Source organism: Arthrobacter melezitosi (assembly GCF_054511055.1).
The window spans coordinates 109,926-165,915 of sequence record NZ_JBTNDJ010000001.1 but is presented as its reverse complement, the minus strand read 5'-3'; the positions used below and the strand labels follow the sequence as shown (position 1 = coordinate 165,915).

The following is a 55,990-nucleotide window of genomic DNA, read 5'->3' as shown; positions in this document are numbered from 1 at the left end:
GCTCGTAGAGGCCGAACATCTGGGCCGCGCCCGAGGCGAAGACCAGGGGCCCGCCCACCAGCCCCAGCACGGGGATGAACCGCGGCACCAGGCCGGACCGGTGGAGCAGGTAGGCCAGGAGCACGGTGTTCGTTCCGCAGATAAAACTCGGCCCGACGAGGAAGGTCCAGTTGTTGAAGGCGACCAGGGCGCTGCCCAGGGCGAGCGTGTCCGGGCCGGCCTGCGGCAGGTCCTGCCGCAGCGTCACCAGCGCCAGGAGGGCCACCACGCCGGCCGTGATCACCGCGCCCTCGAGGGTGCGCAGCGCCACGTAGCCCAGGGCGATGCCTTCGTTCTGCCGCCGGACCACCGGGAAGAGGGCAACACCGGTTCCGACGATGGCCAGCACGAGCACCACGTCGAGGAAGGCGGCCAGGACCACCAGCGACTCGGGCCCCGCGCCGGCGATGTACTCCGGATTGCCAAGCACCGGAACGTAGAGCAGTCGCGCCGCGACCGACGTGACGTGCGTAATGAGGAAGAGTACGCCGGCGACGGCGGCGGTCCTTCGCAATGAGGTCATTTTCCACTCTCTCAGGTCTGCGGCGTACGGTGTACACCATCGGAGTCCACGCTAGGTGTACGCCGTATACAAGTCAAGGGGTGGAGGGCATGTTTCCGCCCGGCCCTGCCGGAAGGGTGTCCGCGGACGGGGACGGCGGGGGCCGGCCCTGCCGCGGAGGGCACTGCGCGCCGGTCCGAGTCGGGCGGCCGCCGGGTCGGGCGCCGGACGCCGTCACGTGCAGGGGGCATATCCGGCCCGTGCGAGAATGGGTCCATGGTGCGCGGTGATGGAAAACTTACCCACGATCTTCTCCCCAACGAAAAAGGTCCCCAGGACGCCTGCGGTGTTTTCGGCGTCTGGGCCCCGGGTGAAGAGGTGGCAAAGCTGACGTACTACGGCCTGTACGCCCTCCAGCACCGGGGACAGGAGTCCGCCGGCATCGCCACCAGCGACGGCGCCCGCATCAACGTCTACAAGGACATGGGGCTCGTGTCCCAGGTGTTCGATGAGGCCACCCTCAACACGCTCACCGGCCACATCGCCGTCGGCCACTGCCGCTACTCCACCACCGGGTCCTCCCAGTGGGCCAACGCCCAGCCCACCCTCGGCGCCACCGCCATGGGCACCGTCGCCCTGGCCCACAACGGCAACCTGACCAACTCCGCCGAGCTCTACCAGATGGTCCTGGACCGGCACGGCAAGCCCCGCTCCGGGGAGATCGCCCAGGGCAACACCACCGACACCGCCCTGGTCACCGCCCTGCTGGCCGGCGACGAGGGCCGCTCGCTCGAGGAAACGGCGATGGAGCTGCTGCCGAAGGTCCGCGGCGCCTTCTGTTTCGTGTTCATGGACGAAGGAACCCTCTACGCGGCTCGGGACACCTACGGGGTGCGCCCGCTCGTCCTCGGCCGCCTGGAGCGGGGCTGGGTGGTCGCCTCGGAGCAGGCCGCCCTGGCCACCGTGGGCGCGAGCTTCATCCGGGAGATCGAGCCCGGGGAGTTCATCGCCATCGACGAGGACGGGGTGCGCTCGAGCCGCTTCGGCACCTCAACGGCCGCCGGCTGCGTGTTCGAGTACGTCTACCTGGCCCGTCCCGACGCCGCCATCGCCGGGCGCTCGGTGTACGAGTCCCGGGTGGAGATGGGCCGCCAGCTCGCCCGCGAGAACTCCGCGGAGGCCGACATCGTCATCCCCGTCCCCGAGTCGGGGACCCCCGCCGCCGTCGGCTTCGCCGAGGAATCTGGCATTCCGTTCGCCCACGGGTTCGTCAAGAACGCCTACGTGGGCCGCACCTTCATCCAGCCCAGCCAGACCCTGCGCCAGCTGGGCATCAAGCTGAAGCTCAACGCCCTCGAATCGGTCATCCGCGGCAAGCGCATCATCGTCGTCGATGATTCGATTGTCCGCGGCAACACCCAGCGGGCCGTGGTGCGCATGCTCCGGGAGGCCGGAGCCGCCGAGGTCCACGTCAAGATCTCCTCCCCGCCGGTCCGCTGGCCCTGCTTCTACGGCATCGACTTCGCCTCCCGGGCCGAACTGATCGCCAACGGCGCCGCGGTGGCCGAGATCAGCAAGTCGATCGGCGCCGACACCCTCGCCTACATCTCCGAGGACGGCATGATCGATGCCACCCAGCAGCCCCGCGAGCGGCTGTGTACCGCGTGCTTCACCGGCACGTACCCCATCGAGCTCCCCACCGCCGACCGCCTCGGCAAGAATCTCCTGGAGCGCGACCCGGCCGACCGGACCGGAGCGGACGGCTGCGAACCCGGCCCCGACAACGAATTCGAAGCTGTACTCACCGACGCAGACAGGAAAGAACGGGTATGAACCCCTCCCCCAATCCCATCACCTACGCAAGTGCAGGAGTGGACGTCGAGGCCGGTGACCGCGCCGTCGAGCTGATGAAGGGCGCGGTGAAGGCCACCCACGGCGCCGAGGTGATCGGGGGTGTCGGCGGTTTCGCCGGCCTGTACGACGTGTCGAAACTGCTCACCTACCGCAGGCCGCTGCTGGCGAGCTCCACCGACGGAGTCGGCACGAAGGTGGCCATCGCCCAGGCCATGGACATCCACGACACCATCGGATTCGACCTGGTCGGCATGGTGGTCGACGACATCGTGGTGGTCGGCGCCGAGCCGCTCTACATGACCGACTACATCGCCTGCGGCAAGGTGGTGCCCGAGCGCATCGCCGCCATCGTCCGCGGCATCGCCGCCGCCTGCTCGGTCGCCGGAACCGCCCTGGTGGGTGGGGAGACCGCCGAGCACCCCGGCCTGCTCGGGGAGAACGAGTACGACGTCGCCGGTGCGGCAACCGGTGTCGTCGAGGCCGACGGGCTGCTCGGCCCGGACCGGGTGCGGGAGGGCGACGTGGTTATCGGCATGGCCGCCTCCGGCCTCCACTCCAACGGCTATTCCCTGGTACGCCGGGTCATCAACTCGGCCGGCTGGGCCCTCGACCGCCAGGTCTCCGAGCTGGGCCGGACCCTCGGCGAGGAACTGCTCGAGCCGACGCGCATCTATGCCGCCGACTGCCTCGACCTCGCCCGCTACACCGGCGCCGCTGTGCACGGCTTCAGCCACGTGACCGGCGGCGGGCTCGCCGCGAACCTCGCCCGGGTCCTGCCCCGAGGCCTCGAGGCCACCGTTGACCGCTCCACCTGGGCGCTGCCGCCCATCTTCACCCTCGTCTCCGAACTCGGCAACGTGCCCCTGCCCGACCTGGAGCGCACCCTCAACCTGGGCGTGGGCATGGTGGCCATCGTGGGGGCCGAGGGAGCCGACGCCGCCCTGGCGCGCCTCGCCGAGCGCGGCGTCCCCGCCTGGGCCATGGGCACCGTGGGCTCAGCGGCCGGATCGGCCGCCACCGACGGACCGGACTACGTGCAGGGCGTCAAGGGCGTTGACGGCGGAGCGGTCCGGCTGGTGGGCTCCTACGCCTGAGCGGGGCCGGAAGGCCGATCCGGCCCCCGGAAACCAACGAAAGAGCGGTGCACCAGGTGCACCGCTCTTTCAATGTCCATTGCCGACCTGCTCAACACCCCCGAACCCGAAGGCCGGAATCATTGGGCACGGAGGAGGCTATCCCGTGCGTCGGGAGCCGTCTTCTCCGTCATCGTCGAATTCGTCCGCATACTTATCCGCATACTCCGAATAGTCCGGCTCCACCGGCTCCAGAGGTTCACTGCGTCGATTGGAGGCATGGCTACCGGGGCCTGTGAGCTCGCGCTGCAGTGCCGTGTAGTCGGTCGCTGGACTGAAGTACTTCATGTCCCGCGCCTGCTTGGTAGCTTTTGCCTTTTGACGGCCGCGCCCCATGGCGTGACCCCCTTTGTGCGTCGATCCGGAGGTGGTCACTGGGGCACAAAGGCCCAAGGCTGCAGCGAGGCCCCGGAGTAATTGGTCAATTTATCGTAACTATAGGTTACATGCTTTCCCGTGTGCCCGCGTGCCGTTGTGACCAGCATGACGCGCCGGCCCCGGATTGCCCGGAATGGCCGCGCGCCGCCGGTAAAGGCGGGCGCCCCAATGCCGGAAATTTGGATAGAGTTCTGCTCTGAAGGCCCAACCACGGGCGCGTGATGAAAACCCTCCGAGGAGACAACGGTTGGCTACGAAGAATCGGCAGGACGCCCAGCGTGGTCCGGAGGATCAGGGGAAACCGGACGCCGTCGGGCATGGGACCACCGCCACGAATGCCAACGCCGCGGCCCCGGCCGGCGGACCGGCTGCGGAGCCCGAACTGTCGGTGGCGGCGGATTACCTGACGCTCGCCGAACCGGTGCTCGCGCCGGCGGCCGTCAGCAGGTCCGCGGCCGAGGCCGTGGACCTCGATGAAACGGCGGCGGAGGCGCAGGCGGTGGCGAAGGAGGCCGAGGACGCCGGAACCCTCGTATCCGGCCCCCTGCCCGCTACCGCGCCGACCGTGAAGGCGGCGCCGTCGGGCACCGCGCCCGCGGGCGGCCCGGCCGGCGACGCGGCGGGCTCCCCCAAGGGTGGCGCGCCCCGCTCCGGCGGGTCCGGGGAGGGGGCACCCACGGGTTCGTCCACCCCGGACAGCCCCCGCGGGGCCGGCCCCGCGCAGGAGACGGCCCCGGCCGGGCCCACCGGGAAGCGGCCCATCGGGAAGCCGCCCACCGGGAACGCCGGCGCGGTGCGGTCCGCCGCAACCGCGGAGGACCCCGGCACGGCCGGAGCCGACGATGCCGGCGCGGACGATGCCGCGGATCCCCAGCGCGCAGCGGCCCCGGTGGCGGTCGGCGCGGGCGCGGCCCACGGCCTCCTTGCGGGAACCGACCCCGCCGCCCTCGGGATGGACTCCGCGGCCGCGCACCCGGCGGCACGGGCAGGCGCCACGGCCATCCGGACGTCCCCGGGAGCGGTGGCAGAGGTGGAGGGCGCCGCCGCCGGTGCGCCCCGGCCCTCCTGGGCGCCGGCCGGCGACACGGGCAAACCACTGGGTCCGCGGCGGGCGCGTTCGCGCGAACGCCGGGAGAAGGCACCGCGTCCGGTCGCGCTGCTCGTCCTTGGCGGCCTCGTCGTCCTGGCCCTGCTCGTCTGGGCGGCCGTCAGCCTCGTCCGAGGCCTGACCGGCGCCGGCGACCCCCAGTCGCCGGAGGATGTCCCGACAGAGGCCGGCGCCGACGGAGTCATTGCCGAGGACGTGCCGCCGTCGGTGCTCACCGCCGGACACTGCCTCCTCGATTTCACCGACATCGAAAGCGATGTCACCATCGTGACCTGTTCGACGCCCCACGGCGCCCAGCTGATCGCTTCGGAGTTCTACCCGGAGGAGGCCAAGTTCCCCGGCCGCGACCAGCTTGGGGCACGCGCCGATGCCGCCTGCGACACCGCACCGATCAACTCCGGCGTCGCCGCCAGCGCCGGCCGGATCGATCTGCTCCGCGTGACCCCCACCGAAGGCACCTGGGCCGACGGCGACCGCAGGGTTGACTGCTTCGCGGTCCTCCGGGACGGCGCAACGCTAAGCCGGAGCCTGCTCACCGAGTAGCTCCGGCCCGGCCGGCGCTGCTACGCGACGGCGCGCAGGCTCAGCCCCTCCGCCTGGCCGTCGGTGGCACCGGCGTCGGCGTCACGGTCGACCAGGACGCGGTCCCCGTCGGTGATTTCCCCGGCCAGGATGCCCCGGGCGAGCTGGTCGCCGATCTCCCGCTGCACGAGCCGGCGCAGGGGCCGCGCTCCGTAGGCGGGGTCGAACCCGGTGAGGGCCAGCCACTCGCTGGCCGCCGGCGTCACCTCGAGGGTGAGCCTGCGCTCCTGGAGCCGCTTGCCCAGCGCCTCGACCTGCAGGTCCACGATCTTCGAGAGCTCCTCGAGGCTGAGCGCGTCGAAGATGATCACGTCGTCGAGCCGGTTGAGGAACTCCGGCCGGAAGCTGGCGTTCACCGTGGCCATCACGGCCGAGCGGCGGGCGGCGTCGTCGAGCGTGGGATCCATCAGGAACTGCGAGCCCAGGTTGGACGTCAGCACCAGGATCACATTGCGGAAATCCACGGTGCGTCCCTGCCCGTCGGTCAGCCGGCCGTCGTCGAGCACCTGCAGGAGGATGTCGAAGACCTCCGGGTGCGCCTTCTCCACCTCGTCGAGCAGCACCACGCTGTAGGGGCGCCGGCGCACCGCCTCGGTGAGCTGGCCGCCCTCCTCGTAGCCGACGTAACCCGGGGGTGCCCCGACGAGCCGGGCCACCGAATGCTTCTCGGAGTACTCGGACATGTCGATCCGCACCATGGAACGCTCATCGTCGAACAGGAAGTCCGCCAGCGCCTTGGCGAGTTCGGTCTTGCCGACACCGGTGGGGCCGAGGAACAGGAAGGAGCCGGTGGGCCGGTTCGGGTCCGACACCCCGGCACGGGCGCGGCGCACCGCATCCGAGACCGAGGCGACCGCCTTCGACTGGCCGATCAGCCGGGAGCCGATGACCTCCTCCATGTGCAGCAGCTTCTGGCTCTCGCCCTGCAGCATGCGGCCGGCGGGAATGCCCGTCCAGGCCGAGATGACCTCGGCGATGTCGTTGGCCGTCACCTCCTCGGCCACCATCAGTTCGGGGGCGTCCCCGGCCGATTCCTGCTCGGCGGCCTGGGCGGCATCGAGCTCCCGCTGCACCTGCGGAATCTCCCCGTACAGGATGCGCGACGCCGTCTCCAGGTCACCCTCGCGCTGGGCCCTGTCTGCCTGGGAGCGCAGTTCGTCAAGGGACGCCTTCAGGTCGCCGACCCGGTTCAGGCCCGCCTTCTCGGCCTCCCACCGGGCGTTCAACGCCGAGAGCTGTTCCTGGCGGTCCGCCATCGTGGCCCGCAGGTCCTCGAGCCGCTCCTGGGAGGCCTCGTCAGTCTCCCGTTCCAGCGCCAGTTCCTCCATGCGCATCCGGTCGATGGCCCGGCGCAGCTCGTCGATCTCCACCGGGGCGGAGTCGATCTCCATGCGCAACCGGGATGCGGCCTCGTCGACCAGGTCAATCGCCTTGTCCGGCAGCTGCCGCCCGGAGATGTACCGGTTGGACAGGGTCGCCGCGGCCACCAGGGCGGAGTCGGCGATGGAGACCTTGTGGTGGGCCTCGTAGCGTTCCTTGAGCCCGCGGAGGATGCCGATGGTGTCCTCCACCGACGGCTCCCCCACGTAGACCTGCTGGAAGCGCCGCTCCAGCGCGGGGTCCTTCTCCACGTTCTCGCGGTACTCATCGAGGGTCGTGGCGCCGATCAGGCGCAGCTCTCCGCGGGCGAGCATCGGCTTGAGCATGTTGCCGGCGTCCATCGAGCCCTCCGAGGCACCGGCGCCCACCACGGTGTGCAGCTCATCGATGAAGGTGACGACCTGCCCGTTGGAGGACCGGATCTCCTCGAGCACGGCCTTGAGCCGCTCCTCGAATTCGCCGCGGTACTTGGCGCCGGCGATCATCGAGCCGAGGTCGAGGCTGATGAGGGACTTGCCGCGGAGGGATTCGGGCACGTCGCCTTCGACCATGCGCTGGGCGAGGCCTTCGACGACGGCCGTCTTGCCGACGCCCGGCTCCCCGATCAGCACCGGGTTGTTCTTGGTGCGCCGGGACAGCACCTGCACCACGCGGCGGATCTCGGAATCGCGCCCGATCACCGGGTCAAGCTTGCCCGCCCGGGCCAGCTCGGTCAGGTCGACGCCGAACTTCTCGAGGGCCTGGAAGGTGTTCTCCGGGTCGGCCGAGGTCACCTTGCGGTCACCCCGGACCCCGGGCAGTGCGGCCGCGAGCGCGTCACGGGAGATTCGGGCCTCGCGCAGGATCCTGCCGGCCGGGCCGGCGTCCACGGCGAGCCCGAGCAGCAGGTGCTCGGTGGAGACGAACTGGTCCCCCAGGGCCTCGGCCTCCTGCTGGGCCGCGGAGATGACCTGGAGGGCGCCCCGGGAGAACTGGGCCTGGGCCACGCTCGCGCCGGAGGAGGAGGGCAGGGCGCGGATGGCCGAGCTCGCCTGCACGCTGATGTCATCGGGCGAGGCACCGGCGGCCTTGAGCAGCGCCACGGCGATGCCCTCCCGCTGGTCCATCAGCGCCTTGAGGAAGTGTGGCGTTTCGACCTGGGCGTTGCCCGCCGTCGAGGCGTTCATCGCCGCAGCCGAGAGAGCCTCCTGGCTCTTGGTGGTGAATTTTGCGTCCATGGACCCATCCTTCGCTATCGACGATGTTCCTGCGTGGAACACCTTCCAAAACCTAAGTTGAGTGTACCTGACTCAACCTTGTGGCGCCGCAATTTATGCCCGGTTCGTTGCCAGCGAAACCGCTGGTCAGCACGCCATCCGCGGGCGTTCCAGCGGGCCGGTTCGGGGAGGGCCCGCCGTCGGCCATAATGGCCCGATGGGGAAATTTCATCGACTGACCGCCGTGCTGACCACCGCCGTCCTGGCGGCCTCGCTTGCGGCGTGCGCCGACGACCGGCCGACCGCCGAGGATGCCGCAAAGAAGCTTGCCGCGGGCCTGGCCGAGCTCGACGTCGCCGGCTCGGCCTTCACCGTCGTCAGGGCCGGGGATGTCACCACGGATCTGGGCACGATCACCCAGGCGCTGGCACCGCTCAAGCCCAGGGTCGCCGTGGACGGTGTGGAGTCGACCGGCGACGACACGGCCACCGCCACCCTGGACTACGTGTGGGACATCGACAGTACGGACACCGACTGGACCTACTCGACGTCTGTGGAGCTCGCCCGGGTGGAGGACGAGTGGCAGGCCGCATGGGACCCATCCATCTTCGTCCCGAAGCTCCGCGTCGATGAGCGCCTTGCTCGTGATGAAATCCCTGCCGACCGGGGCGACATCACCGGCACCGATGGCGAGGTGCTCGTCACCCAGCGCCCGGTCCTGCGGGTGGGTATCGACAAGACCCTCATCCCCGCGGAGGGGCACGATGCCGCCGCCCGCGCCCTCGCCGCACTCATGGAGATCGATCCGGCGTCCTACGCGGAGCAGGTGGCCGCCGCCGGCGCGGAGGCGTTCGTCGAGGCCATCGTGCTGCGCCAGGACTCCCCGCTCGCGGCCGACCGCGCCGCCCTCGAGGCCATTCCGGGGGCAATGTCCATTCCGGAGTTCCGCGAACTGGCTCCGACCCGGACCTTCGCCCGTGAACTGCTGGGCACCGTCGGGGAGCCCACCGCCGAGTTGATCGAGCAGTCCGGCGGAAAGCTCAAGGCCGGGGACATCACGGGCCTCTCGGGCCTGCAGCGGGAGCACAACGAGCTGCTCGCCGGAACCCCCGGCATCATGATCACAGGGCTCATCGGGGAAGGTGACGCCCTGCGGTCCCAGACGCTGTTCGCCAAGTCGCCAGTGAATGGAAAGGCGCTGGCCACGACGCTCGACGTGGACCTGCAGGCCCTCGCCGAGAACACCCTTGCCGAGGAACCCTCGGCGTCCTCGATCGTCGCCATCCGCCCCAGCACCGGGGAGATCCTGACCGCGGCCAACGGGCCCGGCAGTGAGGGCCTGCCCACCGCGCTGCTCGGTCAGTATCCGCCCGGGTCCACCTTTAAGATCGCGACCACCCTCGCGCTGCTGCGCAAGGGCCTCACGCCGGAGTCCCCCACCGAATGTCCCGCCGAGCTCACCGTCGACGGGCGCACCTTCAACAATGCGAGCACCTACCCGGCGCAGTTCAGCGGGACGATCCCGCTGCTCCAGAGCTTCGCCCAGTCGTGCAACACCGGGTTCATTTCGAACCGCGACGAGGTCTCCCAGCAGGAACTCGCCTCCGCGGCGGCGGACCTCGGCATCGGGGTCGAGGCGTCGATCGGGACGCCCGCCTTCTTCGGCGCCGTGCCCGCCGAGGCCGAGGGCACCGCCCACGCCGCGTCGATGATCGGTCAGGGCGAGATCCTCGTCTCGCCGCTGGCCCTGGCCACCATGGCGGCAAGTGTCGGCAAGGGCGCTAGGGTGACCCCCACGGTGCTGGCGGGCGGGCAGGACGCTGAGGCGCCGTCGGCCTCGTCGTCGGCGTCCCCGTCAGCCGGGCCTTCTGAGGATGCCTCCGCCTCGGTCAAGCCGGCGGAACCGAGCAAACTGACCGCGGAGGAGGCTGCCACCCTGCGGACCCTGATGCGCGCGGTGGTCACCGAGGGCGGCGCCGGCATGCTCGCCGGTGTCCCAGGCGAGCCCGTGCAGGCGAAGACCGGCACGGCGGAGTTCGGCAGCGAGACTCCGCCGCGCACCCACGCGTGGATCGTCGCGCTGCAGGGTGACCTCGCCGTCGCCGTCTTCGTCGAGGAGGGCGAGCTGGGCTCGACCTCGGGCGGGCCGCTGATGGAGGCATTCCTCCGGGGCGCCGCCTCCTAGGCTCCAACCTGACCGCCGAAACGGCAGCTCACGCTGTGATGCCGCCTAAGCGTGGTCAGCTGCGAACTCGAGGGACGCCCCGTCCAGAAGCTTCACCGAAACCACAGCTGACCACGTTTTGATCCCCCGGGAGGGTGGTTAGGTGCGAACTCGACGGGGGCTCGGGGCACGGACCGGCCCGGGAGTTCTAAGCGCTGCCCGGTCCGGCTTCAGCGGTACTCGGGAATCCGGGTGCCGCGCGTCTCCACGATGACCTTGCCCAGCGGCATCAGCGACACCGGGATGAGCTTGAGGTTGGCGATGCCGAGGGGAATTCCTATGATGCTGACGAACATGGGGATCGCCGTCAGTACATGCCCGATGGCGATCCAGATGCCCGCGACGAGCAGCCAGATGATGTTGCCCAGGGTGGAGAAGAAGGACACCCTCCCGCCGCGGTCCACCACGGTGCGCCCGAACGGCCACAGGGCGTAGACGCCGATCCGGAATGAGGCGATCCCGAAGGGGATCGTGACGATCAGGAGGCAGCAGAGGATCCCGGCGGCGAAGTAGCCGAGGGCCAGCCAGATACCGCCGAAGAGCAGCCAGATCAGGTTCAGGAGTATGTTCATGGGCTCATTGTCGCGCATCGCCGGGCGCAGCGTCCGGGGATCTGCTCCGCGGCCCCTCGGCTCCGCCGAAACTGCAGCTCACCACGCTTCAACCCCGCGGAAGCGTGGTCATCTGCCAACTCGGCGGAAGCCCCGCACCCATGGACGCGCCCCCAACACCTTCCCCGAAACTGCACCTCACCACGCTTTCACGCCCCCAAAGCGTGGTGAGGTGCCAACTCGGCGGAAGCCCCACGCAGCAGAAAGGCCCCCTCCCGTGAGGGAAGGGGCCTTTCAGTTGGATCGGCTGTGCTCGATCAGCGGAGCTTAGCGCGTGCGGCGGTCGTTCGACGCCGGGGCACTCGCCCTGCGCGAGCCACCGGTGCGCCCGGCACTGGCGGGACGGCCTGCGGCGGCCGGCGCGTGGCTGCGCTGGCCCGAGCCCGAGGCAGCTCCCCCGGAGGCGGCCGGACGGCGCGGGGCGACGTCCGCGGCGCGCTGGCCCGTGGCGGGACGGCGGCTGCGGGTTCCGGCCGTGTCGGCGGCCGGGCGGCCCTCGGCGGAGCGGCGGCGGCCTGCGCCGGCACCTGCCCCTGCCTCGGTGCCGAAGCGGGGAGCCTGCGGCTGGTCCTTGCGGCGGTCGGCCCGGTTGCCCTGGGCAGGCGCCTCGGCGGCGACGCGTCCGCGGCCACCACGGCCGCCGCGTCCACCGGCTGCGGGCGCTGCGGCGCCTCGGCGGGCGCGCTTGCGCTGGGCGTTGGCTCCGGTGGAGGTCCCCTCGCCGCGGGCGGTGTCGCGCTGGGCGATCAGTGCGGCGCGGGTGCGCGGATCGACCTTCTCCGCAACCTCGCCGATCAGCTTGCCGACCAGGGGCGAGGTGGCCTTGACGTTCTCGAAGGCGACGTCGACGCCGGCGGCGCGCATCAGCTTCTGCACCTCGGACTTCTGCTCCGGCAGGGTGATCGTCACCACGGTGCCCGAGGAACCGGCCCGCGCGGTGCGGCCCGAGCGGTGCAGGTACGCCTTGTGCTCGGTGGGCGGGTCGACGTGGACGACGAGCTCGACGTCGTCAACGTGCACGCCACGGGCGGCGACGTCGGTCGCCACGAGGACGCGCACGTCGCCGCTGGAGAACTCCGCGAGGTTCCGGTCGCGGGCGTTCTGCGACAGGTTGCCGTGCAGGTCGACGGCGGGGATGCCGGCGTCGGTGAGGGTCTTGGCCAGCTTGCGGGCGTGGTGCTTGGTGCGCATGAACAGCAGGCGGCGCCCGGTGCCGGAGGCCAGCTGCACGATGAGCTGCTTCTTCTGGGTCTGGTCGCCGATGAGCAGCACGTGGTGCTCCATGGTGGTCACCGCGGCCTGCGGGTCGTCGACCGAGTGGGTGACGGGCTTGCTCAGGTACCGGTTGACGAGCTTGTCCACGCCGTTGTCGAGCGTCGCCGAGAACAGCAGGCGCTGGCCCTCGGTGGGCGTGGTGTCCATGATCTTCTTCACGACGGGCAGGAAGCCCAGGTCGGCCATGTGGTCGGCCTCGTCCAGGATGGTGATCTCCACCGATTCGAGCGTGATGAGCTTCTGGCGCATCAGGTCCTCAAGGCGGCCGGGGCACGCGATGACGATGTCGACGCCGGCGCGCAGCGCCTTCTCCTGGCGCTGCTGGGAGACCCCGCCGTAGATGACCGTGGTGTTCAGGCCCAGCTCGTTGGCGAGGGGCTCGACGGTGTTGTTGATCTGCGTGGCCAGCTCGCGGGTCGGGGCGAGGACCAGGGCCAGCGGGCGTCCGGGCTTGCGCCGGTAGGCGGCTTCCTGCTCGGCGAGGCGGGACACCATCGGAAGGGCAAAAGCGAGGGTCTTTCCCGAGCCGGTGCGGCCGCGGCCAAGGACGTCGCGCCCCGCGAGGGTGTCGGGGAGGGTCTTGACCTGGATGGGGAAAGGTTCGGTGATTCCCTGCGCGGTCAGGTTCGAAACCAGCGCTTTGGGCACACCAAGGGCGGCAAAAGTAGTCATGTATATACACGAACTTTCTTCTCATCTTCCCCGGCGCCGGTTGGCACAGGGGTTCGCCGAAGAAAAGTCAGACAGTGTCCACCGCGCTTCCATACCGGAAGCTGGATGCGGGACAAAAGAAAGCGCTCATCGACGCAGGCTGCGGGTATCGGGGCCGTCTCCGGCCTCCGGGATACGCAGGCATGTCCTTCAACCCTACCAGCCGGAGCGGCCTCCGCCTGACACGGGGCCTCCGGGCGGCTGCGCACCCTCCCGTTTTGGGCACCCGTCTGCGAGGGTGGGAGGACCCCTACCGGGGTCACCGTCCGCCACCACCCACCGGGAGGCCTCCCATGCCCGCTACCCCCGCCAGCCTGCTCGACGAGGCACGCCAGCTCCACGGCGGCCTCACCGACCTGCGGCACCGGCTCCACCGCGAACCGGAGATCGGGCTGTCGCTGCCGCGGACCCAGGAGAAGGTCCTCGAGGCCCTCGAGGGCCTGCCGTACGAGGTCACCCTGGGCGCGGAGGCAAGCTCCGTCACCGCCGTCCTGCGCGGCACCGCCGCCTCGGCCGGCCGGCGGCCCGCGGTCCTGCTGCGGGGGGACATGGACGCCCTGCCGCTTCAGGAGCGCAGCGGGGTGCCGTTCGCCTCCACCGTGGACGGCGTGATGCACGCCTGCGGGCATGACCTGCACACCTCGATGCTCGCCGGAGCGGCCGGCCTGCTCGCCGCGCACCGGGACGAGCTGGCCGGCGACGTCGTGCTCATGTTCCAGCCCGGGGAGGAGGGCTACGACGGCGCGGCGGTGATGATCCGTGAAGGCGTCCTCGAGGCCGCCGGGCGCCTGCCCGATGCGGCCTACGGGCTCCACGTCACCTCCGCGCTGCTGCCCAACGGCATCTTCGCCAGCAGGGCCGGCACGCTGATGTCGGCCTCCGACGGACTGATGGTGACCGTGCGCGGGGCCGGCGGCCACGGGTCGTCGCCGCATACGGCGAAGGACCCGGTCACCGTGGCCGCCGAAATCGTCACGCAGCTGCAGGTCCTGGTGACCCGGCAGTTCAATATGTTCGATCCGGTGGTGATCTCCGTCGGGGTCCTTCGGGCGGGCACGAAGCGGAACATCATCCCGGATACCGTGCGGATCGAGGCCACCGTGCGGACCTTCTCGGCGGAGAACCGGGAAAAGATGGCGGCCATCGCCCCGCGCCTGGTGCGCGGCATCGCCGAGGCACACGGCCTTGAGGCCGAAGTCGATTACCAGACCGAGTATCCGCTGACGGTGACGAACTTCTCGGAGACCGTCCATGCGCAGGAGCAGGTCGCCGCGCTCTTCGGGCCGGGCCGGTACACGGAAATGCAGCAGCCCCTGAGCGGGTCCGAGGACTTCTCGCGCATCCTGGAGGCGGTCCCCGGAACCTTCGTCTTCCTCGCGGCCACTCCCCCGGGCGCAGACCCGCAGCGGGCGCCGTTCAACCACTCGCCCCTGGCGGTGTTCGACGACAACATCCTGGCCGACGGCGCCGCCCTGTACGCGCAGCTGGCGCTGTCGCGGCTGGCCTCGCTGGCGGGGGCAGGCATCGGCTGAGGGTTCGGGTGCCGGCATGCCGCCCGGTAGCCTTGTGGGTGATGAGCACCGAGCCCAACGCCCAGGCAGCCGCCCCGGCGGAACCCGAAATGTCCGATCTTCCCGCGCCGCCGCGCACACAGCCCGTCTCCTTCGTGCGGCGCGGCTCCCGCCTGCAGGGCCGCCGGCGGGACGCCTGGGCCGAGCTCGCCGGGGACTACCTCATCGACGTGCCGCGGGTCTCCGCCGACACCTCGGTGGACCCGGACTACCGGTTCGACGCCGCCGCGGCCTTCGGCCGGCACGCCCCCCTCGTGGTGGAGGTCGGCTCCGGTCTCGGCGAGGCGATCACGCACGCGGCGGAACTGCACCCCGACCGGAACTTCCTCGCCCTGGAGGTCTACCGCCCCGGGCTGGCGCAGACGATGCTGCGGATCAGCCAGAAGGGCCTGGACAACGTCCGGGTGGCCCAGGTCAACGCCCCCGAGGCCCTGGCGGGAATGCTCGGCCCTGCCTCGCTGAGCGAACTCTGGGTCTACTTCCCCGACCCGTGGCACAAGGTGCGCCACCGCAAGCGGCGGCTGGTGAAGGAGAGCTTCGTGGAGCTTGCCGCCCGGGTGCTGGAGCCCGGCGGACTGTTCCGCCTTGCCACCGACTGGTCGGACTACGCGGTGCAGATGCGCACGGTCCTCGACGCGTCGCCGATGTTCACCAACGTCCATGCAGGCGAGCGCACCGGGGCCCTCAGCCCCCTCACCCAGGTGTGGGAGAGCGGCGTGGAATCCGTCGTCGGCGGCGCCCCGGTCCGTGAGGGCAGGGACCCGGTGAGCACCGGCAACACCGGGGTCAACGAGGGCACCGACACCCTCGGCGGGTGGGCTCCCCGGTTCGAGGGCCGCCCGCTGACGAGCTTCGAGAACAAGGCCCTTGAGGCCGGGCGCATGGTCTTCGACCTCACCTACCGCCGCAGCGGACCGCCCGCGGCATAGGGTGCGGCCCGGCGCCGGGCGGGAGCCCGCTAGTGGAGTTTGGTGACCCAGTTGCTCGGGACGGCCTCCGCCGGCCCCGGCACGCTCTGGCTCAGCGGGCGGTGCTCGGGCGGGGCGAGGGCCGGCCCCGCCACATAGGTGCTGGTTTGATAGTTCCAGAACCAGTCCTCCCCCGGCTCGAAGGAACGGATGACGGGGTGTCCGGTCTCCGCCGCGTGCCGGCTGGCGTGCTGGGAGGGCGATGAGTCGCAGCACCCGATGTGCCCGCACTGGGCGCACCGGCGCAGGTGCAGCCACCATCCGTTCGTGCCAAGGCACTCGGCGCAGCCGGTACCGGAAGGCGCCGCCGAGGGGATTATTCCTGTCGCTTCGCTCATCCGCGTGCATCCTTCCCTGGTCCGGGCCGGGCGGCTCCATCCGCCAGGGCCGCCGTCGTTCAGTTCTACACCGGGCCGGCGGCGGGAGGCCATACCTGGTTCCCGTATGACGCACCGCATCGGCCGCGTAGTGATTCGCCTCAATCTTTACCCTGCCCGCCAACGGGCATACATTCGGGGCAGCGCGGACACTCCACCCGCCCAGCGGCCGCGCCGCACCGCCGCATCGCGGCCGTGCTTCCTGACCTATCGAGCGAGGAACGTCAGTGAAAATATCAGTCCTTGGAACGGGAAATGTGGGATCGGCCCTGGCAGACGGCTTCCGCGCAGCGGGCCACGACGTCGTCCTCGGCGCCCGGAACCCTGAAGGAAAAGAGGGCTTCGCCACGAAGGTGGTGGGCCTGCAGGAGGCGATCGCTTCGGGCGAGGTGGTCCTCTCGGCCCTTCCCGGGCATGCGGCCCAGGACATCCTGGGTCCGTTCGGCGACGCCCTCGCCGGGAAGCTCCTGATCGACGTCGGCAACGCCTTCACCCCGGCCTTCGAGCTTGCCTATCCCGATGCCAGCCTGGGCGCCGCGCTCCAGGCGCAGTTCCCCGACACCCGGGTGGTGAAGACCCTGAACACCATGCCGGTCGCCGCAATGACCGGGGCCCAGTCGCGGGCCGCGGAGACCACGGTGTTCCTGTCGGGCAATGACTCGGCGGCGAAGGAGACGGTGGGCGGACTCCTCTCCGACCTCGGCTGGAACAGGGAGCACCAGGTCGACCTCGGGGATATCTCCACCGCCCGCAGCGCCGAGCACTATATCTTTCTGTCCTTCAACCTCATGTCCTCCCTCAATGCCCAATCCTTCAATATCAAGGTAGTGGCGTGACCGCCTGGCCCGCCCTGCGCGTCGATGACTGGTCCGCGACCCGCACCACGCTTCACATGTGGCTGCAGATCGTGGGCAAGATCCGCATGGCCCACGCACCGATGGTGAACCACTGGTGGCAGGTTCCCCTGTATGTGACCCCACGGGGCCTTGGCACCTCGACCGTTCCGTGCGGGTTGGCGACCTTCGACATCGAGTTCGACTTCGTCGCCGATACCCTCCGGGTGCGCCACAGCGGCGGTGGAGAGGGCAGCGTGGCGCTTGAGCCTAAGTCCGTCTCCCAGTTCTACGGCGAGCTCACCGCGGTGCTCGAGGAGCTGGAGATTCCGGCCCCGATCCGCCCCATCCCCAACGAGGTGGATCCGGCCGTGCCGTTCGCGGAGGACCACGACAACCGGTCCTACGACCACGACGCCGTCCACCTGTTCTGGCAGCAGCTCATCCATGCCGACAGGGTGCTGCAGGGGTTTCGATCCTCCTTTGCGGGCAAGGTGAGCCCGGCACACTTCTTCTGGGGCGGGATGGACCTGGCCTGTACCCGGTTCTCGGGCAGGCCCGCTCCCCCGCATCCGGGAGGGGTCCCCAACTGCCCCGACTGGGTCATGGTCGAGGGATACTCCCACGAGCTGTGGAGCAGCGGCTTCTGGGCCGGCGGCTCCCCCGAGGGCTCCTTCTACACCTACGCGTACCCGGAGCCGGACGGCTTCCGGAACGCACCCGCCGGGCCCCGGGAGGCCTCCTACCGGGAGGACCTCGGCCTGTTCCTGCTCCCCTACGACGCCGTGAGGCGCTCGGCGGACCCCGACGCAATGGTCCTTGAGTTCCTCCAGGCAACGTACGCGGCGGCCGCGGACGCGGCCGGCTGGGAGCGCTCCGCCCTGGAGGCCGACCCGGATCGCCTGCTGCGGCCGGCGCCGCGGGGCACCTGATCGGCGGCCGGAAGCACCGGCTCAGAATGCGGTGGAGGCCAGGTCCTTCTCGCCCTCGGCCATGGCGGTGATGATGCGCTCCGCAACGGCTTGGGGGTCCTTGCCCTGCGGCAGCCGCGGAGCGGTGCCCGCAAGGGTCCGCCCGGTCAGGCCGGTTTCCGTGTGCGGGGGCCGTACGTCCAGCACCCGGGAGCCCTGGCGGCGCAGTTCAAGGCCGAGCGCCTTGCCGTAGGCGCTCAGTGCCGCCTTGGTCGCGGAGTAGGCGGCCATCCCCGCGGTGGGCCGCTCGGCAACGACGGCGCTGAGCTGGACGACGACGGAGTCCTCGGCCAGCCGCGGCGCCACCTCGCGCATCAGCCGCATGTACCCGAGGAGGTTCACCAGCATCAGCTCGTCCAGGGTGTCGTCGTCGACCTCCGCGGCCGGCCCAAAGGCCACCACGCCGGCGGCGAAGACGACGCCGTTCAGTTCCCTGCCGTAGGCCGCCGCCGCAATGTCCGAGGGGGCACTTAGCCGGCCGAGGTCGGCCGCGACGGTGCCGGCGGCGGCGCCGCCCAGCTCTCCGGCCAGGGCTGCCAGCTTGGCCTCCGACCGTCCGCTCAGGGTCAGCAGGGCGCCCCGGGCGGCAAGGCCGCGCGCGAGCGCGGATCCCAGCACTCCGGTGGCACCGACGACGAGGAAGTGGGATCCGTTCAGCTCCATGCGGCGAGTGTACCAACGCGGGGTGGAGGGCGGTCCGGCTACGCTGGGGGAATGGGCGAGATCAAGACCTGGCAGGCGATGGCCGATACGAATGCCGAACGGCTCCAGCGCACCACGGGCCGCAGCGTCGAGGAGTGGGTGCAGGCCGCCCGCGGCGCGGGCGTCGACTCCCGGGCGGCGCTGGCGGCCTGGCTGAAGGCCCAGGGGGTGGCCGGCTACAGCCTGATGAGCGTGGACTGGGCGATGTTCGGCTACCCGGACTTCATCCTCAGTTCCGTGGACGAACTGTACGAGGGCCAGTACGCGGACCGGCCGGCGCTGCGCCCCATCGGGGACCGGCTGCTCACCTGGGCGCTCGGGGCCGACGGCGTCGAGGTGCAGATGCGCAAGACCTACATTTCACTGCAGACGGCGCGCCGGAAGTTCGCGCAGGTCACTCCGGCGACAAAGTCCGCCGTCGACGTGTTCCTGCGCTTCGCCCACCCGGATGATGCCCGGGTGGAACCGGTGCGGGCAGCCAGGGACGATCCGTTCCAGTGGCGGGTCCGGCTGCGCAGTGTCGACGAGATCGACGACGCGGTGCTTGGGACCCTTACTGCGGCCCGGGACGATAGCCTCTAGCCCGTTGCTCCTTGAGCCGGGCCAGTTCCTGGCGGGCGGCCGCGTCGGCCTCGAGCTCCTCGAACGCCTCCTGGACCCGCTGGGACGAGGGGTCCGACCAGGCCAGTTCCTCACGGGCCGCGGCGAGGGCCTGCAGGCGGCGCACCTCCCGCTCGGCCTCCCGGGCGGCGAACTCCCCGCCCCCGATCGGGCCCGCCGAGGAGCGCAGCGCCTCCTGGGCCCGCACCGAGGCCTCGGCCGCTGCCTGCTGGGCCAGCAGGGCCTGGTGCCGGAGCCAGCTGTCGGACATCCGCTCCTCGAGGCGCGCGACGTCGGCGGCAAGCCGGCGGGCCTGCACGTCGGTCTCCTGCAGCTGCCCGCCGAGGGCCTGCAGGTGCTTCGCGGCACCCAGCTGGGCACGCAAGGCTTCCCGGGCGGCGTCGTCATCGCCGCGGGCGACGGCGGCGGCCGCCTGTGCCTCGAGGTGGCGTACCCGCGCGGCGGCATCGCCGGTAAGGATTTCGAGGCGCCGGCGGTGCGCGGCGACGTCGGCGGCTCCCCGCCGCGCCTGGTCCAGGGCCGCGTGCTGGGCCCGCTGGGCGTTGGCGGCGACCACCAGGGGGTCCTCGACGGGCTGGGCGGCGGCCTTGTTGGCGCGGATGATCCGGGAGATGCGCCGGGGAAGGGACATCGCTGCCCTGCCCGGGCCTAGGAGCGGCGGAGAGGCGCCGTCATGACGCCCTCCGGACCCCGTAGGCGGTGAGCCAGGAATGCATGGCGCTGATCTCCATGGTCAGCCGGGCGCCGCTGCGTTCCAGCTCGAGCCGGTCCATTGAGCCCGAACCCCGCAGCAGGCAGCGCCGGAGGTCCACCGAGAGTCCCTCGAGGGCGCGCACGTGGCCGGTGAGGTCCGCCGTCAGTTCCCGTTTCAGGGCCCGGTTCGGCTCCCGGTCGGCCATGCGCAGCTGGTCCCCGACGGCGGCGGCGGCCCGCTCAAGCTCTTCGGCGGCGGCGGGCAGGTTCCCCACCGGCCAGCCGCGCTGCACGGCCTCGGCGAGGGCCCGCCGGTTGGCCTGGTTGGAGCGGCGGAGCTCCAGGGCCAGCCGGGCCGGTTCCCGCACGGTGCGGTCCATGGCGAGGGAATGGAACGTCAGGACGCCGTTGTCGGCCGCGCGCCGGACAATGCCGGAGCGCCGGAGCCGCCGGACCGCGAGCCAGACCAGCGCGGTGGAGGTCAGGCCCATGAGGAGCAGGATGGTGCCGAAGATCGCCAGCAGCTGGAGGATCGCGTCCATCAGCGGTGGGTCCTCGGAAAAAGGCGGGGGGAGCGCGGCATGCCTCTAGTCTGCACTGCGGGTGCGGCGATTTCCAGATCTTGCCCGGAGGCAATCGGCCGGGCGGCCGGGGAACGGGCCGGCGGATCAGTTGCCGGCGCTGTCGGGGCGCCAGACCATCAGCGCCTGGCTGCGCGCACGCGGGCGCTGGCCCCGGGCCAGGGTGACGACGTCGCCGGCCAGTCCCGCGGCGAACACCCGGCTGGGATCGGGCTGTCCCCGGCGCTGGGCCAGTTCGGAGCTCAGCTCCCTGACCCGCTGCTGAAGGGCCGAGACCTGGTTCTCGAGTTCGAGGATGCGCCGGATCCCTTCGAGGGAGACCCCCTCGTGGGACAGCCGCTGGATCTCGCGGAGGGTGCTGACGTCCTTCTGCGAGTACCGCCGGGCGCGCCCGGGTGCCCGGCTCGGCGTGACCAGTCCGAGCCGGTCGTACTGGCGCAGGGTCTGCGGGTGCATCTCCGCCAGCTCGGCGGCGACCGAAATGACGTAGATCGGCATTGTGGTGTCCATAGTGCGGTTGCCTCCTTCGGTGCCGTGCGGGCGGGCGGATGGTTGTGCGGTTAGAGCCGGGCCTTGGCGGCGAGGCCCGCGCGCGGATTGGCGTCGGCGGTCGCGGCAGCGAACGCCTCGACCGCGGCGGCGGCCTCCTTGGACAGGTTCTGGGGCACGACGACGTCGATCGTGACCAGCAGGTCTCCGGTGGCCTTCGGCGTGGAGACTCCGCGTCCCTTGAGCCGGAGGGTCCTGCCGGAGGGGGTCCCGGCGGGAACCTTCATCCGAACCAGGTCGCCGGTGATCGTGGGCACCTCGATCTGCGCGCCGAGGGCCGCCTCGGGGAACGTCACGGGCACGTGGACCTTGATATTGTCTCCGTCCCGCTCGAACAGCGGGTGGTCCTTCACATGCACGGTGACCATGAGGTCGCCGTTGCCCGCCGGGCCGGACTGGCCGCGGCCGCGGACGCGCACCTTCTGTCCGTCCTTGATGCCGGCCGGGATGCGGACGTCGATGACCTCTCCGGAGGGCTCGCGCAGGCCGATCGTCGTGCCCTTGATGGAGCCGGCGAAGGAAATGGTGGTGCTGGCGGTCCGGTCGGCGCCCTTGCGGGGCGGGGCGTCGAACCCGCCGCCGAATCCACCGGCGCCGCCGAACAGGTCGGCGAATTCGGGTGGCAGGTTGTTGTAGCTGTTGCCGCCGCGGGTGCGGGGCCCGGTGCTCTGGCCGAAGAGGTTCCCGAAGATGTCCTCGAAGCCGGCGCTGCCGCCCGGCCCCCCGGCGCCGGCCGCGGTGAAGCGGGCGCCGCCGCCCATGGCGCGAATGGCGTCGTACTGCTGGCGCTGCTCGGAGTCGGAGAGGACGGAGTAGGCCTCGGAGACGTCCTTGAACATGCGTTCGGACCCGGCGTCGCCCTGGTTCTGGTCAGGGTGGTGCTTGCGGGCGAGCTTGCGGTACGCCTTTTTGATGTCGGCGTCCGTCGCGTCCTTGGAGACACCGAGGATCTTGTAAAAATCCTTATCGACCCAATCCTGACTAGCCAATTGGAGTCTCCTTTCACTGCTTCTTAACGATGTAGGGAACAGTACCTGCAGGAGGCACTGCCGACGCTGGCCGGGTTCCCGGGGAAGGCGGCTTTAATACTTCCGGCGAGCTCTGCGAGCGGGAAGTTTCGTTGCCGCCGTCCGGGGACCCGGCCAGCATTGACGGAGCTTACTCCGGTACTGCGACGATCACTTGGGCCGCCCGCAGCACGCGGTCGCCCTTGCGGTAGCCGGCACGGAGCACCTGGCTGACGCTGTCGGCCTGGACCTCCGCGCTGGGCTGCTGGATGAGCGCCTCGTGGATGTTCGGGTCGAACGCCACGCCGGTCTCGTCGATGCGGGTCAGCTCGTACGCCTTGAGGGCGTTTTCGAACTTGCCCGCGATCGCCGCGAACGGCCCGTCGGCGAGGTCGCCGTGCTGCCGGGCGGCGTCGATGTCGTCGAGGACCGGCATCAGCGAGTTCAGGACGCCGATGACGGCCTGGTCGCGTGCAACGTCGCGGTCCCGCTCGACGCGGCGCCGGTAGTTGACGTACTCGGCCTGCAGCCGGAGCAGGTCGTTGCGCAGTTCGGCGATGACCTCCGTCACCGGCGCGTCTTCGCCCTCGCCGGCCTCGTTGAGGATGGCTTCGGCCTGCGCGAGCGCGTCGCCGTCGGCGGAGTCCGCGGCGGGCGGCGCCGGGGGCGCCGCCTCCGCGGCCGGGTCCCCGGACACCGGCTCGGCCGGTGCCGGGCCGCCGGCGTCGTTCTGCTGCCCACGGACGGCGCCCGTTTCAGGGTCGATCTTGCGGTTGTCCCGGAAGCTCACTGGCTCTGACTGGTGCTCTTCTTCATTTCCGTGGTGCGGCATGGTTACTTCTTTTCTTCGTCGACAACCTCGGCGTCAACGATGTCATCGTCGTCCGCCGGGGCCGGGCCGGATCCGTCTGCCGATGCGCCGGGGCCGCTCTGTCCGTCCTGCTGGGCGGAGGCGTAGATAGCCTCGCCGAGCTTGGACTGGGAGGCCTGCAGCTTCTCGAACGCGCTCTTCACCTCGGCGTCGTTGTCCTGGGACTCGAGCGCCTTCTTCAGGGCGTCGACATCGGCCTGGACCTCGGTCTTCACTTCCTCGGGCAGCTTGTCCGAGTTGTCGGCGATGAGCTTGTCGACGGAGTAGGCGAGCTGCTCGGCGGCGTTGCGGGTGTCCGCTGCCTCGCGGCGGGCCTTGTCCTCGGCTGCGTGCTCCTCGGCCTCGCGGACCATGCGGTCGATGTCCTCCTTGGAGAGGGAGGATCCACCGGTGATGGTCATCGACTGCTCGGTGCCGGTGCCCTTGTCCTTGGCGGAGACGTGGACGATGCCGTTGGCGTCGATGTCGAAGGTGACCTCGACCTGCGGGACCCCGCGCGGGGCCGGTGCGATGCCGGTCAGCTCGAAGGTGCCCAGCGGCTTGTTGTCGCGGGTGAACTCGCGCTCGCCCTGGAAGACCTGGATCGCCACGGACGGCTGGTTGTCGTCGGCGGTGGTGAAGGTCTCGGACCGCTTGGTCGGGATGGCGGTGTTGCGCTCGATGAGCTTGGTCATCATGCCGCCCTTGGTCTCGATGCCGAGGGAGAGCGGGGTGACGTCGATGAGCAGGACGTCCTTGCGCTCGCCCTTCAGCACACCGGCCTGGAGTGCGGCGCCGACGGCGACGACCTCATCGGGGTTGACGCCCTTGTTGGGCTCCTTGCCGCCGGCGAGTTCCTTGACCAGTTCGGACACCGCGGGCATGCGGGTCGAGCCGCCGACCAGGATGATGTGGTTGATGTCGGAGACCTTGATGCCGGCCTCGGAGATTACATCGTGGAACGGCTTCTTCGTGCGGTCCAGCAGGTCCTTGGTGAGGTCCTGGAACTTGGCGCGGGAGAGGTGCTCGTCGAGGTGCACCGGGCCCTCCGGGGTGACGGAGAGGTACTGCAGGGAGATGTTGGTGGAGGTGGCCGAGGAGAGTTCCTTCTTGGCCTGCTCCGCTGCTTCCTTCAGGCGCTGCAGGGCGATCTTGTCCTTGGACAGGTCGGCACCCTTGGCCTTGGCCTGGGCGAGCAGGAAGTCGACGACGCGCTGGTCCCAGTCGTCACCGCCGAGGCGGTTGTCGCCGGCGGTGGAGCGGACCTGGATGGTGGAGAACTGGTCCTCGTCCTTGCCGACTTCGAGCAGGGAGACGTCGAAGGTTCCGCCGCCGAGGTCGAACACGAGGATGAGCTCGTCTTCCTTGCCCTTGTCCAGGCCGTAGGCGAGGGCCGCGGCGGTGGGCTCATTGACGATGCGCAGCACCTTCAGGCCCGCGATCTCGCCGGCCTCCTTGGTGGCCTGGCGCTCGGCGTCATTGAAGTACGCCGGAACGGTGATGACGGCGTCGGTCACCTTCTCGCCGAGGTAGGACTCGGCGTCGGTCTTCAGCTTCTGCAGGATGCGGGCCGAGATCTCCTGGGCGGTGTACTTCTTGTCGTCGACGGGAATCGACCAGTCGGTGCCCATGTGGCGCTTGACGGAGGCGATGGTGCGGTCGATGTTGTTGACCGCCTGGCGCTTGGCGATTTCGCCGACCAGGACTTCGCCGGCCTTGGAGAACGCGACGATCGACGGCGTGGTGCGGGCGCCCTCGGCGTTGGCGATGACCGTGGGCTCGCCGCCTTCGAGAACTGAAACAACAGAGTTGGTGGTTCCGAGGTCAATGCCTACTGCACGTGACATGCAAGTTTCCTTTCGACAGCCCGGGATTTGCTGGGCGCTCAACCGCCGGGCACGTAGATTGAGCGTTCTGCACTCAACTGTACTCCGTGCTGGCTTGGAGTCAAACCAAAGTTGAGCCTGTATTACTCAACTTCGTAACGCTCAGAAACATTCCGGCCGGTACGCGGGACTTGCCGGACCCTTGGAGGCGAGGGCATGGCTTACCAGCTGATGCACCACCGGGTCATTCGGTGCCTGGTCGTGCTCGATCGGATCGAGCGGGCACTTGTCCTGAATGGTGATGTTGGTGACCTGCCGGGCCGGCCCGCTCAGGAACTGGCTTGGATAGGGGGTGACCACCTCGTCGTATTTGGTTGAGATCACGGTGTAGGCCGGGCCGTTCACCGTGTCGCCGATCGAGTTCAGCGTTGTGAGGAACGCCGAGCCCGCCTCCTGGTCCGCGCACGCCTGGCAGAAGAAACCGGAGTCTCCGGGACCCAGGGGCACCTCGTCGGGCGTCGGGGCGATCACGCCCTCGGTCCCGTGGTTCGAGGGCGCAATGCCGACGAGGTGGTTCACCTTCTTCGCCCCACCCAGGAAGCCGAGGTAGTACCGCGGCATCATTCCGCCCTGGCTGTGGCCGACGATGTCCACCTTCTGCGCCCCCGTCGCGCGCAGCACCTCGTCGACGAACGAGGCGAGCTCCCCGGCCGAATCGGCAATTGGGCCGGTGGCATTGACTCCGTTGGTGGTGCCGTAATTGAGGGCGAAGACGCAGTAGCCCTCGGCGGCGAGGCGGGGCGACAGCGTCGACCAGTTCTTCGCCATGCTTTCGAAAGTGCCGGGAACCAGCACGACGGGCCGGGGGTGTGCGGCACTGGGCCTGCAGGACCAGTCATTGGCGCCGGGCGGGGCAATCTCGAGGATATCGGCCGAGGCAGGGGCTCCCCCGGTCAGGCTCGTGGCGGCAAGCGCTACGGCAGCGAGGGCGGTTCGGAAGCGGAAGGACATCGCGTGAGACCTCTTCGTATCAGTCTGGGCCCCGGAGGGCATTGGACTCCGCCAACACTAAGCGTGCTTATCAGTTCGGGCAAGGGGGCGGACCGCCGCTGCACTTCTGCCCACTGGTCAGCCCTGATCGGTGGGCATGTTCAGATATGCCCATTGATCGCACGTCGTCAGTGGGCAGAAGTGGCGGGAAGGACGCTCCGGATTGCGCCCGCCCACTGACCGACCTCGTTCAATGGGCAGAAACGACGGGAACGACGCTCCGGAATGCAACTGCCCACTGACCGGCGTGGTTCAGTGGGCAGAAGCGGCGGAGACGACGCTCCGGATGAGCCCCGCGACCCGGAAAGCGCTGCTCCCCTGGGCCGCCGCGTGCCCTACGCGCGGTGGGCGGCGACCTCGCGGTGCTCGTGCTCCCCGGCGTCCGGCCCGTCCGCCCGGTGGGCCGATACCTGGCCCCTGCCGAGGGCCGAGGGCCACCAGATGCGCCGGCCCAGGTCGTAGGCCAGCGCCGGCACCAGCAGCGACCGGACCAGGATGGTGTCAAGCAGCACGCCGAAGGCCACGATGAAGGCGATCTGGGCCAGGAACAGGATCGGGATAACGCCCAGGGCCGCGAAGGTCGCCGCGAGCACCACCCCCGCGGAGGTGATGACGCCGCCGGTCACGCCGAGCCCGCGCAGGATCCCCGGCCGGGTGCCGAGCCGCAGCGATTCCTCCCGGACCCGGGTCATGAGGAAGATGTTGTAGTCAACGCCCAGCGCCACGAGGAAGACGAATCCGAAGAGCGGCACGGAGGCGTCGGCCCCCTCGAAGCCGAGCAGGTTGTTGAACACCAGCGCCGAGACGCCCAGGGCCGTCGCATAGGAGAGCACGACGCTGAGGATCAGCAGCACCGGCGCCACGACGGCGCGCAGCAGCAGCATCAGGACGACGAGGATGACGGCGAGGACGATGGGGATGATCTTGCCCAGATCGGCGAGCGCCGTGTCGTTGGTGTCGACGGCGATCGCGGTGACGCCCCCGACCAGCGAATCGGGGCTCTGCCGCTCCAACTCGGCGCGGAGGTCGCGCACCACGTTCTCGGCGTCCTCGGAATCGGCCTGGAACTCCAGCGTCCCGCTGATCAGGACCCGGCCCTCGTTCACCTCGGTGGCGCCGGAGGGGTCGGTGGCGAAGGCCGCCTCGGAGATGCCGGGGGTGTCCCCGACGATGCCCAGGACCCGGTCCGAGTCCTCCTCTGGGGCGATGACGGCGATCGGGCTGCCGGCGCCGGCGTCGAAGTGGCGGCCCAGGGCCTCCTGCCCGTCGACGGCGTTCGAGGAGGTGAGGATCAGCTCGGACTGCGGCACGCCGCTGGCCTGCAGCTGGGTAAGCCCGAGCGCCCCGGCGCCGAGGACCAGCAGGGAGCCGATCCAGACGGCGCGGTACCGCCGTGCCACCAGGACGGCGACCGCCCGCCACAGCCCCCGCAGGCCCTCGGTACCGGCCGGCCCACCGGCCGCGGGATTCCGGGAACCCGTCCCCACCTTGGGCCGCAGCGGCCAGAAGGCGGCACGGCCGAAGATCAGCAGCAGGGCCGGGAGCAGGCTCAGCGCCGCGGCCAGGGAGAAGACGATCCCGATGGCGGCGATGGGCCCTAGGCTGCGGTTCGAGTTGAGGTCGGAGAAGAGCAGGCAGAGCAGGCCCAGGATGACGGTCGCCGCGGAGGCCGCGATCGGCTCCACCGACCCGCGGTAGGCCCGCTTCATGGCCTCCCAGGTGGACTGCACCTCCCCCAGGCTTTCCCGGAAACGGGCCACCAGCAGCAGCGCGTAGTCGGTCGCCGCGCCGATCACCAGGATGGAGAGGATGCCCTGGCTCTGCCCGCTGAGCTGGATCCAGTCCCACTTGGCGAAGGCGAACACCACGAGGATGGAGGTGGCCAGGGCGAACACCGAGGTCAGCAGCACGAGGAACGGCAGCACCAGGGAGCGGTAGACGCCGAGCAGGATGAGGAACACGCAGCCAAGCGCCACGCCCAGGAGGATCCCGTCGATGCCGCCGAACGCACTGACCAGGTCGGCCGTGAACCCGGCCGGCCCGGTGACGTATCCGGTGGCGCCGTCGGGCAGTTCCGAATTGAGCACCTCGCGCAGCTCGGCGACCACCTCGCCCAGCTCGGCGTCGGCCGAGACGAAGGCCAGGTACTGCACGGCCCTGAGGTCCTCCGAGGGGATGGGCCCGATGACGGCGGGGCCGCCGCCCGCGGGCGCCTCGAGTCCGTCGACCCCGGCAAGCCGCCCGGCCACCTCGGCGTAGGCGCCCAGTTCACGCGGCGGAATGTCCTGCGTCGATTCGGCCAGGAGAACCGCCGGCACCGCGTCGGAATCCCGGAACTGCTCCTCGAATTCACCGGCCGCCGTCGACTCGGCGCTTGCCGGCAGGAAGGCCGCCTGGTCGTTGCTTGAGACCTCCTCGAGCCGGCCGAAGGTGGGGCCGCCGAAGCCGGCGCCGACCAGCCAGATCAGGACAATGACGGCCGGGAGCAGGACGCGCAGCCAGGTGCTTTTCATGGTGGGGCCTCTCGGGAAGATTCTCTCTGCGGTCGAGTATATCCATGATGGAGATAAATGGGGAGGGGGCCTAGAGTATTAGGAAGGAAGCGAGGTGCGACAGTGGGCAAGGACAACAGGGCGGCCATCCTGGCGCTCCTTCAGCAGTTCACCGCGGAGACCGAACGCTATGTCGACGTCGTCAGCGCCAAGGATGCCCTGCACCGCACCGACCTCCACGCCCTCGGCATCCTCGTCGGGGCGGCCCGGTCGGGAACGACGGTCACCCCGGGCATGCTGCGCGAGGAACTGAACCTCAGCTCCCCCGCCACGACGGCCCTGATCGACCGGCTGACGACGGCCGGGCACGTCACCCGGGCCCGCAGCGACGTCGACCGCCGGCAGGTGCACCTGGAGATGACGGAGAAGGCGCAGGCGGCGGGAAACCGCCTCTTCGCCCCCCTCGCCCAGCACATCTCGCAGGCGCTGAAGGAGTTCAGCGAGGATGAACTCGCGCTGCTGAGCACCATGCTGCAGCGCATCACTGCGGCAACCATTGCGGCGAAGAATGACGCCGGGAAGCTGCCCGGACCGGATCCGCGGGCTACCCTCGGACCATGAACAGCGAGGTGTACTCCCACGGCCACCACCCCAGCGTCACCCAGGCACACGCCGCCCGCACCCTGGCGGATTCCGGCGCCTATCTGATCGGTCACCTGCGCCCGGGCATGGAGGTCCTCGACGTGGGCTGCGGGCCCGGGAGCATTACGGCCGACCTGGCGCGCGCCGTCGCCCCCGGCACGGTGACCGGCCTGGACCGCTCGCCCGAGGTGGTGGCCGAGGCCGCAGGCCTCACCGCGGACCTGCCCAACGTGCGCTTCTCGACGGGAAACGTCTATGACCTCGACTTCCCCGATGAAACCTTCGATCTGGTCCACGCCCACCAGGTCCTGCACCACCTCGCCGATCCGGTGGCGGCCCTGCGCGAGATGCGCCGGGTCGCCCGCCCCGGCGGGCTCGTGGCGGTGCGCGACGCCGACTACGCCGCCATGAGCTGGTTTCCGCAGCTCCCCGAGCTCGACGAGTGGATGGAGCTCTACCAGCGGATCGCCCGGGGCAACGGTGCCGAGCCCGACGCCGGACGCCGGCTCCTCGGCTGGGCGCAGGACGCCGGCTTCGAGGACATTGAGATTTCCTCCTCGAACTGGATCTACGCCACCGACGAGCGCCGCCGGGCGCACTCGGAGTCCTGGGCCGCACGGGTGCTTCACTCGGCGTTCGCCGAGCAGGCGCTGGAACGCGGGCTGGCCGACCTGGACGACCTCGAACGCATCTCCGCCGGATGGCTCGCCTGGGGGCGGGCCCCGGAGGCCACCTTCCTCCTGCCGAGCACGGAGATCCTCGCCCGGTCCTGACCCCGGGCGCGGGCCGGACCAGCGGCGGCCAGGAATTACTATGAACAGGTGAACCCCTCGGTCTGGCTTGCGCTCCTGGGCGCCGGCACCCTCATCAGCTTCACCCCCGGCGCCGGCGCGGTGAACACCATGAGCAACGCCCTGACCGTCGGCTTCCGGCGGGCCCTCTGGGGCATCGCCGGCCAGCAGGCCGCGCTCCTGATCCATATCGCCGTCGTTGCGGCCGGCGTCGGACTGCTCGTCGCGAGTTCCCCGGTGGCCTTCGGCATCATCCGGTACGCGGGCGCCGCCTACCTCGTCTACCTCGGCGTGCGGAAGTTCCTGGCCGCACCTGAGCCGGTGGAGGCCGGCGAGGCCCGCCGGCGGGAGGGCCCGGCGTCGATGTTCCGGCGCGGGCTGTGGGTGAACCTGCTCAACCCGAAGGCGGTCGTCTTCTTCCTGGCCTTCATTCCCCAGTTCATCCGGCCCGATGAGCCCCTGCTCGGCCAGTACGGCGTCCTGGCGGGCACGGTGGTGGCCATCGACGTCCTGGTGATGTGGTTCTTCTATGCCGCGGCAGCGCGCTCCTTCCAGCGGTACACGCGCGGCCACCGCGGGCAGAGGACCCTCAACCGGGTGTTCGGCTCCCTCTTCGTCACCGTGGGCGTGCTGCTTGCCTTCGCCTGACGCTCCCTCCGGCACCCCGACCAGCCCAACCCGACGGAAGTAGCGATGGAAGCCTCCACCGGCCGCGCCGGCGCCCCCCTCATCCTCGCCGTCGACGGCCGCTCCGGCGCGGGCAAGACCACCCTGGCCGTGGAACTGGCTGCGCTGCTGCGTGAACACCACCGGGTGAGCCTGTTCCACCTCGAGGAGATCTACCCCGGCTGGGACGGGCTCGCCGAGGGCCTGGCCCGTTATGTGGAAACCGTCCTGCGTCCCCTGGCCGCCGGCGGTGCCGCCACCTGGCAGGCCTGGGACTGGGAACACGGCACCGAGGGGCCGCTGCGGCGGACCGAACCGGCCGAAATCGTCATCCTTGAGGGGGTGGGGGCCTCCTGCGCCGCGGCGCGGGCCTACCTCGACGCCGCCCTCTGGGTCGAGGCGCCCGACGACATCCGCCGCAACAGCGCCCTCACCCGGGACGGCGACACCTTCGCCCCGTTCTGGCAGCGCTGGGCCGACCAGGAACTCACCTGGCTGCGCCAGGACGATCCGGCCGGCAGCGCGGACCTGCTCGTCGAAGGCCACCGCGGCCGGGGCACCCCCCACCAGGTGCGGCTGGCCCTGTCCGGGCTGCCCCGGTGGGCCGCGCCGATGTCCCCCGAGCGGGCGGGCCGCCGCGGCCTGCAGGTCACCGCGGAGCGCCTTGAGTTCGAGCCCTCCACGCCGGCGCTGTTCGCGGCGCTGTACGGCGGGTCGGCGTCGGCCGTGTGGCTCGACAGCTCCGACGCCGGGCGGACCGCCGCCCCGGAGCGCAGCCGGTTCACCATCCTCGCCGACGACGGCGGCCGGTACGGCCAGTCGGTCCGGCACCGCGCCGGCCTCACCGAGGTCACCGCCGGGGCCGTCACCGCCCGCATCTCCGGGCCGTTCTTCCGCTGGCTCGACGGCGTCTGGGGCCGCGGCAGCATGCGCGCCCCCGCCGGCTACGACTGCGGGTTCGCCCTCGGCTGGCTGGGCTACCTCGGCTATGAACTCAAGCGGGAGACCGGAGGGACCTCCTTGCCGGCGGCCCCGCTTCCGGACGCGGCCCTGCTCTTCGCCGGACGCGCCGTCGTCGTCGACCACCAGCAGCGGTGCACGTTCCTCCTCACCCTCGGCGACGGCACGGCCGACCCCGAGGCCGGGCGCTGGCTCGAGGCCGCCCGCGCGGCGGTGCTCGGCGCCGCGCCGCCCGCCGGCCCCGGGGTGCCGGTGCCCGGGCCGGCCCGCCCGGCTCCGGCCTTCACCGCCCGGGACACCCGCCCTGGGTACCTCGAAAAGATCCGGGAAGCGCAGGCCGAGATCGGCGAGGGAAACACCTACGAGGTCTGCCTCACCACGGCGCTGGAGGCCCGGCTCGAGGGCGCCGTCGACCCGCTGCCGCTGTACCTGGCGCTGCGGGAGGCCAACCCGGCGCCGTTCGCCCACCTGCTGCGCTTCCCCGGCGCCGCGCTCGCCAGCACCTCCCCCGAGCGTTTCCTGCGGCTCGGCGCGGACGGCTCCCTGCGCGCCGAACCGATCAAGGGAACCCGGCGCCGCTCCGCCGACCCGGCCGAGGACGAAGCCCTCCGGGAGGACCTCGCAGCGTCCCTGAAGGACCGGGCGGAGAACATCATGATCGTCGACCTGCTGCGCAACGACCTCTCGCACTTCGCCGTCCCCGGCACCGTGACGGTCAGCCGACTGTGCGCCATTGAAAGCTACGCCACCGTCCACCAGATGGTCAGCACCATCGACGCCCGGCTGCGGCCGGGATCCTCCCGGGCGGAGGCGGTCTCCGCTGCCTTCCCCGCCGGGTCGATGACCGGCGCGCCGAAGATCAGCACCATGGCGCTCCTCGACCGCCTCGAGGGGGCCCCGCGCGGCGCCTACTCGGGGGCGGCCGGGTACTTCTCCCTGACCGGAGCTGCCGATCTCGCCGTCGTGATCCGCACCCTGGTGCTCGAGGAGGACGGCGGCACCACCCGCGCCTCCCTCGGCGTCGGAGGGGCGATCACCGCCGACTCGGTGCCCGGGGAGGAATGGGAGGAAGTGCGCACCAAGGCCTTCGGCGTGCTGTCCGCGCTCGGATCCCGGTTCCCGGACTGAGGCCGGCCCCGGTGGTTATGCTGGCGGCATGACAGTTCTGGTGTTCCTTGATTCGGCCTTCGAGCACGGCCGCGTCGTCGATGCGTCCGCGCCCCAGCTCATGGCCACCGACCAGGGCGCGACGCGCGGCGACGGCGTCTTCGAGTCCCTCCTCGCGGTCGATGGACGCGTCCGCAAGGAACAGGCGCACCTGGCGCGGCTGGCGTCATCGGCGGAGGCCCTCCGCCTGGCGATCCCTCCGGCCGAGGCGTGGAGCCGGGCCATCCGCACCGCGCTCACCGAATACGGTGCCGCCGCACCCGGCCGGCCCGAGGCCGTGGTGAAGCTTCTGGCCACCCGCGGGGTCGAGGGCACCGGGCCCACCGCCTGGGTGCAGGTCTCCCCGGTCCCGGAGGCCACCCGCAGGCAGCGGGAGACCGGCATCTCGGTGCTGCTGCTCGACCGCGGCTACGACAGCACCGTCGCGCAGCGGGCCCCCTGGCTGCTGCTGGGCGCCAAGACCCTCTCCTACGCCGTGAACATGGCCGCCATCCGGTACGCGAAGGAACACGGCGCCGACGACGTCATCTTCACCTCCTCCGACGGGAAGGTCCTCGAGGGGCCCACCTCCACGGTGCTGACCGCCCGCCGGCGGGACGGCGTCAAGACGCTCGTGACGCCGCAGCTGGAGAGCGGAATCCTGCCCGGAACCTCCCAGGGGGCGCTGTTCTCGGCGGCCTCCGAGGCCGGCTGGCAGCTGGGCTACGGCCCGCTGGAGCCGAAGGACCTGTTGGAGGCCGACGCCGTCTGGCTGATTTCCAGCATCCGCCTGCTGACGCCGGTGACCGCGATCGACGGCGCGGAGATCGCCACGGCGCCGGACCTCACCGCCGAACTCGCAGCCCTGGTCGACCGGTTCCTCTGACCGGGTGGGACACCAGCACCTAATACGTCGAATGACGATGCCGGATAGCAAGGATGCCATTTAGTGCTGCAAAAGTGCCGCCACTTAGTGCTGTGGATTCACATTAGGGGAGCGGAGGCCCTGTAGTCGACCACGTCAGCCTGGCTCACAAAGCTTGTGTTTTTCAAGACAGCAACTGAACGGAATACCACCCGGTTCGGTATGCCGCTTGTCGCTCTCAAAGAACCAAGAGGCATATGCCGTCTCCCTATATTGGGGAGGACAACATCCCACCTCCGGATCATCATCTTTCAAGGGCCGTGAATAGTGTGGTGTGCCGTTTGTGCAGTGGGCGCCGACGGCGTAGGACCGGAGAGTTGTTCGCGTGCGATAGTCCTAAGGTGCCTGAGGCAAATGCACTCCGGCGGAGGATCATGGATAGCGTGATCTGGCCCCAGGCCGAGGATGGGAAACAGTGCCGGCTCAACCCCCCCTGGTCATCGACGCACAGCTTGCCACTATTGGCCGCTAGCGGCGATCCGATCCCGGCACGCTGTCCGTCCCGCGCGTCCGGGATTCCCTGCCCGGACTGGTACACAGAGCACCAGGACGGGCCTAAAGACGTCAGCAACAACGGCTACGTGCAGGGCGTTGTCGTTGCGCAGTCACCGATGCCCTACAGTCGCTATTGCGCCGATTAAGCGCGGGAAACAGGCTTCCCAAGCAGCACTTTCCGGCCTTGAACCAGTAGGTTTTACCCCGCTCAACTAAGCACATTCATAGACGAGGGCCTCCGGTTCTGCCGGCTCTGTTCCGTTGAGCGCCCAGGCCCAAATGTATGCCAAGGCATCGACATTGCACTGTGAGATCGGGACCCTGCCGGAGTCATCGTTCCACCCGTAGCCCATGACGTCGGTGACAGACTCATACAGATTCGTGGTGTGCCCTAATCCAAGGGCGTGGCCGATCTCGTGGAGCGCGAGGCTGTAGGTGTACGAAGTAGGTGCTACTGGATCGATGGTTGTATACCGGCCGCGGGGTCCGATGTAGCCCACTTGGAGGTTGCATCCGGAGGGATTGCATACGGCCATTCCGCCATGGTGTGCACCTCCCGCATTGGGAACGAGGTTAATCACAATATCTATTTGAGCGCGCTTACTTGGCACGACCGGTACGTAATTGAGTGTCACTGCGCCTCCAAGACAGTCCTGGAGGGTCTGCTGCCACGTCTCAACAGCTTGCTCGACGGCAGTGAATTGGGCCGGATCGACTTTGGAAGTAGCTGTGATACCTATGGTGAGCTCTGTCGTGCTCCACCAAAAGGCCTGTGCGGGAAGGTAAAGGCCATCCGCGTCGGAAACGGGTCGGCTGCACGTGGCGTCCGGCCCGGCCGTCTCCACACCATAGGCCGGCGACGCCAGCGGCAAACTGACCAAGAGGCCGCCAGTTAAAAGCATTGCAAGAAGCCGTTTCATGCTCGCCTCCTCAGGGGAGACGATGCCGCATTGGCTCCGGAAGACAGATGGGTGGGTGTCGAATTCGAGATCAGGGCATCGCACGCTAGCTTCGTATGCATTTGATTCCTCCGAAGGAGATGTGGATTTATCCTCATCGAGACCCTGCGACCATGATAGGCCCGTCCGCCCCAACCCTCCAGTGCCCTTTGACTCAGACAGCGCAAGGGCCATCCGGGCCCCCTCGATCGGGTCAGCCGTTTATGCCGGCGGGACCGGACCCGATACCGTTCTGGCAGTGGAACAACCAGCGTCCAGGACGATCACCTAGATGAATCCACACGACACTGATCCTGAGAAGGCCGGCGGGTTCGCGGTCGCGCCGGTCTATGACGTACCGTGCGCCCTGGTGTACGGGATGATTCGATGGCCCTGAGCATGACAGGCCGGACCAAGGGTCTCAAGGCCCGGCGTTGGGCGGAGTTCGCGAGGCCATCAGCCTGTCGGAGCGGGCCGCCGCCTTGGCGGCCGTGGACCTGGGTGCCCTGCCGTTCGAGGGCTCTCCGCTATACGGGGTGGAGCGGGAACTGCGCCATCGACGTGCAGCGCTGGAGGCGCGAGGCCGGAAGCTTTTGCCGTAAAGCCGTCCACCACCTTAGGAAGCTCCATTGGATCCCGCACCCAAAGGCTGGCTTGAGAACATGTTGGACGCGGCGTCCAGCTGTGCGTACCGCTCGTACTGTCGGTGTCGGTATTTTCGCCCCTGCGGCAGTCGACCGGATTCTGGCCCGCCGTGGCCATCGTCATTGCCGCCACGATCGCAGCCTTCCTGCTCGTCGAGGTGCTCGTGCGGCCGGCCAGGAGACGACGGATGGCGCTGGACGCCGACCAGGGATTGTTCGAATGCGCCCACCGCAGGAGCTGATCGGCACTCGGCGGGAAATGGACCGTGGGGTACGCAAAGGCAGAGCCGGGCAGGCTGCTGCTCCAAGCGAAGACAGGTTTCAGCGGCAAACTCGCCGGCCCGGTCGAGGTCTATCCCGAGCCCCGGCTCGTCGACCGGGCGGTGAAAGCTCCATGGTCGGTGATCCCCAACGGGCGCGCCGTCGTGTTGATCTCGAACAGGGGCGGCGTCGAACTGCTTGCCTCGCCGTCGGGCCTGGAGCTGCTCACCGAGCGGACCCTGCACGGCGGCTGACCCGGGCTGGTCCTGTTGGAGACCCGTCCCTGGGAACACCTCCCGCGGGACGCCTCAGGTCAGGACCAGGTTCCAGGTGCCCGCCGCCACGGCGGCGGTGATGGCCGCCGCCGCGAGCGCGGCGCCGGCTAGGGCAACCCAGATATCGACGGCGCTGAAGGTGCTCTGCCTCGCCCAGGTCCGCGGCCCGGCGCCGAAGCCGCGGGCCTCCATCGCCACGGCGAGCCGGGTGGCCCGGCGGATTGCCTGCACCAGCAGCCCGAAGGACTGCCCCAGGAAGTCCCGCAGGCGGGCGGCCGGACTTCCGTCGGGTCCTGCGCCGCGGGCATGGCGGGCCAGGGAAAGCATGCGCCACTGATCGAGCAGGAGCCCGGCGAGCCGCATCGCGGCCAGCGCGCCCAGGACGAACCGGTGCGGCAGGTGAAGCTTCTGCGCCAGGGCGTCGGCGAGGTCGGTGGGGTCGGTCGAGACCAGTAGGAAGATCCCGGGCAGGGCCACGGCCACCCCCCGCAGGGCCACCGCAAGGCCCGCGCCCACCGAGCCCTCGGTGAACAGGAAGGGCCCCGCCTCGAGCAGCACCCGTCCCGTCTTCTCGGCCAGCAGCGCGGTGCCGTACCCGCCGACCGCCGCCGCAACCAGCAGCGGCCAGATCCGCAGGAGAAGCCTCCGGGGGCCGACCCTGAGCAGGGGAATCAGCAGGAGCTCACCGGCGAGCGCGACGGCGGCGCTGACCCAGTCGATGCTCAGCAGAACGGCGACCGTGAGGATGCCCGCGGCGAACAGCTTGGAGAGCGGGTTCGCCCGCCGCAGCACCGTCCCGCTGAGCGCGGGCGTGAGCAGGTCGGCGCTCATGCCGCCGCCGTCAGCCCGGCCCGGCCGGCGCTCACCTCGAGGATGCCCCCGCCGAGGGCGCGGGTGAAGTCGTCGTCGTGCGTCACCGAGACCACGCTGCGGCCCTCCGCCACGAGTTCGCCCAGCAGGCCTACGAGTTCGGCCCAGGTTCCGGCGTCCTGGCCGAAGGTGGGCTCGTCCAACACCAGCACCGCGGGCCGGGTGGCGAGCACCGTTGCCACGGACAACCGCCGCTTCTCCCCGCCGGAGAGCGTGAACGGGTTGGCGCTCAGCAGGTGGGTCAGCCGCAGCCGCTCGGCCAGCGCCTCGATCCGGGGCCGGTACTCCGCGGAGGGGACCCGGGCCGCGCGCGGCCCGAACTCAAGCTCGGCCGCGACGCTGCCGGTCAGGAACTGGTGCTCCGGATCCTGGAAGACCGAGCCGATGCGCTGCACCAGCTCGGCCGAGCGCCACCGCGCGGGGTCGGCCCCGGCGCCGCGGGCAAGGACGTCCGCGGCAGCGACGGTGCCGGCGCGGGCCCGCAGCAGCCCGGCGAGGGTCAGCGCCAGGGTCGACTTGCCCGACCCGTTGGACCCCACGATGCTCAACGCCGAGCCCTCCTTCAGGGACAGCTGGACGCCCTCGAGGACCGCCGGGCCCCTCCGGGTGCGGGCCACGGCCAGGCCGCGGGCGGCCAGCAGTTCCGCCCGCCGCGCTCCGGCAACCTCGGCCGGTGGCGCTGCGGAGCCGGACGACGCCGGGACCGGACGCCAGCCGGGGATCCACACCCCGGCCCGGGCGAGCACCGCGCGGGTGGCCGGGTCGGTCAGCACCGCGGCGGGCGGTCCGTCGGCGAGCACGCCGCCGCCGGCGCCGAGGACCACCACGCGGTCGACGACGTCGGCCCACACCGCCACGCGGTGCTCCACAACGACCAGGGTCGCCCTCGTCCGGTCCAAGGTGCGTACGACGGCGTCGCGCACCTCGGTGACGCCCCGGGCGTCGAGGTTGGCCGTCGGCTCGTCAAGCAGCAGCAGGCCCGGTTGCATGGCGAGCACCGCGGCGAGGGCGAGCCGTTGCTTCTGGCCGCCGGAGAGCGCGGAGGTGGGCCGGTCCAGCGGAACGTCGAGTGCGACGTCGTCGAGGGCCTCCCGGACCCGCCGCCAGATCTCGGGGCGCGGCACGGAGAGGTTCTCCGCCCCGAAGGCCACCTCGTCGCCGACCCGGGCGAGCACGATCTGGGAGTCCGGATCCTGCAGCACGAGCCCGGCCCGGCCGCGGCGGGCGGCGGGTTGTTCGCCGTCGAGCAGGATCGTTCCCTCCTGCTCGCCCTCCTCGGCATCGCCCAGGACGCCGGCGAGCGCGGCGAGCAGGGTCGACTTGCCCGACCCGGAGGCGCCGAGGAGCAGCACCCGTTCGCCGGGCTCGATGCGCAGGTCGATGCCCCGCACGGCGAAGCCGGGACGCCCGGCATGCCGCCACCCCCACCCCGCGGCGGAGACGGTGACCGGAGCGGTGGAGGCCTGGGTCACCGTTCGGCCGAGCGTCCGGCGGCGAAGGAGGAAAGCACCCCGGTCCTGGCCAGGCCGCGCACGGCGAGCCAGGACAGGAGCCCGGCGATGACCACACCGGAGGCCGCGGCGAACAGCACGTAGAACAGCTGGTACTCCACGGCCCACAGGGAGTTGTAGAGGGCGTTCTCGCTGACGGCCAGGGCGATACCGGAGCCGAGGCCGGCGAGCAGCGCCACGCCGAGGTTCCACTTCCGGTACAGGAAGAGCAGGAACACCAGTTCCGCGCCGAGGCCCTGGAGGAAGCCCGAGAGCAGCACCGACAGCCCGAACTGGGTGCCGAGCAGCGCCGAGACGGCGGCGGCGAGGACCTCGCAGTAGATGGCGGCGCCCGGTTTGCGGATGATCAGGCCGCCAAGCACGCCGGCGATCAGCCAGCCGCCGGTGTAAAGACCCGTCAGCGGGGGGAAGACACTGGTCAGCAGCACAATGCCGCTGTAGCCGGCGGACCAAGCGAAGAAGACGACGCCGACGGCCACGGCGAGGACCGAGGCGACGACGATGTCGACGACGCGCCATTCGAGCCGACGCCGGGATGGGGTGGTGCCGGGAGTGGCCTTGGTGAAAGCCATGGTGGAATCCTCCTGGGGTCCAGGAGGGGAGGGCGCTCCGCGAACGGCGCGTGCGCCGGCTGCGTTCGCCCTGAGAACTCGACTCCCTTCGCCGGTACTAACCGGATCAGGTTCGAGGGTCTGCGGTGTTCCGCACTCTCAGCGCCCGGTCCCGTCGGCAGCCTAAGCTGCGTTCGGACGGCGCTCCCCTGTCGTATGTTTGCGCCACCGAGTCTACACCCGGGCTTCCGGGCGCTACCACGCCGCGGCGGCCCCGGCCGTGCCGCCCGGGCCGGGCACCGCTAGGCTTGGTTGGAGCACCAGCCAACCGAAGGAGACGCAATGAATCTGCTGATTAAACTGCTCGGTACCGGGATGGGCCTCGGCGCCGGCGTCGTCGCCAGCAAGCTCGTCGACTTCCTGTGGGAGAAGATCACCGGGGAGGCCTCGCCGAAGGGCACCGAGGGACTCGAGAACACCGTTCGTTCGGCCCTTGTCTTCGCCCTGATCTCCGGTGCCGTGCGGACCACCATCCAGGTGTTCACCAACCGCACCATGCAGAAGGCGATCGAGCGGTTCGAGAAGACCCGCGACCTCACCTGAGCCGGCGTTCGGCGGCATCCAAACCCGCCGGACGCGCCGCAGGGGCGTGCGGGTGACACGCCGGTAGCATTCACCCTATGACCAAGGACCAGCAGCTGCCGATGCCCGTCAAGAGTGCTGCGCCCGCCCCGTCGAACCGTCCCACCCCGATCCTGTCGCGGCAGGTTCTGTCCTGGGCCTCGTGGGACTGGGGGTCCGCGGCCTTCAACGCGGTGATGACGACCTTCGTCTTCACCGTCTACCTGACCTCCGATGCCTTCGGCGGGGAGGAACGGGCCTCCTCGACCCTGGGGTGGGGACTCGCCGCCGCCGGCCTGCTCATCGCGCTCCTCGCCCCGGTCACCGGCCAGCGATCGGACAACGGGGGCCGGCGCAAGCTCTGGCTCGGCGTGAACAGCCTGATCGTCGCGGTGCTCACCGGTCTTTGCTTCTTCGTCTTTCCCCGGCCCGAGCTGCTTCTCCTGGGCGTGGCGCTGATCGCCGCCGCGAACATCTTCTTCGAGTTCGCCGGCGTCAACTACAACGCGATGCTCTCCCAGATCTCCACCCCGGCGAGTGTGGGCCGGATCAGCGGCTTCGGCTGGGCGATGGGGTATGTCGGGGGCATCATCGCCCTGGTCATCGTCCTTGTCGCCTTCGTGCAGCCGGTCGTCGACTGGCCCGGGTCCTCGACCGAGGACGCCCTGAACATCCGGCTGGTCGCCGTCTTTTCGGCCCTGTGGTTCCTGGCCTTCGCGGTGCCCGTCATGATCTCGGTGCCGGAGGTGCCCCGCCGGCCGGCGGTGGCACAGCTTGGATTCTTCGCCTCCTACGGGCTGCTGATCCGGCGCGTGAAGGCCATCTACCGGACCAGCCCGCACACCATCTTCTTCCTGCTGGCCAGCGCGGTCTTCCGCGACGGCCTGGCCGCCGTCTTCACCTTCGGCGGGATCATCGCGGCCGGCACCTTCGGCTTCGAACTGAGCCAGGTCATCGTCTTCGCCATCGCCGGCAACGTGATCGCGGCGCTCGGCGCCGTCGTCGGAGGTTACTTCGACGACCGGGTGGGGCCCAAGCGGGTGATCGCCGCCTCCCTGATCGGACTGCTGGCCGCAGGCTCGGCCGTCCTGGTCCTGGGCGCCGAAACGTATTCCGTCCTTGGCATCGAGTGGACCGGCGACATCACCTTCTGGGTGTTCGGCCTCCTGCTGACCCTCTTCGTCGGACCGGCCCAGGCCTCCTCGCGGGCCTACCTGGCCCGGCTCGCCCCCGAGGGCGGGGAGGGCGAACTGTTCGGGCTCTACGCCACGACCGGACGTGCGGTCAGCTTCCTCGCCCCGGCCCTGTTCGCCCTGTCGATCAGCATCTTCGGGGCGCAGCGGTACGGCATCCTAGGGATCCTCGCCGTGCTGCTGGCCGGGCTGCTCCTGCTGCTGCCGGTGAAGCCTCCGGCACAGGTGGCTCCTGCCGTCGTGCCGGGGCTGTGAGGCGCCGGAGTCCCCAGCTCCCGGGATTGGCCGAGACTGCACCTCACCACGCTCCGCGGGACCCCACCTCCGCCGAGACTGCACCTCACCACGCTCCGCGGGACCCCACCTCCGCCGAGACTGCACCTCACCACGCTTAGAAGTGCCCATAACGTGGTGATCTGCAGTTTCAACTGAGAATGAGCGCCGACTGCCGCCCTCATGGAACGGCCGCCCTGGATTTCCAGTCACGCGACCATGCAGCGTCCGTCCCAACCGTTGTGCAGCAGGGCGTCCCGCACCTTCGCCAACGCCGCTGCCGAACCGAAGGCGTCCATCAGGCGGGCGGTGATGACGACCTGTGTCCATCCGGCGCGTACCGTCGCTTCATTGCGCGCGATATCCAACTCCCGCCGTTCCCGCTCAAAGTGGTGTGCGCCGTCGTACTGGATGGCGACCTTGTAATTCGGGTACGCAAGATCTGGCCATACGACGTGACCACCGGATTCGTCGGTGATGACCCACCCCAGCACAGGTTCCGGAAGCCCCGCCCGGGCGAGGGCAAGACGAAGCGCGGTTTCCGGGGCGGAGTCACATCCCACCCGGACCAGCGGCAATGCCTCCCGCGCAGTGCGCACTCCCCGCGACCGTCGGTGGCTCGTCAGCATCTGCGACAACTCTTCGACCGATGCCAGGGCCGCCCGCTCCTCCGCGAAAATCCTGTTGTTCCGGTTCACCACGTGGTCCCCGGCCGCCACGAGCGCGTCGAGCCGGAGAAGCTGCGCAAGGTCGAACCACGTCCGGGCCGGGGTGGTGACCGGAATGCCCCGAAGCGTGGTTTGGTCGGCCCAGTGCAGCGTCATTGAATGTCCGCGCACGCCCTTCCGGCGCGGACCCGGCTTCCCGTGCCGGCAGATAAGGTGGACGGCGAGATCATGCTCGGGTGGCAGGGGCATTCCCCACAGGCGGGCAGCCGTAGTGAAACCGGCAACAGCTCCGGGTGTGACGGCGAGCAGTGGCCTCAGCGTGTCGGCGAGCGGCTGCCCGGTCTCCCACGGAACCCTGATGCCCCGGCTTGGAGTGGTGAGGTCAGAGGATTCGGTCCGTCGCCGCGACACGCCGGTCCGCCGTGCCTCCTCAAGAGTAAACGAGCGGCCGGCGAGGGCCCGCGGCAGGGGTTGTGGAGAGCGCATGCAGCCAGTGTCGGGAGAATGCGGGGGCCACCCATGCCGGATCCGCGCTATGTGGATGCCGGGAGAGGGCCCCAGCGCCCGTGCTCTCCACCGAAACTGCAGATCACCACGCTTCACACGCCCCGGAAGGTGGTTATCTGCACACTCGGCGGAAGGAGGGCGAAGCCGAGCGCCCGTGCTCGCCACCGAAACTGCAGATCACCACGCTTCACACGCCCCGGAAGGTGGTTATCTGCACACTCGGCGGAAGGAGGGCGAATCCGAGCGCCCGTGCTCGCCACCGAAACTGCAGATCACCACGCTTCACACGCCCCGGAAGGTGGTTATCTGCACACTCGGCGGAAGGAGGGGTGAAGGGAGGGGCGGAGCGGGCGGAGGGAGAAGGCTAGGACGCTAGATGGCGGTCCGGTGGAAGTTCAGGTGGCTGCGCGACGCCGTCGGGCCGCGCTGGCCCTGGTACCGGTTGCCGTACCGGCCCGATCCGTAGGCGTGCTCCGCCGGCGAGGTCAGCCGGAAGAAGCACAGCTGGCCGATCTTCGAGCCCGGCCACAGCTTGATCGGCAGGGTCGCCATGTTGGAGAGCTCGAGCGTGACGTGGCCCGAGAATCCGGGATCGATGAACCCCGCCGTCGAGTGCGTCAGCAGGCCGAGACGCCCGAGCGAGGACTTGCCCTCGAGCCGCGCCGCGACGTCGTCCGGCAGCGTCACCTTTTCGTAGGTCGCCCCGAGCACGAACTCCCCCGGGTGCAGGATGAACGGCTCGTCCGGGGCCACCTCGACGAGCCGGGTCAGGTCCGGCTGGTCCTCGGAGGGGTCGATGTGGGCGTACTTGTGGTTGTCGAACAACCGGAAAAACCGGTCGATCCGTACATCGACACTCGATGGCTGAACCATCGCCGGGTCGTAGGGATCCAGCTCGATGCGGGAAGCGGAAATTTCGGCACGGATATCACGGTCGGAGAACAGCACGCTACAAAACTACAGGAGTCAGCGGCCGATCTCGGTGCGCACGGCGAACAGCTCCGGGAAGAAGGTCAGTTCGAGGGCGCGCTGCAGGAAGCCGACACCGGAGGAGCCGCCGGTGCCCTGCTTGAAGCCGATGGTGCGGGCCACCGTCTTCAGGTGCCGGAACCGCCACAGCTGGAAATTGTCCTCAAGGTCCACGAGCTCCTCGCACGCCTCGTACACATCCCAGTGCTCGGACGCGTTCTCGTACACCGTCTTATAGACCTCGACGAGCGCGGGGGCGAAGACGTGGGCGGTGCTGACATCCCGGTGCAGCAGCTCCTCCGGGACGGCATAGCCGCGCCGGGCCAGGTAGGCGATGAACTCGTCGTAGATGCTGCTCTGGGTGAGCAGCTCCGCCAGCAGCGAGTGGGCTGCCTCATCGTCGGCGAAGACCGCGAGCATGGCCTCGTTCTTGTTGCCCAGCAGGAACTCCACGGCGCGGTACTGGTAGGACTGGAAGCCGCTCGCGGCGCCGAGGTCGCCGCGGAACTCGGCGTACTCCGAGGGCGTCAGGGTGGCCAGGACGGACCACTGTTCGGTGAGGGAGCGCTGGATGTGCTTGATCCGGGCGATGCCCTTCATGGCGGCACGCAGGTCGTCGGCCTGCAGGAACCGGCGGACCGCCCGCAGTTCGTGCAGGACGAGCTTGAGCCACAGTTCGGAGGTCTGGTGCTGGATGATGAACAGCATCTCGTCGTGGTGCTCCGGGCTGCTGACCGGCTGCTGCGCCGCCAGCAGCAGGTCAAGGCGCAGGTAGGAGCCGTAGCTCATCTTCCCGGCAAAGTCGCGTTCGATTCCGGCCTCGAGGCTGCGGGTGTTCTTCTCGACACTCATGGCTACACAGTACGGCCAGCCCTCCCGGTCGCCACGGCCCGCGGGCGGGTGTCGGCGGGTCGTTGATGGCCGTCGGCGGCGGGGTCTAGGTTGGGATCAACCGAGGAGGCCCATGCACCCGCATCCGCACTGCAGCATCGTCCCGCCCCACCTGCTGGCCCACCTGGCGGCGGTCGACGACCCCCGGCACGCGGTGGCGGCCCGTGCCGCCCGCAGGGCCCTCGTGCAGCTTGACCCCCTGCTCGCCGGCCGGGCGGAGGCCTTCGCCGCGCCGCTCCCCCCGCGCACCGCGGTGGGCCGGCCGCTGGAGCGGCGGATCTCCGACGCCGGGGGACGCGAAATCCTGCCCGGCACGCTGGTGCGCGGCGAGGGCGACGGCGCGACAGGGGACGCGGCGGCCGATGAAGCCTATGACGGCCTCGGCGCCACCGATGCCCTCTTCCGGAAGGTCTACGACCGGGCCTCCATCGACGGCGCCGGCCTGCCCCTGGCCGCAACCGTGCATTACGGGGAGCAGTACGACAACGCGTTCTGGGACGGCGAACGCATGGTGTTCGGCGACGGGGACGGCGACGTTTTCGGCCGGTTCACCGCCTCGCTGACGGTGATCAGCCACGAACTGACCCACGGGTTCACCCAGTACTCGACGAACCTCGTGTACGAGGGCCAGTCCGGGGCGCTCAACGAATCGCTCTCCGATGTCTTCGGCGTGCTCGTCGAGCAGCACCACCTCAAGCAGACGGTGGAGGAGGCCAACTGGCTCGTGGGGCAGGGCGTCTTCACCGACCAGGTGCAGGGTGCGGCCCTGCGCTCCCTGGCCGCCCCCGGCACCGCCTACGACGACGACGTGCTGGGCAAAGACCCCCAGCCCGCCACCATGTCAGGCTTCGTCACGACCACCTCGGACAACGGCGGGGTCCACATCAACTCGGGCATCCCCAACCACGCCTTCTACCTCACGGCCCAGCGCCTGGGCGGCTTCGCCTGGGAACGGGCCGGCCGGATCTGGTTCGACGCCGCGGTCGGCGGCGGCGTCCAGGCCAACAGCGGGTTCCGGGTCTTCGCCGACGTCACCCGGGAGGCGGCGCGCACGAGGTTCGGGACGGGCTCGGAGGAGTACGAAGCGGTGAGGCAGGCGTGGGCGCAGGTGGAGGTGACCGGGTGAGGATCGAGATTTCCCGCTCCGGGGGCTTCGCCGGCCTGACCCGGACCTGGACCCTGGAGGTCAGCCCGGACGAGGCCGAGGAACGATGGCTTCCGCTGGCGCACCAGGCGGCGGCGGCCCCCGGAGCGGACCCGTCCGGACGGGAGCGGGACCAGCGCGACCGTTACGTCTATCACATCGTCATCGGCTACCAGGAGGTGACCCTGCCAGAAAGCCGGCTGGACGAGCCGTGGAAGGAACTGATCGACCGGGCCCGCAGGGGCACCACCGGCTGAGCCCCGGGGACACCGGTCCGGCCCGCGCGCGGCGCCGGTTCCTCCGCGCCCGAAACGGGCCCTGCCGCGCCACGGCGCGGCGGTCGCGGCCCGCCCCGCCGAAATGTTGTAGGGTTATGGAGCGGTTCAACCGCAGTGCGGGCGTAGCTCAATGGTAGAGCGCTAGCTTCCCAAGCTCGATACGCGGGTTCGATTCCCGTCGCCCGCTCTCTCCCACCCGCTGCGGTCTCCACAGTCCGGGCCTCTGCGCTGTGAGCGATTGCGTTCAGGGCGCCCCACCGGCGGCAGTATCCTTGATCCTGATGAACCGGACAATGTTTAAATCCAAGATCCACCGGGCCACGGTGACGCACGCCGACCTTCACTACGTCGGCTCGGTCACCGTCGACCTCGATCTCCTCGAGGCCGCCGACATCCTCCCCGGTGAGCTCGTGTCGATCGTCGACATCACCAATGGTGCGCGCCTGGAGACCTACACCATTGCCGGCGAGCGCGGTTCGGGAGTGATCGGCATCAACGGGGCCGCGGCCCACCTGGTGCACCGGGGCGATCTCGTCATCCTCATCACCTACGCCTCAATGACGGACGACGAGGCCCGCGCCTACGTCCCCTCGGTGGTCCACGTGGATGGGGACAACCGGATCATCCAGCTTGGCGCGGACCCCGCCGAGGCCGTTTCCCCGGACCTGCAGCGCCCGCCGCACGCCCTGGACACCGCCGCCCGCTGACCGTCGCCGCGGCAAAACCGGCCCCTGTCACGCGCCAGCCGCGGGCCATTTCTTTCTGCATCCCCTGACACACCCGTCCCGCCTGCATCCAATTAGTAAGCCTCCTGCCTAGCGCATTCCGCGCTAGGGGCTTATGGTCAAAAAGCACGCAGGTTGTGCGGGCTGCCGCTTCACTTGGAGCGCCGGCAGGGTTGTCTACAAAGATGTGGAGGCTCGGTAAGTATGCCGACTAGGAAACAAAATTCCACCCGCAACCGACCGCGCGCCGGCACCGTGGCGTCGGTGCTGGCAGGCACGCTGCTCTTGAGCGGCTGCGGGCCCGCCGACGGCACCGAAACACTGACCTGGTACATCAACCCCGACGCCGGCGGTCAGGCCGACATCGCGGAACGCTGCACCGAGGAGGCCGGGGGCGCCTACCGGATCGAGACCTCCCTCCTCCCCAGCGACGCCGCCTCCCAGCGGGAACAGCTCGCCCGGCGCCTCGCAGCCGGAGACTCCTCCCTCGACATCATGAGCCTGGACCCGCCGTTCATCCCGGAACTCGCGGAGCCGGGCTTTCTTGCTCCTGTGCCCGACGACGTCGCCGAGAGCACCACGCAGAACGTTGTCGAGGGGGCCCTGGCGGGGGCCACCTGGAAGGACGAGCTGGTCACCATCCCCTTCTGGGCCAACACGCAGATCCTCTGGTACCGCAAGTCCGTGGCCGAGGCGGCCGGGCTGGACATGTCCAAGCCGGTCACCTGGGATCAGCTGATCGACGCCGCCGCGGAGCAGGACAAGTACCTCGGCGTCCAGGGTGCCCAGGCCGAGTCGATGACCGTCTGGGTGAATGCCCTGGTCGAATCGGGCGGCGAGTCGATCATCGTCGACCCGGAAGCGCCCTCGGACGAAATTGAACTGGCGCTCCAGTCCCCCGCGGGGCTCGAAGCGGCCCGGATCGTCTCCACGATCGGCAACGAGGGACTCGGCGGTCCCGGCCTGGCCACCCAGGACGAGAACACCTCGATGATCAACTTCCAGGGAGACAACGGCTCGTTCATGGTGAACTGGCCCTTCGTCTGGCCCGCCACCAACGGTGCGGTCGAGGCCGGGACCCTCGATGCCTCACTGATCGAGGACATCGGCTGGGGGGTCTACCCCCAGGTCACCGAGGGCGAGGACTCCGCTCCGCCGCTGGGCGGCATCAGCCTCGGCGTCGGGGCCGCCAGCGACAGCCCGGAGCTCGCCTACGAGGCGATCGAATGCATCGTTTCACCGGAGAACCAGGCCGAATACTTCGTCAGTAACGGCAACCCGCCGGCCAACACCGAAGCCTACGAGGATCCACGGATCGAGGAGGCCTTCCCCATGGCCGACACCATCAGGGAGTCCCTTGAGCAGTCGGCCCCACGTCCGCAGACCCCGTTCTACAACGAGGTCTCAACAGGCATCCAGCAGACCTGGGCGCCCCCAGCACAGGTTGACCCCGAGGGCACGCCCGAAGAGTCGACCGAATTCATCATCTCCGTCCTTCGAGGGGAGCAACTGCTGTGACTTCTGCAATACCGGCAAGGCCCGTCAGCCCCGACCTTGAGCCGGACACAACACCGGGCGTCGGGCCGGGCGGCCCCTCCGACAAGAAGGCCACTGCCCAGTACAGTGACCGCGTCCGCGCCGAGCGCCGGCTCGGTTGGATGCTCGCCGGACCGGCGTTCATCGTCATGCTGGCGGTGACCCTGTACCCGATCCTCCAGGCCATTTACGAGTCCCTGTTCCAGTTCCGCCTCACCGCACCCGGCGAGCGCGAGTTCATCGGACTGGGTAACTACGCGGTGATCCTCAGTGACGGGGTGTGGTGGTCGGCCCTGTGGACCACCCTCCTGATCACCATCGTCACCGTCGCGGTCGAACTCGTTCTCGGCTTCGCCCTCGCCCTGGTGATGCACAAGGCCCTGAAGGCGGTGCGCGGTCCGCTGCGCACAGCGATTTTGGTGCCCTACGGCATCATCACCGTGGTCTCCGCCTTCGCCTGGTTCTACGCCTTCGACATCAACTCCGGCTATGTGAACAGCTGGTTCGCCTGGCTGCCGGGCATCGACTCCGATCTCAACTGGTTCGCCCAGGGGCCCACGGCACTGTTCGTGATCATGGCCTCGGAGATCTGGAAGACGACCCCGTTCATCTCGCTGCTCCTGCTGGCCGGGCTGGCCCAGGTTCCCGATGAGCTGACCGAGGCGGCCAAGGTCGACGGCGCCACCTGGTGGGAGCAGATGCGCAAGGTCATCATCCCGAACATGAAGGCCGCGATCATGGTCGCTGTGCTGTTCCGGGCGTTGGACGCTTTCCGCATCTTCGACAACGTGTTCATCATGACCAACGGCGCCTACGGCACCGAGGTGCTCTCGCTGCTGGCCTACCGGCAGTCGATCAGCAGGCTGGAGATCGGACTCGGCTCGGCGGTGTCCGTCCTTCTGTTCCTGTGCGTCCTGATCATCTGCTTCATCGCCATCAAACTGTTCAAGGTGGACCTCGCCGGGGCCCAGGGAGGTAAGTGATGACAAGTACAAAATCGAAGGTCCTGTGGGGCATCGTCACCGTGCTCGTCGCTGTCTACGCCCTATTCCCGGTGGCCTCCATCCTCGCCACCTCGTTCAAGGCGCCCAGTGACCTGACGAACCGGAAGTTCCTGCCCTCGCCCGGGCAGGCAACCACAGGCAACTACGAGCAGATCCTGGTCGGCGACGCCCAGGGGCTGTTCCTGACCGCGCTGCGCAATTCGATCGGCATCTGCCTGATCTCGACTTTCATCGCCGTCGTGCTGGCGACCCTGTGCGCCTATGCGATTGCCCGCCTGGACTTCCCGGGCAAGAAGCTCGTGCTGACCACCGCGCTGGCGGTGTCGATCTTCCCGGTCATCTCCATCGTCACGCCCCTGTTCAACCTGTGGCGGTCGATCGGCCTGTACGACACCTGGCCGGGCCTTATCATCCCCTACCTGTCGCTGACCCTTCCGATCTCCATCTGGACGCTCGCCGCGTTCTTCCGGCAGATCCCCTGGGAGCTCGAGCAGGCAGCGCAGGTCGACGGCGCCACGACCTGGCAGGCGTTCCGCAAGGCGATTGTTCCCCTGGCCGCTCCCGGCGTCTTCACCACGGCGATCATCGCCTTCTTCATCGCCTGGAACGACTTCGTCTACGGCATCTCACTGACCTCCACCGAAGCGGCCCGTCCGGTGCCGGCGGCCCTGGCCTTCTTCACCGGCGCATCGCAGTTCGAAGCACCGACCGGAGCGATCTCTGCGGCGGCCATCATCGTCACCATCCCCGTCGTCGTGCTGGTACTGGCGTTCCAGCGTCAAATCGTTTCAGGCCTGACTCAGGGCGCCGTCAAGGGCTGACGCCCGGATCAAGAAAAGGATTTCCTCCCATGGCTTCAATTACCCTCAACCACCTCGTCAAGAAGTACGGCGACGGGTTCCCCGCCGTTAACGACATCAGCATCGACATCGCCGACGGCGAATTCATCATCCTCGTCGGCCCCTCCGGCTGCGGGAAGTCGACACTGCTGCGCATGATCGTCGGCCTCGAGGACATCACCGACGGTGACCTGCTGATCGACGGGAACCGGGTCAACGACAAGGCTCCCCGCGACCGCAACCTGGCGATGGTGTTCCAGAACTACGCCCTGTACCCGCACCTCACCGTCTACGAAAACATTGCCTTCCCGCTGCGGCTTGCCAAGGGCAAGCACAGCGAGGAGGAGGTCGACCGGCTGGTGACGGGGGCCGCGTCGACGCTGGAGCTGACGGACCACCTCCAACGGAAACCGGCAAACCTTTCCGGTGGCCAGCGCCAGCGCGTTGCGATGGGACGGGCAATCGTCCGTCAGGCCGACGCGTTCCTCTTCGATGAGCCGCTGTCGAACCTTGACGCGAAGCTCCGCGGGCAGATGCGAGCGGAGATCTCGCAGATGCAGCGCCGGCTCGGAGTCACCTCTGTGTACGTCACGCACGACCAGACCGAGGCAATGACCCTCGGGGACCGCGTGGCGGTGCTGAAGAAGGGCGAGCTGCAGCAGATCGCCTCGCCGCGCGAGCTTTACGAACAGCCCCGCAACCTGTTCGTGGCCGGATTCATCGGCTCTCCGTCGATGAACTTCCTGCCCGCCACCGTCGAGGGCAACGTGCTGCGCACGGCGCTGGGAGACCTCGCCATCCCGGCGGAAAAGGCGGCGAAGGCCGCCGGCAAGAAGGTGGTGCTCGTGGGGGTGCGGCCTGAGTTCTTCGAGGACGCAAAGCTCGTCGAGGACTCCAAGCGGGGCCACGGCTCGACCTTCCACGCCACCCTGTCCCACACCGAGTGGCTGGGCAACGAGCAGTACGGGTACATTAACTTCGACCCCGCACCCGAGGTCCGGGAACTGCTGAACAACCTGGCCAAGGAGATGGACGCCGACGAACTGCGGCCCCAGATCGTCGTCACCCTCGACGCCGCCAGCCGCATCCGCGGCGGCCGGGAGGCGGAAATCTGGCTGGACACCCGCAAGCTCCACCTGTTCGACCCGGAGACCGGGGACAACCTCACCCGTGACGCCGCAGCAGGTGCGGCGCTGACCGAGGAAGCGAACCAGGAACGCGCCGAGGAGATCGCCAACGCCCAGGGTGACGGGCACAGCACCGCATCCGGTTTCTCCGCCAGCAACAGCGGCGGCGGCGCCCCGGCCGGAGCGGCCGCCGGCGGTCCACGCGGCGGCGCGACGGCGGCCGGAGGGAAGCACACGGCGGGCTGAACCGGGCCCGCCCGCGGTACCGCCCAGGACGCCGCACCACCATCGGTGGTGCGGCGTTTTGGCGGGCGCAACCCGGTAGCGCCAAAGAAATCACGGCGGGCAGCGGGTAACGTTGGAGCGTGCAAACCCCCCGCGTCGTCCGAGTGCTGGCCGCCTGGCTGCTGGCTCTCCTGCTGACGGTCGCCGGTTTCTTCGCCGCCGTGGTGATGCTCAACGCCGGGGTATACGGGCCGGAGCAGCAGGTGCGGGACTACTTCGCGGCGCTCAAGGAAGGCGACGGCGGCCTCGCCCTGGGCATCCTCAACGGGTCGGTGCCCGAGGCTGACGCTGTCTTGCTCGACGGCCCTGCCCTCGCCCGGGGCGCGGAGGCGGTTCAGGACGTGCGGGTCCAGGACCCGGTGGAGACCGCGAGGGGCCGCGTCGACGTGCCGGTCACCTACAAGATCGGCGGCACCGAGCACACCACCCGTTTCCCGCTGGAGAAGACAGGGACACAGTGGTTCTTCTTCTCGACCTGGGAATTCGTCCCGTCGGCGCTTCCCACCGTCGAGGTGTCGGTCGCGAACCTGGGGGAGGCCATGCTCAACGGCACCCGGGTGGCGCTGCCCGGGGGCCGCGGCCGTTTCGCCTCGCTCTACCCGGTGCAGGCCGAGGCCCGCTTCGACGGCGAGTACTTCACCGCGCCTTCCCGGTCCATTCCGGTGCCCGACCGCGCGGCGGCGCCGAAGCTGGCGCTGCCCGCCACTGCAACGGACAACCTGGTGCAGGCCGTTGACGCCGAGATCCGCAAATTCCTCGACGCCTGCGCGGCCCAGACCGTCTTCCAGCCCACCAACTGCCCGTTCAACTTCCAGACGGCCCAGCGGCTCGCCGGGGAAATCTCCTGGTCCATCACCGACTATCCCGCGGTCCGGATCGACCCGCACGACGGCGAATGGGTCATCGCCCCCCTCGCCGGCTCGGCCACCCTCTCAACCCGCCTGCAGGACCTATTCAGCGGCGCCGTCTCCGACGTCACCGAAAAGCGTTCCTTCGAGTTCATGGCCCGGCTGCGGATCGACGGCTCAACCGTCACCGTCACCCCCGTCATCGAATACTGAGGCCCCGCGGATCCGGAGGGACCCGCGGGGGCTAGGCTCAGTTGACGCCGCGCAGGTCAAGCACCAGTTCGGCGTCGCCGGCGGCGTCGAGCACCACCGGGATGCCCCAGTCCTGCTGGTACAGGTGGCAGGCGGCGTGGTCCGGGATGGTGCCACCGGGTTCGCCGTCGCACGCGGCCGCCCGGGCGCTGATGTGCAGCACCCCTTCGCGGACCTCGTCCGAGAAGCGCAGTTCCCGGGTCAGCCCGGCCGAGGTTCCGCCCCCGGCCACCAGGAGGTTCTCGGGCGAGGCGGAGATCTTCAGCTGGGAGGGATCGCCCCACCGGTCATCGAGCTTCTGACCCTTGGGCGCGGCGAAGCGGACGGTGAGCGCCAGCGGGCCGCTGGACACGGCGGTCCGGGGCCGCTGGCTCTGCGAGGCGCCCTCGTTGACCGCCAGGGCCTCCCGGGGGATGGGCAGCCGCACGAGCTGGTGCTTGTTGGCTTCAACGACGATCAGCAGCGGCTCTCCCCCGTCAGGGGCGGCGTCGAGGACGACGTCGGAGGGCTCGGCGAGCCCGCGGGCGAGGGTCGAGACCTGCCCCGTCGCCGGGTCGTAGCGGCGGACCGCGCCGTTGTAGGTGTCGGCGATGGCCACCGAGCCGTCGGGAAGGACCGTGACGCCCAGGGGGTGCTGCAGGCGTGCCTGGCCGGCGTCGCCGTCCCGGAACCCGAAGTCGAACAGCCCGGTGCCGATGGGGGTGTCCACGGTGATCCGGGGCCGGTCACCAGCACCGGCACCGGTGACGGTCAGCCGGCGCAGGGAGGAGGTCTCCGAGTCGGCGACCCACAGGTTTCCCTCGCCGTCCTCCGCGATCCCGGAGGACTGGGCGAACCAGGCGGTCGAGGCGTCGCCGTCGAGCAGGCCCTCGAGGCCGGTGCCGGCGAGGATGTCAACGCTGGAGGTGTCCGGGTCGAAGGTGAAGATCTGGTGGGTGCCGGCCATCGCGATGACTACCCGGCCGAGGGCGCCCGAGTAGACCACGTCCCAGGGCGAGGACAGGGAGACGTTCAGGGCATCGGTGCCCAGGTGGGCGTCGAGCAGCCGGGGGGTGTCGTCCTGGTCCGCGCCGGCCGCGGCGTGCTCCGGGCCCGGCTTCGTGTGGTTGCCGGAGTCGAGGAGTCGCTGCACGCCGTTTCCGGCGAGGGTCCGCACCGTTCCGGCCGCCAGGGACACCCCGCGCAGGCGGTGGTTCACGGTGTCGGCCACCACGACGTCGTACCCGGCCCGCTGCGCGGCGTCCGGGGGCAGCAGGGCCAGGCCCTGCGGTTCGTTGAACTGGGCGGTCCCGGCGTCGCCGTCGGCGGCTCCCCGCGTGCCGGCACCGATGACCCGGCGCACCGTGGTGAGGTCGGCCTCGAGTTCGACGAGGCGGTGGTGTCCGGTGTCGGCGGCCAGGAAGGTGCCGGTCCCGGGAAGCGGCAGGAGCTTGCCGGGGAACTTCAGGGTGCCAGCCGTGCTTTCAGCCGGAACGTAGGGGCCGTCGCCGCGGTGCAGCGTTCCCTTCGCCTCGTGCTCCTCGACGAGTTCGCTGACAAGCGAATCGAGGCCGCCGGCATGCCCCTCACCGGAGAGGTGGGCGACGATGTAGCCCTCGGGGTCGATGACGACGAGGGTGGGCCAGGCCCGGGCGGTGTACGCCTGCCAGGTGAGCAGGTCCGGGTCGTCGAGGACGGGGTGGTGGATGTCGTACCGCTCCACGGCGGCGGCCAGGGCCACCGGGTCCGCTTCGTGCTCGAATTTCGGCGAGTGCACACCGACGGTGACCAGGACGTCGGAGTAGCGCTCCTCGAGGGGCCGCAGCTCGTCGAGGACGTGGAGGCAGTTGATGCAGCAGAAGGTCCAGAAGTCGAGCAGTACGATCTTGCCGCGCAGGTCCTCGAGGCGAAGCTGCCTGCCCCCGGTGTTGAGCCAGTTACGGCCGGCCAGTTCCGAGGCGCGCACACGGTAGGACGTACGGATCGGGGTTTCGGTCATTCAGGGGCTCCTGGCGTCGGTCGGGATGCGGGGGTGGGGGTGCCGGCGGAGGGGGCGCGGCCGTTCGAGTCGCGGGCCGCGAGGTCGGCGAACATACTGTTGTAAGCGGCAAGGTCGGCGTCGTTATTCCGGTCCGCCGCCCGGTCCTTGCGCCGGGTGTCGCGCGCGTCGGTGCGGGACCACATGATGGCGACGCCGATGGCGAGCAGCAGGGTCGGCACCTCTCCGATGCCCCAGGTCACCGCCCCGCCGATCGCCTGGTCCTCCAGCGCGGAGGGCCCCCAGTCGCGGCCCATGCTGCCGAACCACGAGGCCTGGAGCAGGGAGTCCGAGCCCGTGAGGGCGACGCCGAAGAAGGCGTGGAAGGCCATGGTGGCGAACAGGAGCAGCAGGCGCAGCGGGAAGGGTGCCCGCCTGGGCAGCGGATCGGTGCCCACCATCGTCAGGACGAAGATGTAGCCGGTGATGAGGAAGTGGGTGATCATCAGCTCGTGGCCGACGTGCTCGCGCAGCGCGAATCCGAACAGCGGGGAGTAGTAGAAGACGACGATCGAGCCGGCGAAGTTGGCGGCGGCGAACAGCGGGTGCGTCACCAGTTTCGAGAAACGGGAGTGGATCAGGACCAGGATCCACTCCCGGATGCCCCGGGTGCCGTCCCCGCGGGCGGTCAGCGCCTTCAGGGCCAGGGTGACCGGGGCTCCGAGCACCAGGAACAGCGGCACCACCATGGTCAGGGCCATGTGGTCGACCATGTGGGCGCTGAAGAGCACCATGCCGTAGACGGCCGGCGCACCGGAGGTGAAGTAGGTCAGGAGGATCAGCCCCGCCAGCCAGCAGGCCAGCCGCAGCGCCGGCCAGCGGTCACCGCGGCGGCGCAGCTTGGCCATGCCGAGGATGTACGCGGTGGCGAGGGCGAGGGCGACGGCGATCCAGAGCCAGTCCGGCCTCCATTCGGTGAACCAGCGGGCCGCCGTGGGGGCGGGGGGCAGGTCGTACCCGGTGAGGATCCGCGCCGGGGAGGCGTCGGGGGCGAGTTCCTCCCCGCGGGGCGGCGCGGTCCGGGCGAGGGCCGCGGCCACCCCGGACACCGCCGCCATGATGAGCAGTTCGACGGTGATCAGCTGCCACAGGACCCGGCGGGCGCTCAGCCGGGACCCGGCCGTGCCCGTCCGGTCCTCGAGCTGGGGGATGACCCACTGCCGGTGCATCCAGCCGACGCCGCCGAGCACGAGGGTCGCGACGGCCTTGAAGGTGACGAGCAGCCCCCATTGGGAACTCAGCTGGGACAGCTCGGAGATGCGCAGGCTCGAATTGACGATCCCGGAGAGGAACACCAGGGCGAAGGAGAACCCGGCAAGGGCCGAAAACCGCTTGAGGACCGGCAGGGCCGAACCACCCAGGCGCCCGCCGACGACGGCGAGGACGATGATGCCGCCGAACCACAGGCACACCCCGACAAGGTGCAGGGCGATGGAGTTGACGGCGGCGTTGTGGTCGTCGCCGCTGGCCGCGTGGCCGACCAGCGCCGCCGGAAGCAGCCCGAGCAACGCCAGCACGGTGGCCACCGCGAGTCCGCCGCTGGAGCGCACCCCGAAGGTGAGCGTGGCGATCACCGCGGCGACGATGGTCGTGACCACCCAGGCGCGTCCCGCGGCGAAGTCGGTGATGAACGAGCCGAGGCCCTGGGTGAAGGCCTCTCCGGAGCTCAGCGGCAGGCCGGCGGCGTCGGAGTAGGTGAAGACGAGGACGGCGAGGGCCCCAAGGGTCCACAGCACCGCCGCGGCCGAGGCCAGCGCCAGCGCCCGGGAGAACGCCGGATGCTCCGCCCGGGCGTCCCCGGTGCGCCCGGGACGGCCGCCGCCGACGGTCCGCGGCAGGATCACGACCGCGAAGACGAGGGCACCGATGGTGCCGGCTGCCCCGAGGTTGTTGGCCGCCTTGGCGACAGGGAGCCCCCAGCGCGTCAGCGCGCCCGGGTCCCCCAGCTGGCGGGCCGCGGCGGCACCGGAGAACAGCAGGGCGGCCAGCAGCGCCAGGACCACGAGGATCCCGGCCACCGCGAGGAAGCCCGGCCGGGTCCCGCCTCCCGTGGG

At 69.9% G+C, this 55,990-nt stretch carries 50 protein-coding genes, 1 tRNA gene and 1 riboswitch (2 of these 52 only partly in view); of the genes, 27 read left to right on the top strand and 24 right to left on the bottom strand.

The features are described 5' to 3' along the window. Positions 1 to 562, bottom strand: partial view of a DUF4386 domain-containing protein gene (locus ACX80W_RS00825; RefSeq protein ID WP_459279544.1) — the 5' portion only. Its footprint begins 149 nt before the window's first position; only the first 562 of its 711 coding nucleotides appear in the window; it begins with the start codon at positions 560 to 562; the stop codon falls past the left edge of the window. 255 nt (positions 563 to 817) lie between these two features. On the opposite strand from ACX80W_RS00825, the gene purF reads away from it, so the two are divergent. Together purF and purM are read left to right on the top strand one after the other, a co-directional pair. Beyond that, positions 818 to 2,374 carry an amidophosphoribosyltransferase gene (purF, locus tag ACX80W_RS00820; protein ID WP_459279542.1) on the top strand — a complete coding sequence of 519 codons (1,557 nt, stop codon included), beginning with the start codon at positions 818 to 820 and terminating at the stop codon, positions 2,372 to 2,374. Next, the gene (gene purM / locus ACX80W_RS00815; RefSeq protein WP_459279541.1) at positions 2,371 to 3,489 is read left to right on the top strand and encodes a phosphoribosylformylglycinamidine cyclo-ligase; all 1,119 of its coding nucleotides are present in this window, start codon (positions 2,371 to 2,373) and stop codon (positions 3,487 to 3,489) included. The genes purF and purM overlap by 4 nt, the downstream gene beginning before the upstream one ends. A gap of 138 nt (positions 3,490 to 3,627) precedes the next feature. On the opposite strand, the gene ACX80W_RS00810 is transcribed toward purM, so the two are convergent. Next, a complete protein-coding gene (locus ACX80W_RS00810) occupies positions 3,628 to 3,864 on the bottom strand; it encodes a DUF3073 domain-containing protein (RefSeq protein WP_159619981.1) in 237 nt (78 codons plus the stop codon). 289 nt (positions 3,865 to 4,153) lie between these two features. On the opposite strand from ACX80W_RS00810, the gene ACX80W_RS00805 reads away from it, so the two are divergent. Then, entirely contained in the window at positions 4,154 to 5,557 is a 1,404-nt protein-coding gene (locus ACX80W_RS00805) for a septum formation family protein (RefSeq protein ID WP_459279539.1), read from the top strand. A 20-nt stretch (positions 5,558 to 5,577) separates the two neighbouring features. On the opposite strand, the gene clpB is transcribed toward ACX80W_RS00805, so the two are convergent. Beyond that, complete coding sequence (clpB, locus tag ACX80W_RS00800; RefSeq protein WP_459279537.1) at positions 5,578 to 8,193, bottom strand: ATP-dependent chaperone ClpB; 2,616 nt, start codon at positions 8,191 to 8,193, stop codon at positions 5,578 to 5,580. A 196-nt stretch (positions 8,194 to 8,389) separates the two neighbouring features. Between clpB and ACX80W_RS00795 the strand changes: the two genes are divergently transcribed. Next, on the top strand, positions 8,390 to 10,357 hold the full coding sequence (locus tag ACX80W_RS00795) for a penicillin-binding transpeptidase domain-containing protein (protein WP_459279536.1): 1,968 nt from the start codon (positions 8,390 to 8,392) through the stop codon (positions 10,355 to 10,357). A gap of 209 nt (positions 10,358 to 10,566) precedes the next feature. Here ACX80W_RS00795 and ACX80W_RS00790 read toward each other — a convergent pair whose 3' ends face one another. Together ACX80W_RS00790 and ACX80W_RS00785 are read right to left on the bottom strand one after the other, a co-directional pair. Beyond that, positions 10,567 to 10,968 (bottom strand): YccF domain-containing protein, encoded by a 402-nt coding sequence (locus ACX80W_RS00790; protein ID WP_459279534.1) that lies wholly within the window; start codon positions 10,966 to 10,968, stop codon positions 10,567 to 10,569. A 306-nt stretch (positions 10,969 to 11,274) separates the two neighbouring features. Beyond that, entirely contained in the window at positions 11,275 to 12,954 is a 1,680-nt protein-coding gene (locus ACX80W_RS00785) for a DEAD/DEAH box helicase (protein WP_459279532.1), read from the bottom strand. 332 nt (positions 12,955 to 13,286) lie between these two features. Here ACX80W_RS00785 and ACX80W_RS00780 point away from each other — a divergent pair, with 332 nt between their 5' ends. Both ACX80W_RS00780 and trmB read left to right on the top strand, forming a co-directional pair. Continuing rightward, complete coding sequence (locus ACX80W_RS00780; RefSeq protein ID WP_459279530.1) at positions 13,287 to 14,525, top strand: M20 metallopeptidase family protein; 1,239 nt, start codon at positions 13,287 to 13,289, stop codon at positions 14,523 to 14,525. An 89-nt stretch (positions 14,526 to 14,614) separates the two neighbouring features. After that, positions 14,615 to 15,493: a tRNA (guanosine(46)-N7)-methyltransferase TrmB gene (trmB, locus tag ACX80W_RS00775; protein WP_459280176.1), complete on the top strand. Its 879-nt coding sequence runs from the start codon at positions 14,615 to 14,617 to the stop codon at positions 15,491 to 15,493. A 29-nt stretch (positions 15,494 to 15,522) separates the two neighbouring features. Here the strand turns inward: trmB and ACX80W_RS00770 are convergent, their stop codons facing one another. After that, a complete protein-coding gene (locus ACX80W_RS00770) occupies positions 15,523 to 15,870 on the bottom strand; it encodes a UBP-type zinc finger domain-containing protein (RefSeq protein ID WP_459279528.1) in 348 nt (115 codons plus the stop codon). Positions 15,871 to 16,136: 266 nt separating this feature from the next. Between ACX80W_RS00770 and ACX80W_RS00765 the strand changes: the two genes are divergently transcribed. Next, on the top strand, positions 16,137 to 16,745 hold the full coding sequence (locus ACX80W_RS00765) for an NADPH-dependent F420 reductase (protein ID WP_459279526.1): 609 nt from the start codon (positions 16,137 to 16,139) through the stop codon (positions 16,743 to 16,745). Continuing rightward, positions 16,742 to 17,674, top strand: a complete 933-nt coding sequence (locus tag ACX80W_RS00760) for a DUF5996 family protein (protein ID WP_459279524.1) — start codon at positions 16,742 to 16,744, stop codon at positions 17,672 to 17,674. Before ACX80W_RS00765 ends, ACX80W_RS00760 begins: the two co-directional genes overlap by 4 nt. A 21-nt stretch (positions 17,675 to 17,695) precedes the next feature. On the opposite strand, the gene ACX80W_RS00755 is transcribed toward ACX80W_RS00760, so the two are convergent. Beyond that, positions 17,696 to 18,376, bottom strand: a complete 681-nt coding sequence (locus ACX80W_RS00755) for an SDR family NAD(P)-dependent oxidoreductase (RefSeq protein ID WP_459279522.1) — start codon at positions 18,374 to 18,376, stop codon at positions 17,696 to 17,698. Between the two features lie 51 nt (positions 18,377 to 18,427). On the opposite strand from ACX80W_RS00755, the gene ACX80W_RS00750 reads away from it, so the two are divergent. Next, entirely contained in the window at positions 18,428 to 18,997 is a 570-nt protein-coding gene (locus ACX80W_RS00750) for a DUF5655 domain-containing protein (protein WP_459279521.1), read from the top strand. On the opposite strand, the gene ACX80W_RS00745 is transcribed toward ACX80W_RS00750, so the two are convergent. The 8 genes from ACX80W_RS00745 to ACX80W_RS00710 form a co-directional block, all read right to left on the bottom strand. Next, the gene (locus tag ACX80W_RS00745; RefSeq protein ID WP_459279519.1) at positions 18,969 to 19,667 is read right to left on the bottom strand and encodes a PspA/IM30 family protein; all 699 of its coding nucleotides are present in this window, start codon (positions 19,665 to 19,667) and stop codon (positions 18,969 to 18,971) included. The two genes, ACX80W_RS00750 and ACX80W_RS00745, sit on opposite strands and share 29 nt — an antisense overlap. A gap of 40 nt (positions 19,668 to 19,707) precedes the next feature. Next, positions 19,708 to 20,271 (bottom strand): hypothetical protein, encoded by a 564-nt coding sequence (locus tag ACX80W_RS00740; protein ID WP_459279517.1) that lies wholly within the window; start codon positions 20,269 to 20,271, stop codon positions 19,708 to 19,710. Between the two features lie 126 nt (positions 20,272 to 20,397). After that, positions 20,398 to 20,820, bottom strand: coding sequence for a heat shock protein transcriptional repressor HspR (locus tag ACX80W_RS00735; protein ID WP_459279515.1), 423 nt, complete (start codon positions 20,818 to 20,820; stop codon positions 20,398 to 20,400). Positions 20,821 to 20,870: 50 nt separating this feature from the next. Beyond that, positions 20,871 to 21,848: a DnaJ C-terminal domain-containing protein gene (locus tag ACX80W_RS00730; RefSeq protein ID WP_459279513.1), complete on the bottom strand. Its 978-nt coding sequence runs from the start codon at positions 21,846 to 21,848 to the stop codon at positions 20,871 to 20,873. A gap of 169 nt (positions 21,849 to 22,017) precedes the next feature. Continuing rightward, positions 22,018 to 22,698 (bottom strand): nucleotide exchange factor GrpE, encoded by a 681-nt coding sequence (locus ACX80W_RS00725; RefSeq protein WP_459279511.1) that lies wholly within the window; start codon positions 22,696 to 22,698, stop codon positions 22,018 to 22,020. 2 nt (positions 22,699 to 22,700) lie between these two features. Continuing rightward, complete coding sequence (gene dnaK, locus ACX80W_RS00720; RefSeq protein WP_459279509.1) at positions 22,701 to 24,563, bottom strand: molecular chaperone DnaK; 1,863 nt, start codon at positions 24,561 to 24,563, stop codon at positions 22,701 to 22,703. A 141-nt stretch (positions 24,564 to 24,704) separates the two neighbouring features. Next, positions 24,705 to 25,553 carry an esterase/lipase family protein gene (locus ACX80W_RS00715; protein ID WP_459279507.1) on the bottom strand — a complete coding sequence of 283 codons (849 nt, stop codon included), beginning with the start codon at positions 25,551 to 25,553 and terminating at the stop codon, positions 24,705 to 24,707. Between the two features lie 374 nt (positions 25,554 to 25,927). Then, on the bottom strand, positions 25,928 to 28,105 hold the full coding sequence (locus ACX80W_RS00710) for an MMPL family transporter (protein WP_459279505.1): 2,178 nt from the start codon (positions 28,103 to 28,105) through the stop codon (positions 25,928 to 25,930). A 102-nt stretch (positions 28,106 to 28,207) separates the two neighbouring features. On the opposite strand from ACX80W_RS00710, the gene ACX80W_RS00705 reads away from it, so the two are divergent. From ACX80W_RS00705 to ACX80W_RS00685, 5 genes are read left to right on the top strand one after another with little or no spacing between them, the layout of a single operon-like run. Continuing rightward, complete coding sequence (locus ACX80W_RS00705; RefSeq protein WP_459279503.1) at positions 28,208 to 28,705, top strand: MarR family winged helix-turn-helix transcriptional regulator; 498 nt, start codon at positions 28,208 to 28,210, stop codon at positions 28,703 to 28,705. Then, entirely contained in the window at positions 28,702 to 29,499 is a 798-nt protein-coding gene (locus ACX80W_RS00700) for a methyltransferase domain-containing protein (RefSeq protein WP_459279501.1), read from the top strand. The genes ACX80W_RS00705 and ACX80W_RS00700 overlap by 4 nt, the downstream gene beginning before the upstream one ends. Before the next feature lie 48 nt (positions 29,500 to 29,547). After that, positions 29,548 to 30,165, top strand: a complete 618-nt coding sequence (locus ACX80W_RS00695) for a LysE family transporter (RefSeq protein WP_459279499.1) — start codon at positions 29,548 to 29,550, stop codon at positions 30,163 to 30,165. A 45-nt stretch (positions 30,166 to 30,210) separates the two neighbouring features. Next, positions 30,211 to 32,271, top strand: a complete 2,061-nt coding sequence (locus tag ACX80W_RS00690) for a chorismate-binding protein (RefSeq protein WP_459279497.1) — start codon at positions 30,211 to 30,213, stop codon at positions 32,269 to 32,271. 28 nt (positions 32,272 to 32,299) lie between these two features. Then, complete coding sequence (locus tag ACX80W_RS00685) at positions 32,300 to 33,175, top strand: aminodeoxychorismate lyase (RefSeq protein WP_459279495.1); 876 nt, start codon at positions 32,300 to 32,302, stop codon at positions 33,173 to 33,175. A gap of 746 nt (positions 33,176 to 33,921) precedes the next feature. Here ACX80W_RS00685 and ACX80W_RS00680 read toward each other — a convergent pair. Then, complete coding sequence (locus ACX80W_RS00680; RefSeq protein WP_459279493.1) at positions 33,922 to 34,629, bottom strand: zinc metalloprotease; 708 nt, start codon at positions 34,627 to 34,629, stop codon at positions 33,922 to 33,924. 724 nt (positions 34,630 to 35,353) lie between these two features. On the opposite strand from ACX80W_RS00680, the gene ACX80W_RS00675 reads away from it, so the two are divergent. Together ACX80W_RS00675 and ACX80W_RS00670 are read left to right on the top strand one after the other, a co-directional pair. Beyond that, on the top strand, positions 35,354 to 35,533 hold the full coding sequence (locus ACX80W_RS00675; protein ID WP_459279491.1) for a hypothetical protein: 180 nt from the start codon (positions 35,354 to 35,356) through the stop codon (positions 35,531 to 35,533). A gap of 24 nt (positions 35,534 to 35,557) precedes the next feature. Then, positions 35,558 to 35,806 carry a hypothetical protein gene (locus tag ACX80W_RS00670; protein WP_459279489.1) on the top strand — a complete coding sequence of 83 codons (249 nt, stop codon included), beginning with the start codon at positions 35,558 to 35,560 and terminating at the stop codon, positions 35,804 to 35,806. Positions 35,807 to 35,860: 54 nt separating this feature from the next. On the opposite strand, the gene ACX80W_RS00665 is transcribed toward ACX80W_RS00670, so the two are convergent. From ACX80W_RS00665 to ACX80W_RS00655, 3 genes are read right to left on the bottom strand one after another with little or no spacing between them, the layout of a single operon-like run. Beyond that, positions 35,861 to 36,658 carry an energy-coupling factor transporter transmembrane component T family protein gene (locus ACX80W_RS00665; protein WP_459279487.1) on the bottom strand — a complete coding sequence of 266 codons (798 nt, stop codon included), beginning with the start codon at positions 36,656 to 36,658 and terminating at the stop codon, positions 35,861 to 35,863. Beyond that, a complete protein-coding gene (locus ACX80W_RS00660) occupies positions 36,655 to 38,169 on the bottom strand; it encodes an ABC transporter ATP-binding protein (protein WP_459279486.1) in 1,515 nt (504 codons plus the stop codon). Before ACX80W_RS00660 ends, ACX80W_RS00665 begins: the two co-directional genes overlap by 4 nt. Continuing rightward, the gene (locus ACX80W_RS00655) at positions 38,166 to 38,780 is read right to left on the bottom strand and encodes an ECF transporter S component (RefSeq protein WP_459279484.1); all 615 of its coding nucleotides are present in this window, start codon (positions 38,778 to 38,780) and stop codon (positions 38,166 to 38,168) included. The genes ACX80W_RS00660 and ACX80W_RS00655 overlap by 4 nt, the downstream gene beginning before the upstream one ends. 66 nt (positions 38,781 to 38,846) lie before the next feature. After that, positions 38,847 to 38,980, bottom strand: a riboswitch (TPP riboswitch). A gap of 121 nt (positions 38,981 to 39,101) precedes the next feature. Here ACX80W_RS00655 and ACX80W_RS00650 point away from each other — a divergent pair. Both ACX80W_RS00650 and ACX80W_RS00645 read left to right on the top strand, forming a co-directional pair. Beyond that, a complete protein-coding gene (locus tag ACX80W_RS00650; RefSeq protein WP_459279482.1) occupies positions 39,102 to 39,362 on the top strand; it encodes a DUF4235 domain-containing protein in 261 nt (86 codons plus the stop codon). 101 nt (positions 39,363 to 39,463) lie between these two features. After that, a complete protein-coding gene (locus tag ACX80W_RS00645) occupies positions 39,464 to 40,828 on the top strand; it encodes an MFS transporter (RefSeq protein ID WP_459280174.1) in 1,365 nt (454 codons plus the stop codon). Between the two features lie 227 nt (positions 40,829 to 41,055). On the opposite strand, the gene ACX80W_RS00640 is transcribed toward ACX80W_RS00645, so the two are convergent. The 3 genes from ACX80W_RS00640 to ACX80W_RS00630 form a co-directional block, all read right to left on the bottom strand. Then, the gene (locus tag ACX80W_RS00640) at positions 41,056 to 41,670 is read right to left on the bottom strand and encodes a putative endonuclease domain-containing protein (RefSeq protein ID WP_459279480.1); all 615 of its coding nucleotides are present in this window, start codon (positions 41,668 to 41,670) and stop codon (positions 41,056 to 41,058) included. Positions 41,671 to 42,393: 723 nt separating this feature from the next. After that, positions 42,394 to 42,969, bottom strand: a complete 576-nt coding sequence (gene dcd / locus ACX80W_RS00635; RefSeq protein WP_459279478.1) for a dCTP deaminase — start codon at positions 42,967 to 42,969, stop codon at positions 42,394 to 42,396. Between the two features lie 18 nt (positions 42,970 to 42,987). Then, complete coding sequence (locus ACX80W_RS00630) at positions 42,988 to 43,842, bottom strand: tryptophan 2,3-dioxygenase (protein ID WP_459279476.1); 855 nt, start codon at positions 43,840 to 43,842, stop codon at positions 42,988 to 42,990. Positions 43,843 to 43,954: 112 nt separating this feature from the next. Here ACX80W_RS00630 and ACX80W_RS00625 point away from each other — a divergent pair, with 112 nt between their 5' ends. The 9 genes from ACX80W_RS00625 to ACX80W_RS00585 all read left to right on the top strand — a co-directional run bounded on the left by ACX80W_RS00625 (position 43,955) and on the right by ACX80W_RS00585 (position 51,880). Continuing rightward, positions 43,955 to 45,007: a M4 family metallopeptidase gene (locus ACX80W_RS00625; protein ID WP_459279474.1), complete on the top strand. Its 1,053-nt coding sequence runs from the start codon at positions 43,955 to 43,957 to the stop codon at positions 45,005 to 45,007. Then, positions 45,004 to 45,282: a protealysin inhibitor emfourin gene (locus ACX80W_RS00620; RefSeq protein WP_459279472.1), complete on the top strand. Its 279-nt coding sequence runs from the start codon at positions 45,004 to 45,006 to the stop codon at positions 45,280 to 45,282. The genes ACX80W_RS00625 and ACX80W_RS00620 overlap by 4 nt, the downstream gene beginning before the upstream one ends. Before the next feature lie 137 nt (positions 45,283 to 45,419). Then, positions 45,420 to 45,490, top strand: a tRNA-Gly gene (locus tag ACX80W_RS00615). Positions 45,491 to 45,584: 94 nt separating this feature from the next. Beyond that, positions 45,585 to 46,010, top strand: a complete 426-nt coding sequence (gene panD, locus ACX80W_RS00610) for an aspartate 1-decarboxylase (protein ID WP_459279470.1) — start codon at positions 45,585 to 45,587, stop codon at positions 46,008 to 46,010. A 222-nt stretch (positions 46,011 to 46,232) separates the two neighbouring features. Beyond that, positions 46,233 to 47,546 (top strand): extracellular solute-binding protein, encoded by a 1,314-nt coding sequence (locus tag ACX80W_RS00605; protein ID WP_459279468.1) that lies wholly within the window; start codon positions 46,233 to 46,235, stop codon positions 47,544 to 47,546. Continuing rightward, the gene (locus ACX80W_RS00600; protein WP_459279466.1) at positions 47,543 to 48,547 is read left to right on the top strand and encodes a carbohydrate ABC transporter permease; all 1,005 of its coding nucleotides are present in this window, start codon (positions 47,543 to 47,545) and stop codon (positions 48,545 to 48,547) included. Before ACX80W_RS00605 ends, ACX80W_RS00600 begins: the two co-directional genes overlap by 4 nt. After that, entirely contained in the window at positions 48,547 to 49,389 is an 843-nt protein-coding gene (locus ACX80W_RS00595; protein WP_459279464.1) for a carbohydrate ABC transporter permease, read from the top strand. The genes ACX80W_RS00600 and ACX80W_RS00595 overlap by 1 nt, the downstream gene beginning before the upstream one ends. A 29-nt stretch (positions 49,390 to 49,418) precedes the next feature. Continuing rightward, on the top strand, positions 49,419 to 50,780 hold the full coding sequence (locus ACX80W_RS00590) for an ABC transporter ATP-binding protein (RefSeq protein ID WP_459279462.1): 1,362 nt from the start codon (positions 49,419 to 49,421) through the stop codon (positions 50,778 to 50,780). A 119-nt stretch (positions 50,781 to 50,899) separates the two neighbouring features. After that, positions 50,900 to 51,880, top strand: coding sequence for a hypothetical protein (locus ACX80W_RS00585; RefSeq protein WP_459279460.1), 981 nt, complete (start codon positions 50,900 to 50,902; stop codon positions 51,878 to 51,880). 37 nt (positions 51,881 to 51,917) lie between these two features. On the opposite strand, the gene ACX80W_RS00580 is transcribed toward ACX80W_RS00585, so the two are convergent. Then, positions 51,918 to 53,897 carry an NHL domain-containing thioredoxin family protein gene (locus ACX80W_RS00580; RefSeq protein WP_459279458.1) on the bottom strand — a complete coding sequence of 660 codons (1,980 nt, stop codon included), beginning with the start codon at positions 53,895 to 53,897 and terminating at the stop codon, positions 51,918 to 51,920. Further along, positions 53,894 to 55,990 carry the 3' portion of a bifunctional copper resistance protein CopD/cytochrome c oxidase assembly protein gene (locus ACX80W_RS00575; RefSeq protein ID WP_459279456.1) on the bottom strand. Its footprint extends 48 nt past the window's final position, so only the last 2,097 of its 2,145 coding nucleotides appear in the window; its start codon lies beyond the right edge, outside the window — the gene reads right to left on this strand; its stop codon occupies positions 53,894 to 53,896. The genes ACX80W_RS00580 and ACX80W_RS00575 overlap by 4 nt, the downstream gene beginning before the upstream one ends.

What these genes read in the sequence shown, in the direction of transcription:
- purF (WP_459279542.1), top strand. Translation starts at nt 818, where the DNA reads ATGGTGCGCGGTGATGGAAAACTTACCCACGATCTTCTCCCCAACGAA.
- purM (WP_459279541.1), top strand. Translation starts at nt 2,371, where the DNA reads ATGAACCCCTCCCCCAATCCCATCACCTACGCAAGTGCAGGAGTGGAC.
- ACX80W_RS00810 (WP_159619981.1), bottom strand. Translation starts at nt 3,864, where the DNA reads ATGGGGCGCGGCCGTCAAAAGGCAAAAGCTACCAAGCAGGCGCGGGAC.
- clpB (WP_459279537.1), bottom strand. Translation starts at nt 8,193, where the DNA reads ATGGACGCAAAATTCACCACCAAGAGCCAGGAGGCTCTCTCGGCTGCG.
- ACX80W_RS00795 (WP_459279536.1), top strand. Translation starts at nt 8,390, where the DNA reads ATGGGGAAATTTCATCGACTGACCGCCGTGCTGACCACCGCCGTCCTG.
- ACX80W_RS00790 (WP_459279534.1), bottom strand. Translation starts at nt 10,968, where the DNA reads ATGAACATACTCCTGAACCTGATCTGGCTGCTCTTCGGCGGTATCTGG.
- ACX80W_RS00785 (WP_459279532.1), bottom strand. Translation starts at nt 12,954, where the DNA reads ATGACTACTTTTGCCGCCCTTGGTGTGCCCAAAGCGCTGGTTTCGAAC.
- ACX80W_RS00780 (WP_459279530.1), top strand. Translation starts at nt 13,287, where the DNA reads ATGCCCGCTACCCCCGCCAGCCTGCTCGACGAGGCACGCCAGCTCCAC.
- trmB (WP_459280176.1), top strand. Translation starts at nt 14,615, where the DNA reads ATGTCCGATCTTCCCGCGCCGCCGCGCACACAGCCCGTCTCCTTCGTG.
- ACX80W_RS00770 (WP_459279528.1), bottom strand. Translation starts at nt 15,870, where the DNA reads ATGAGCGAAGCGACAGGAATAATCCCCTCGGCGGCGCCTTCCGGTACC.
- ACX80W_RS00755 (WP_459279522.1), bottom strand. Translation starts at nt 18,376, where the DNA reads ATGGAGCTGAACGGATCCCACTTCCTCGTCGTCGGTGCCACCGGAGTG.
- ACX80W_RS00750 (WP_459279521.1), top strand. Translation starts at nt 18,428, where the DNA reads ATGGGCGAGATCAAGACCTGGCAGGCGATGGCCGATACGAATGCCGAA.
- ACX80W_RS00745 (WP_459279519.1), bottom strand. Translation starts at nt 19,667, where the DNA reads ATGTCCCTTCCCCGGCGCATCTCCCGGATCATCCGCGCCAACAAGGCC.
- ACX80W_RS00740 (WP_459279517.1), bottom strand. Translation starts at nt 20,271, where the DNA reads ATGGACGCGATCCTCCAGCTGCTGGCGATCTTCGGCACCATCCTGCTC.
- ACX80W_RS00735 (WP_459279515.1), bottom strand. Translation starts at nt 20,820, where the DNA reads ATGGACACCACAATGCCGATCTACGTCATTTCGGTCGCCGCCGAGCTG.
- ACX80W_RS00725 (WP_459279511.1), bottom strand. Translation starts at nt 22,698, where the DNA reads ATGCCGCACCACGGAAATGAAGAAGAGCACCAGTCAGAGCCAGTGAGC.
- dnaK (WP_459279509.1), bottom strand. Translation starts at nt 24,563, where the DNA reads ATGTCACGTGCAGTAGGCATTGACCTCGGAACCACCAACTCTGTTGTT.
- ACX80W_RS00715 (WP_459279507.1), bottom strand. Translation starts at nt 25,553, where the DNA reads ATGTCCTTCCGCTTCCGAACCGCCCTCGCTGCCGTAGCGCTTGCCGCC.
- ACX80W_RS00710 (WP_459279505.1), bottom strand. Translation starts at nt 28,105, where the DNA reads ATGAAAAGCACCTGGCTGCGCGTCCTGCTCCCGGCCGTCATTGTCCTG.
- ACX80W_RS00700 (WP_459279501.1), top strand. Translation starts at nt 28,702, where the DNA reads ATGAACAGCGAGGTGTACTCCCACGGCCACCACCCCAGCGTCACCCAG.
- ACX80W_RS00690 (WP_459279497.1), top strand. Translation starts at nt 30,211, where the DNA reads ATGGAAGCCTCCACCGGCCGCGCCGGCGCCCCCCTCATCCTCGCCGTC.
- ACX80W_RS00685 (WP_459279495.1), top strand. Translation starts at nt 32,300, where the DNA reads ATGACAGTTCTGGTGTTCCTTGATTCGGCCTTCGAGCACGGCCGCGTC.
- ACX80W_RS00680 (WP_459279493.1), bottom strand. Translation starts at nt 34,629, where the DNA reads ATGAAACGGCTTCTTGCAATGCTTTTAACTGGCGGCCTCTTGGTCAGT.
- ACX80W_RS00665 (WP_459279487.1), bottom strand. Translation starts at nt 36,658, where the DNA reads ATGAGCGCCGACCTGCTCACGCCCGCGCTCAGCGGGACGGTGCTGCGG.
- ACX80W_RS00655 (WP_459279484.1), bottom strand. Translation starts at nt 38,780, where the DNA reads ATGGCTTTCACCAAGGCCACTCCCGGCACCACCCCATCCCGGCGTCGG.
- ACX80W_RS00650 (WP_459279482.1), top strand. Translation starts at nt 39,102, where the DNA reads ATGAATCTGCTGATTAAACTGCTCGGTACCGGGATGGGCCTCGGCGCC.
- ACX80W_RS00645 (WP_459280174.1), top strand. Translation starts at nt 39,464, where the DNA reads ATGCCCGTCAAGAGTGCTGCGCCCGCCCCGTCGAACCGTCCCACCCCG.
- ACX80W_RS00640 (WP_459279480.1), bottom strand. Translation starts at nt 41,670, where the DNA reads ATGACGCTGCACTGGGCCGACCAAACCACGCTTCGGGGCATTCCGGTC.
- ACX80W_RS00630 (WP_459279476.1), bottom strand. Translation starts at nt 43,842, where the DNA reads ATGAGTGTCGAGAAGAACACCCGCAGCCTCGAGGCCGGAATCGAACGC.
- ACX80W_RS00625 (WP_459279474.1), top strand. Translation starts at nt 43,955, where the DNA reads ATGCACCCGCATCCGCACTGCAGCATCGTCCCGCCCCACCTGCTGGCC.
- panD (WP_459279470.1), top strand. Translation starts at nt 45,585, where the DNA reads ATGAACCGGACAATGTTTAAATCCAAGATCCACCGGGCCACGGTGACG.
- ACX80W_RS00605 (WP_459279468.1), top strand. Translation starts at nt 46,233, where the DNA reads ATGCCGACTAGGAAACAAAATTCCACCCGCAACCGACCGCGCGCCGGC.
- ACX80W_RS00595 (WP_459279464.1), top strand. Translation starts at nt 48,547, where the DNA reads ATGACAAGTACAAAATCGAAGGTCCTGTGGGGCATCGTCACCGTGCTC.
- ACX80W_RS00590 (WP_459279462.1), top strand. Translation starts at nt 49,419, where the DNA reads ATGGCTTCAATTACCCTCAACCACCTCGTCAAGAAGTACGGCGACGGG.
- ACX80W_RS00580 (WP_459279458.1), bottom strand. Translation starts at nt 53,897, where the DNA reads ATGACCGAAACCCCGATCCGTACGTCCTACCGTGTGCGCGCCTCGGAA.